This window comes from Brevundimonas sp. Leaf280 (genome assembly GCF_001422455.1).
In the GTDB taxonomy this organism is placed as follows: Bacteria; Pseudomonadota; Alphaproteobacteria; order Caulobacterales; family Caulobacteraceae; genus Brevundimonas.
In genome coordinates this window covers 224,619-282,289 of the sequence record NZ_LMNC01000003.1, presented here as the reverse complement: position 1 = coordinate 282,289, position 57,671 = coordinate 224,619, and the positions used below count along the sequence as shown (strand labels likewise).

Genomic DNA, 57,671 nt, shown 5'->3' with positions numbered 1-57,671 from the left:
AGCGCTCTTTCAGAAAATGTTTTTCAAGGAGCCTTTGGCGTCGTGTTCCCTCTTCACAAACAACGCCGATGAGCGCGAAGGAGTTGGCGTAGGCTCGCCTTAATAGTTGGACTTCCGCAGGGTGTCTAAGTGAGTCGATGATGAAAGCTCGACGCTTTTCATCAGGCTCCACAATCTGCCCCTCGATGTAGGGAACTCCCATCAAGCGAGCTCTCTCTTCAGCAATCTGGCTTAGAGCCAACCTTGCTAAAGAGGCGCTATCGGATTTTCGTATCTCATCACCGAGATCTTGCATACCAATAACACTCTCTAGCGTCTTTGGTGCTCTCGGCGAATTTTCTACAGGGACTGGCAGTCCACGTTCCCTGGCTGCAGATACAATGCAGCTACTCAACTTAATCTGTATGGGCTGATAGCCCGACTCATTAGCCGCTTTAGCAAGAATTTCAGCGATCTTGCTGCTTCCCGAACCCACCGGACCGACAACGGCAAGAAATATTTCGTTCGAACGACTGCTAGCCAACAGGGCCTTTGCGTCATCTCCGGCGTCGCGTGCAGGCGGTAGTTGGCGCCTCACAAGTGTCGTCACAGCCAAGTCGTTCTCCTCCAGGAAAATTTCCCTCAACCTATGGACGATTTTGGTGGCGCTGCGTCAATCCTCGTCCATCTTCAGGGCGGCGATGAAGGCTTCCTGCGGGATTTCGACCTTGCCGAACTGGCGCATGCGCTTCTTGCCGGCCTTCTGCTTTTCCAGGAGCTTCTTCTTGCGGGTGGCGTCGCCGCCGTAGCATTTGGAGGTCACGTCCTTGCGCAGGGCGCGCACGGTCTCGCGGGCGATGATCTTGCCGCCGATGGCCGCCTGGATCGGGATCTGGAACAGATGGGGCGGGATCAGTTCCTTCATCTTCTCGACCATGCCCCGGCCCCGCGTCTCGGCGCGGGCGCGGTGGACCAGCATCGACAGGGCGTCGACCGGCTCGGCGTTGACCAGGATGGACATCTTCACCAGGTCGCCGACCTTGTATTCGGTGATCTCGTAGTCGAACGAGGCGTAACCCTTCGAGATCGACTTCAGCCGGTCGTAGAAGTCGAACACCACCTCGTTCAGCGGCAGCTCATAGACCACCATGGCGCGGTTGCCGACGTAGGACAGTTCGATCTGCTGGCCGCGACGGTCCTGGCACAGCTTGATGACACCGCCCAGGTATTCGTCCGGCGTCAGGATGGTGGCCTTGATCCAGGGTTCGGCGATCGTCTCGATCTGCATCACGTCGGGCAGGTCAGCTGGGTTGTGCAGGTCCATTTCGGAGCCGTCGCGCAGGCCGATCTTGTAGACAACGGACGGCGCCGTGGCGATCAGGTCGAGGTTGAACTCGCGGCTCAGGCGCTCCTGGATGATCTCCAGGTGCAGCAAACCCAGGAAGCCGCAGCGGAAGCCGAAGCCCAGAGCCGCCGAGCTTTCCATCTCATAGGTGAAGGAGGCGTCGTTCAGGCGCAGCTTGCCGATCGCGGCGCGCAGGTCCTCGAAGTCGGCGGCGTCCACCGGGAACAGGCCGCAGAAGACCACCGACTGGACTTCCTTGAACCCCTTCAGCGGCTCGGCGGTCGGCTTCTTCTCGTCGGTGATGGTGTCGCCGACGGCGGCGTGGGCCACTTCCTTGATCTGTGCGGTTATGAAGCCGACCTCGCCGGGACCAAGCTGGTCCACGGGCGTGTTCTTGGGCAGGAAGACGCCGACCCGGTCGATCAGGTGGGTCGAGCCGTTGCGCATCATCTTGACCCGCATGCCGGTCTTCAGCACGCCGTCGAAGACCCGCACCAGCACGACGACGCCGAGGTATGGGTCGTACCAGGCGTCGACCAGCATGGCCTTCAGCGGGGCATTCACATCGCCCTTGGGCGCCGGCAGCTTGGTGACGATGGCCTCCAGCACCTCCTCGATGCCGATGCCGGACTTGGCGCTGGCCAGGACGGCTTCGGAGGCGTCGATGCCGATCACGTCCTCGATCTGGGCGCGCACGCGATCTGGCTCGGCGGCCGGCAGATCGACCTTGTTCAGGACCGGGACGATCTCGTGGTTGTTGTCGATGGCCTGATAGACATTGGCCAGGGTCTGGGCCTCGACCCCTTGCGAGGCGTCCACGACCAGCAGCGAACCTTCGCAGGCGGCCAGGGACCGGCTGACCTCATAGGCGAAGTCCACGTGGCCCGGCGTGTCCATCAGGTTCAGGATATAGTCCTGCCCGTCCTTGGCCCGATAGGTCAGGCGCACGGTCTGGGCCTTGATGGTGATGCCCCGTTCCTTCTCGATCTCCATATTGTCGAGCACCTGCTCGGACATCTCGCGCGCGGTCAGGCCGCCGGTGTGCTGGATCAGGCGGTCGGACAGGGTCGACTTGCCATGGTCGATGTGCGCGACCACGCTGAAGTTGCGAATGTTCGAGATCGGGGGAGTCGTCATCCGCGCGCCCCTATCACGCGCGGGCGCCGGGGACCAGACGCGGCACGATCCGCCGCCCGTGCGGGCGCGTATTACAGCTTGGCAATGATGGCGTTTGTCTTTGAGCGCGGCCCAGGGACGCTATAAGGGAAACAGCCATCGCCTGATCGCTCTTCAAGGACGTTTTTCCGTGCTCCAGACGACCCGACCCACACTTCTGGCCGGTGCGGCCGTTCTGGCCGTCCTGCTGCTGGCCGGCTGCGGCGGCGGAGACGACAAGCAGGCCGACGGCAAGGAGGCGGCCAGCGCTCGCCAGACCGTGACCGCCGCGACCGTGACCCAGATCAACCTGGCCCGCACCGTCAACGCCTCGGGCTCCGTCTCCGCCTGGGAAGAGGTGCCGGTGGCGGCCGAGACCGGCGGCCTGACCGCCGTCGCCGTCTATGTGGACGAAGGTTCCTACGTGCGTCAGGGCCAGCCACTGGTGCAGATGAACGACGTCCTGCTGCGCGCCCAGCTGCGCCAGCAGCAGGCCCAGGTGCAGCTGGCCGAGGCCAATGTGGCGCGCGACAACGCCGCGCTTGATCGCGCGCAGCAGCTGAAGGAACGCGGCTTCCTCAGCCAGGCGTCGCTGGACACGGCCCTGGCGAACCAGCGCAGCTCGAACGCCAATCTGGCCGCCGCCCGCGCGGCCCTCAGCCAGATCCAGACCCAGTTGTCACAGGCGACCATCCGCGCGCCCGTCAGCGGCCTGATCATCAGCCGCAGCGTCACCAAGGGCCAGATCATCGCCGCCGGGACCGAACTGTTCCGCATGGTGCGCGACGGCCGGCTGGAACTGGACGCCCAGGTGCCGGAAACCGAACTGTCGCTGGTCCGCGCCGGTCAGTCCGCGATCGTGGCCTCCAGCGAGGCCGGCCAGACCACCGGCTCGGTCCGCATCGTCACGCCCGAGGTCAATGCGCAGACCCGCCTGGGCCTGGCCCGCATATCCCTGGCGCCCGGCGCCCAGCTGCGCCCCGGCATGTTCGCCCGCGCCGAGATCGCCGTCGGCGATCAGCCCGCCCTGGTCGTGCCGTCCTCGGCGGTCGTCTATCGCGAGGCCAAGGCCGGCGTCTATGTCGTGGGTCAGGGCGATGTCGTCCGCTTCGTCCCGGTCACGACCGGGGTTCGCAGCGGCGACCGCGTCGCGGTCACGGGCGTCCAGGCCGGTCAGCGCGTCGTGGTTCAGGGCGCAGGCTTCCTGGGCGAAGGCGACCATGTGACGGTGGCCCCGGCGACCGCGGCGCCCCAGCCGGCGACGCCCGCCGCCCCTGCCCCCGCCGCTGCAGCCGCGCGCTAGGATCGGACCGATGGGCTTTCAGAACATCTCGTCCTGGTCGATCAGGAACCCGATTCCCATCGTCCTGCTGTTCGTCGTCCTGACGATCGCGGGGACGATGAGCTATTTCAAGCTCAGGACGAACAACTTCCCCGACGTGGACCTGCCGGTCGTCGCCGTGACCGTTGTCCAGGCCGGCGCCGCCCCGACCGAGATGGAGACCCAGGTCACCCGCCTGGTCGAGGATGCGGTGGCGGGGCTGGGGTCGGTCAAGCACATCACCTCTGTCGTCAACGAAGGGGTGTCCACCACCTCCATCGAATTCCAGCTGGGCGTGAACCTGGAGAAGGTCACCAACGACGTGCGCAACGCCGTCAGCGGCATCCGACAGAACCTGCCCGCCGACGTGCAGGAACCGATCGTCCAGCGCATCGAGTTCACCGCCATCCCCTTCGCCAACTATGTGGTGCGGGCGCCGGGCATGAGCCCCGAGGAGCTGAGCTGGTTCGTCGACAACACCGTGGCCAAACGCCTGCTGTCGGTGCGCGGCGTCAGCCAGATCAGCCGTGACGGCGGCGTCAGCCGTGAAATCCGCATCAAGCTGGACCCCGCGCGGCTTGCCGCCTCGGGCGTGACGGCCGCCCAGGTGTCGAACCAGCTGCGCGCCTCCAACATCAACCTGCCGGGCGGCCGCGGCGAGATCGCGGGCGAGGAACAGGCCATCCGCACCGTCGGTTCGGCCAAGTCGGTCGAACAGCTGCGCGAGACCCTGATCCCCATCGGCAGCCGCAGCGTGCGCCTGGGCGACCTGGGCCAGATCACCGACGAATGGTCCGAGCCGCGCGGCCGCGCCCGCTTCAACGGTCAGGAAGTCGTCGGCTTCGGCGTCTCGCGCGCCATCGGCTCGTCCGAGGTGGACGTCTATGACCGCGTCAAGGCCGAGATCGAGAAGCTGGACCAGGAGCGCGGCGACGTCGCCATCGAGGAGGTGGCCAACACCACCGAGGACGTCGTCAACAACTTCCACGCCTCTGTCGAGACCCTGGTGCTGGGCGCCCTGCTGGCGATCGCGGTCGTCTTCATCTTCCTGCGGGATTGGCGCGCGACCCTGATCGCGGCGGTGGCCATGCCGCTGTCGCTGATCCCGACCTTCTGGGTGATGGACCTGACGAACCAGTCGCTGAACGTGGTGACGCTGCTGGCCCTGTCGCTGACCATCGGCATCCTCGTGGACGACGCCATCGTGGAGATCGAGAACATCGTCCGCCACATCCGCGACGGCAAGGCCCCCTACCCCGCCGCCATCGAGGCGGCCGACGAAATCGGCCTGGCGGTCATGGCGACGACGGCGACCCTGATTGCGGTGTTCGCCCCCACCGGCTTCATGCCCGGCGTCGTGGGTCAGTTCTTCAAGAGCTTCGCCATCGCCACCTGCGTCAGCGTTCTGTTCTCGTTGCTCGTGGCGCGAACCCTGACGCCCCTGATGGGCGCCTATCTGCTGAAGCGCGACCAGGGCAAGGAGCACAAGGAGCCCTTCTGGATGGGGCCCTATCTGAAGGCCCTGAACTGGGCGCTGGGCGACGACTGGCGCAAGCGCCGCGCCGACCACCATCCGCGCGCCAGCTGGTTCCGCCGCAAGGTCGCAGACCGGATGTTCGATCACCGGCTGTGGGTGCTGGGGATGGGGATCCTGTTCTTCTTCCTGTCGATCTTCATGGCGACGAAGCTGCCGGGCGAGTTCATTCCGGTCGAAGACATCTCGCGCTCCACCGTGACGGTGCAGTTGCCGCCGGGCGCGACCCTGGCGGAGACGGATTCCGCCGTGCAGCGCATCAACCGCGAACTGATGAAACGGCCCGAGGTGGCGTCGGTCTATTCGTCCGTCGGTTCGGCGACGACCAGCTTCGGCCCCGGCGGCGGCGGTTCGGCCGGCGAGGTGCGCAGCGCCAACCTGACCGTCAATCTGGTCGGGCGCTGGGATCGCAAGCTGAACCAGCAGGAGTTCGAACGCGACATGGGACCGGTGCTGCGCCAGATCCCCGGCGCGCGGATTCAGTTCGGCGCCTCGGGCGGCGGCGGCGGGTCCAGCCTTCTGACCATCGCCCTGGTCGGGGACGAAGCGAACGTGCTTGAGCCCGCGGCCGCCAAGGTCGAGCGCGAGATGCGCAGCATTCCCGGCCTGTCCAATGTGGTGTCCTCGGCCTCGCTCGTACGGCCGGAAATCCTGGTCACGCCGCGCGCCGATGTCGCCGCCCTGCAAGGGGTGTCGACCCAGGACATCAGCCAGGTGGCGCGCGTCGCCACCCTGGGCGACGCCGATCAGCTTTTGCCCAAGTTCAACCTGGGCGACCGTCAGGTGCCGATCCGGGTCATGCTGACGGAACAGGCGCGCTCGGATCTGGGCGTGCTGGAGAACCTTCAGGTGCCCACGGCATCGGGCGCGACGGTGCCCCTGTCGGCGGTGGCGGACATCACCTTCGGCGCAGGCCCCAACCAGATCAATCGTCTAGACCGACTGCGCGTGGCCAACATCACCGCCGAACTGACCGGCCTGACCCTGAGCCAAGGCACGCAGGCGGTGAACGCCCTGCCCGCCATCAAGTCCCTGCCGCAGGGCGTCAGCCAGAAGCCGTCGGGCGACGCCGAAAGCTTCCAGGAACTGGGCATGGGCTTCGCCTTCGCCATCGTGACCGGCATTCTGCTGATGTATGTCGTGCTGGTCCTGCTGTTCAAAAGCTTCTTCCACCCGATCACCATCCTGGCGGCGCTTCCCGTGTCGTTCGGCGGCGCCTTCTTCCTGCTTCTGGTGACGGGCAAGTCGCTGTCCATGCCGGCCCTGATCGGCATCATCATGCTGACCGGGATCGCGGCGAAGAACTCCATCCTGCTGGTCGACTACGCCATTATGGCGATGGAGAAGGGGATGGGCCGACACGACGCCCTGATGGACGCCGCCCACAAGCGGGCGCGGCCGATCATCATGACGACCATGGCGATGGGGCTGGGGATGCTGCCGATCGCGGCGGCGTTCGGCGAAGGCACCGCCTTCCGCTCGCCCATGGCCATCGCGGTCATCGGGGGGCTGATTACCTCGACCGCCCTGTCGCTGCTGTTCGTGCCGGTCGTGTTCAGCCTGATCGACGGGGTCAAGCGCCGCCTGGAAGGCCGACTGGACAAGATGTTCCACGGCCAGCACGGGCACGAGGAGCCGGCGGCGGAGGATCGCCCGGCCTGATCCGCCCACGGCTGAAACAACCGAGGCCCGGCGGAGCAATCCGACCGGGCCTTTCTTTTGGCGCTGTGGCGTCTGCGATCTAGGGCGTGACGGGTGCGCCGGGCCAGGACAGGCGGGCGATCGCACCGGGCGATAAGGGCCGCAGCGACCATTCTCCGCCAAGCTGGCGGGCCAGCGCCGTAATGATTCGCAGTCCAAGGCTAGTCGGTTCGGCGCCCGTATCCTCGGCGACGCCCACGCCGTCGTCGGCGATGGTCAGGGTGCGCACCGCGCCGTCGTCGCACAGGTCGATCGTGATCCGGCCGGGCCGATCGGGGAAGCCGTGCTCCAACGCGTTGTTGACGCATTCCAGCATGATCAGCACCACGGGCGTGGCCTCTTCGGCCGACAGCATCACATCGCCGCCGGAGATGGAGACGACCACGTCATCACGCGCGGCCGCCGTCAGCGCATCATCGACGATCGATCGGGCCACATCGTGAAAGGCCGTCTTCTTCTGATCGGCGTCGGCCAGACTGCGCTGGATGCGGGCGACCAGACCGGTGCGGGCCGAGGCGTCGGTCAGGGCCTTTTTCGCGCCCGGATCGACGGTGGTGCGCGCCTCCAGCTTCAGCAGGGCGCTGACCATCTGGATGTTGTTCGACACCCGGTGCTGCACTTCCCGGAGCAGGATGTCGCGGCTTTCCGCCAGGGCGGCGTTGCGCTCGACCTCGCGCGCCAACCTGGCCGACGCCTTGTCCATTCCAACGATGAAGAAGATATCGACAGCGACGACGAAGGCGTAGAATCCGATGGCGACGAGGGTGGCGACGCCCAGGTCGAAGCCCGGCGGGCCGATCCAGAACCACCACGCCGACAGGCCCGACAGGGTCGCCGTCAGAACGGCCGGACGCAGGCCCGCATAGTAGGCGACCAACACCACGGCTGGAAAAAAGGTCAGATAGGGAAAGCCCGGCGGAAACCAGTGGGCCAGGCCATAACGCAGCCCGAAGGCGATCAGCCAGGCGACGACGGCCAGGGCATAGCCACGCCAGGCCGGATGACGAAACGTCTGGTGACGCATTTGCTTCCTCGGTGGACGCAGGGCGTCGATAAAACGCTGTATCGGGCAGTCTAACGTCCGCGTCCAGAACAGTTCGACGACTGAAATCTGTTGATCGGCCGAAACTTAGGCCGGGTCCCCGTCTAGACAGCGCCGGGTCGCGCCCGTCGTCAGGCCTGATTGCAAAGAAAAAGGGCCGGCCGGTCGCCCGGTCGGCCCTTCGTCGGTCAGCCTTAAGGGCTGGCGATCAGTATTTGACCTTCAGCGTCACGCCGTAGGTGCGCGGGGCGCCGAGATAGGCGTTGTAGGTCGCCGTGTCGGTGGCCTGGTTGTAGTAGGTTCCGTCCGCTTGCGGCGTCGTGGTGTTTGCGAAGGCCGTGCCTTGCAGCGGCGCGGCGAAGCCGACCTGGGTGTATTCTTCTTCCAGCAGGTTCTGGCCCCAGACCTCCAGCGTCCAGCGTTCGTCGGCCGAACCGATCGAGACCCGGCCGTTGACGACGGTGAAGGCGTCCTGGTTCTTGTACGGCAGCAAGTCCGAGCCGGTGTTGTATTCGGTCGAATATTTGGCCGACAGGTTGAAGCCGCCGCGCAGGCCGCCGCCCAGTTCGCGATCGAAGGCCAGGGCGCCGGTCAGCGACCATTCCGGAGCGAACGACGCACGCGCGCCCGGCAGCAGCGACAGCTGCGGGAAGCGGCCGGGGCTGGACAGGTCGCCGGCGCCGAACTGGCCGTATTTGGCGTCGGTGTAGGTCACGCCGCCCTGGAAGCTCAGTCCCTCGACCGGGGTGAACCAGACCATGTCGGCGTCGACGCCGCGCGAGGTCAGTTCCGGGATCGATTCCACCACGAAGGCGGTGCCCAGGAAGGTGTTCAGCTGGAAGTTCTCGAACTTCTGGTCGAAGTAGGTGACGTTCAGCAGCATGGTGCGGTCGAACAGGGTCGTCTTGACGCCCGCTTCATAGCTGTCGACGGTCTCGGCCTTGAAGAACAGCGAGGCGTCCGGCGTCACGCCCGTCTGCACCCGGTCCATATTGTAGCCCGCGCCCTTGTAGCCGCGCGCATACGAACCATAGACCATGATCGACGGGTTGAAGCGGTAGGACGCTTTGATGGTGCCCGAGATGTCGGTGTCGCTGAACTTCTCCTGGATCCGGCGACCGTCGTACTGCGGGTTGGACCAGGGCAGGCACAGCAGACCGAGCGCGGCGGCCGGCGTGGCGACGTTGGCGGTGCCGGGGATCGGCGAGACGGTACGGTTGGCCGGGTTCTGATTGGCCAGGGCGCCGCCGCAGGCCGCTCCGTTGGTGCCCAGGTTGTCCTGGATGCCAAACAGACGCTTGCTGTCGTAGGTGTAGCGCAGACCCAGGTTGATATCGAAGGCCTCGGTCACCCGGTAGGTGTTGTTGGTGAAGACGGCGACCGATTCCGACTTCTGGGAATAGTGGTCCTCATACGCTTTGCCAGCCGCGAAGGTCGGGGCGGCGGCGCTGGGCGGCACCGCGCCGATCACGCACAGCGGCTGGCCCGCAGCGGCGCCGGCGGTGCCGACCAAGAAGCCGTTCGGATTGCTGAAGCAGCCCAGGCGCGACGGGCTGGGGCCGCCCACAGCCGCCGGCAGCGAGGCCGTCAGCAGCAGGGAGGCGAAGGCGTTGTAGTCCGAGCCATAGACATAGCTGTCGTCGCGATAGACGCCTTCCTTGGTGGCGAACAGACCGACCAGCCAGTCCAGCTTGTCCGACGTACCGGCCAGGCGGAACTCTTGCGTCAGGTTGTCGACGCCGTAGCCGTTCGACCCGTCGTTGGCGCGGTACAGGATGTCGGCGCCGGTGTAGTCCAGGTCCATCCCTTGCTGGAACGACCAGTCGCGCCACGAGGTCTGCGACGTCAGGGTGGCGTTGATGCTGGGGAAGTCGATGGTCGCTTCCGCCGACAGACCCATGTCCTCGATCTCTTGCGGCGTCTCGCGGTTCGAATAGGCCAGGCGAGAGAAGGGCACCGTGCCGAAGGTCGCGTTCGGCGGCGTCTGTCCGGGGCCGTTCGGCGCGGTCAGGGCGGCGATGAAGGCCTGGGTCGGGCCGACGCGCGTCTGCACGGCGACGCAGCAGTATTCCTCGCGCTTGGTGTAGTCGGCGATCAGGCGCACCGAGACGTCGTCGCTGGGCAGGATCAGCAGCTGGCCGCGCGTGGTCCAGTAGTCCTGGGTCTGGTCGTCCTTGCGGGTGTTGGGGCCGTCGCCGTTGTTGACGTCATAGAATCCGTCACGCTCGCGGTGGGCGACGAACAGGCGACCGGCCACCTGGTCGGTCAGGCCGCCGGTGACGGAGACCGAACCGCCGATGGCGCCGAAATTGCCGCCGGTCAGTTCGCCCGAGATCGACGGGTCGAACGAGGGGCGTTCGGTGATGATGTTGATGACGCCGGCCGAGGTGTTCTTGCCGAACAGGGTGCCTTGCGGCCCCTTCAGGACCTCGATGCGGCTCAGTTCGCCCAGGTCGCCGAAGCCGACCGAGTTGCGCGAGCGATAGACGCCGTCGATCACCACGCCGACCGAGCTTTCCAGACCGGGGTTGTCGCCGACGGTGCCGGCGCCGCGGATGCGCACGGTTGTGGAGGCTTCCGACTGGGTCGAGGTGACGGTCATGCCCGGCGTCAGGATCTGCAGATCCTTGATGTCCTGCACGCCCGCGCCGTCCAGGATTTCCTGCGACAGGGTCGTGACCACGATCGGCACGTCCTGCAGGCTCTGCTCACGCTTCTGGGCGGTGACGATGATGTCGTCGACGGTCGCCGGGGCTTCCTGCGCGGCGGCGACGCCGGCGAATCCCATGACGGCGGCGCCCATGACGGCGGCGGACACAGTGGTCCTGAGTTGAAGATTGCGGCGCATAGGCGTCCTCCCGGCTGAAGCCGCGACGCCAGTGGCGATCGCAGCGTTTCCTGTTCCCTCGACGTCCCCTACGTGGGGGATCATTCGTTAGGGACAGGCTAAGCGCGGTTCGGGCCGACCGACAAGCGAGCGTTGTTACCCGCGACGATTTTTCGCCGCGGATTCGCCTTTGTGTGTCAGGGAAGCGACAGAAAACGCTGACGCTAGGTCAGTTTTTGCCCGTCTTTCGCCCCAGAGGCTCCACTTCAGGGTGCAGGGCGACAGGATCGACCTGACGACCCCGACCGGCGAAACCCAGTACGAGCGCCGCCGCGACCGCCGACAGGATCGAGCCGCCGATGACGCCCAGCTTGACCTCGACCTGCTCGGGCGAATCGACCGCGCCGGGGAAGGCCAGGACGCCGATGAACAGGCTCATGGTGAAACCGACCCCGCACAGCAGGGAGACGCCGTAAACCTGTAGCCAGCTGGCGCCCGTCGGCCGCGCGCCGATCCTCAGCGCCGAGGCCAGCCAGGCGGCGCCCAGGACGCCGATCTGTTTGCCGAAGAACAGGCCGAGCGCGATGGCGATGACCAGGGGCGCGAACGCCTGCTCCATCGACAGGCCGGCGAAGGAGACACCCGCCTTGGCGAAGGCGAACAGCGGCAGGACCAAAAAGGCGTTCCATGGATGCAGGTCGTGCATCGCCTCCTTCAGCGGGCTCTGACCGTCTTCGGCCCGGCCCTTGATCGGCACGATCATGGCGAAGGCCACGGCGGTCAGGGAGGTGCTGAGCCCCGACAGCACGGTCAGATACCAGACCAGGGCGAACCCCAGCACCCAGAAGGGCGCGGGAATGCGGATACGGTGCGCCGCGACCGCGCCGACGGCCAGCGCCCCCAGCGCCCAGAACAGCGGCGTCCAGTTCGCGCCCTCGCTGAACAGCACGGCGATCAGGGCGATGGCCCCAAGGTCGTCGACGATGGCCAGGGTCAGCAGGAAGACCCGCAACGACGACGGCAGCCCCTTGCCCACGAAGCCGAAGATGGCCAGCGCAAAGGCGATGTCGGTGGCCAGCGGAATGGGCCAGCCGGCATGCGGCGCCCCGATGGCGCCGGAGAGCAGCAGATAGACCGCCGCCGGCCCCGCCATGCCGCCCAGCGCCGCCAGCACCGGCGTCGCCAGCTTCTTCGGATCGCTGAGTTCGCCGCGCACGATCTCGTATTTGATCTCCAGCCCCACGACGAGGAAGAAGATCGCCATCAGACCTTCCTTAATCCAGTCGGAGATCGTCTCCTCCAGCCGGATCGGGCCGATCTGCAAGACGTGGTAGCTCTTCAGCCAGGCGAAATAATCGGCCGACCAGGGCGAGTTAGCGATCGCCACGGCGGCGATGGCGGCCAGCGCCAGGGCCGAGCCTGATGCGGCCTCGGTCTTGAGGAAATCAAGTGTCAGTTTGCGCGCCACGGCGGCCTCCAAGCGAACGGAAGTTTCGTCGTGACGCCAGGTTATCGACGGGCGTCGGACCGGATTCGCAAACCAAAATCGGCGCGCCGGCCTGGCCGCGCGGAGCGACCTGATGGCTAGGATCAGAATAGAGGATCAGGGCGACCAAGCCAACCGTTCCCTGCTTTTCGACTTAGCCTACCGTGATCTCCATCGGCCGTTCGACGAACAGGCCGGGGCCGCCCAGGTCCAGCGCAACACGCCGGTTCTCGAACGCGGCCATGCCGACCAGGGCCTTGGGGAAGCCCGGCACCGCGACGTCGTCATAGATGGCGACCGTCGCCTGACGATACAGTTCGTCGCCGATGGTCAGGGTGCGCACGACGACGGTCTCGGCGCGCACCGTGCCGCCCAGGACGATGCTTTGGCCTGGCGTGCGTTCGCGTCCGTCCAGCAGGCCGGCGGCTTGGGCCGTCTCGCGCGTGACGGCCAGCACGGCCGAGGCGCCGGTGTCGATCACCGCATTGACCGTCGCTCCTTCCAGGGTGATGCCCGCCTGCAGCGCCTTGCCGGCCCGTGTCACCGGCACGGGCTTCAGCGACGACGACGGCGTCCAGCCCTCGCGCGGTAGGAACCGGACCCGATGCTCCGCTGTGTCCAGCTCCAGCACCAGCTCACGCAATACGTCCTGACCCAGGATCAGCGCCGCACCCAATCCCTGATCGCTGGCCAGCGGCCCCAGGCCGAGGATCGCCGCCCGCAATCCGGTCAGCCGCAAGCCGCCGATCGCCACATCCAGCGTCGTGCCCCGTCCGACCTGGGCGTCGCCGCCGACGCCGTAAGCCACCATCGGGATGTTGAAGACGTTGGTCAGGCCCAGCCGCTCGACCAGCGACCGGTCGATGACCGAATACTGCGCGCCCGAATCGATCAGGGCCCGCACCGGCTGTCCGTTCACCGTCACCTCGACCGTCGGGGTCGGCGCGCGCGGCTCGGCATAGGGCAGCCAGCCGCTGGAGCCGTTCGTCGCGAAGGCAACCGTCGGCCCGCGCCAGACCACATGGTCGCGCAGCCACCAGGCCCCGCCTGCGCCGCCGGCGACCAGCCCCAGCCGGATCAGAAGATCGCGTCGTCTCATGCTCCTGACATGGACCGTCGCAGCGATCCGCGCCAGCGGGGCGATGTCGCAACCCCTCTTGCAGGACCGACGACATTGCCCCTGAAGCGGCAAAAATGTGCGCCTAAACCGCCACTGCAACGTCCCGACGCGGATAGTCGGGCCACAGCCCGCCAAAACCGACAAAATCATCCAGAAAGCGGGTGACGCCGCCGCCCCGTCTGGCTACGACCATCGGCGTCATGAGCACCTCCAGCGCCCGCTACGTCTCGACCCGAAGCCCAGTTTCGAACTTGGCGCCCGAAACCGATTTCTCCGACGCCCTGCTGCGCGGCATCGCGCCTGACGGCGGCCTCTATATGCCGACCGCCTGGCCCAGCCTGTCGCCCCAGGCCTGGACCGGAAAGGCCGACTACAAGTCCATCGCGCTGCAAGCCATCGCCCCCTTCATCGGCGACGCCCTGCCCGCCGGCGCGCTGGACCGCGCGCTGGACCGCCTGACCGCCGGGTTCGACCATCCGCTGGTCACGCCTCTGGTCGAGCTGGAGCCGGGCCTGTTCGTGCTGGAGCTGTTCCACGGCCCGACCGCCGCCTTCAAGGACTTGGCGATGCAGCTGGTCGCCAGCCTGACGGACGAGGCGCTGGCCGCCTCGGGCGAGCGTCTGACCGTCCTGACTGCCACGTCGGGCGACACCGGCGCCGCCGCCGTGCGAGCCTTCGCCGGCGCCAAGTCGGTCGATCTGGTCGTGCTCCACCCGCTGGGCCGCGTCTCGCCGGTTCAGCGCAGACAGATGACGACGGTCGAGGCCGACAATGTCCTGAACCTGGCCGTACGCGGTGATTTCGACGACTGCCAGCGTCTGGTGAAGGGCCTGCTGGCCGACGAAGCCCTTCGCGAACGCGGCCGACTGTCTTCGGTGAATTCGATCAACTGGGCGCGGCTGGCCGGCCAGATCCCCTATTATGTCTCCGCGACGGCTCAGCTGGGCGAGGCCGCGACCTTCGTCGTCCCGACCGGCAACTTCGGCGACGCCTTCGCCGGCATCGCCGCCACGAAAATGGGCCTGCCGTCGAACGGCTTCGTCGCCGCCGTGAACCAGAACGACGCCCTGGCCCGCGCGCTGAACGACGGCCTGTATTCGCGCCGTCCCGCGGTCGAAAGCGGCAGCGTGTCCATGGATGTGCAGGCGCCGTCCAACTTCGAGCGGCTGGTGTTCGAGGCAGCGGGCCGCAACGCCGAGGCGACGCGCGTGGTGTTCGAAACTTTCGCCCGCGACGGCGCCATCGCCTTCGATCCGGACCTGCTGACCGCCCTGCGCGACCAGGTCTCGGCGGTCTCCATCGACGAGGATGAGACGCGCGCCGAGATCGCCCACGCCTATGAGGCATGGCACCGCGTCGTGTGCCCGCACACGGCCGTGGCGCTGGCCGCCGCGCGTCGGCAAGACCGCTCGAAAGGCCCCGTCGTCGCCCTGTCCACCGCCCATCCGTCCAAGTTCGGCGATTTCGTCTCGAACGTCCTGGGCTTCGAACCCGAACCCGCAAACGTCATCGCCGCCCTGGGCGACAAGCCCGAGCGGTTGACGATCGTCGATGGGACGATGGAAGCGGCGCGTGACGCCGTGGCGGCCTTTTCAGGCCGCCACTAAAACGTCTTAGCGACGACCGCCGCCGGCGAGGGCGCGCAGCAGAAGCAGGCCGACGCCGGCGACCGAGAGGGTCGTGACCAGCGGACGCTTGCGCGCCTCGGCGGCGACGGTGCGGGCCTTGTCGCGGTAGTCGACGGGGACCTTTTCGACCAGGCGATCGACCGAATCCATCGCCTTGCCGAAGGTTTCCAGCGAGCGGCCCTTGGCGTCGTTATAGGCGCCCTCGACCTGCAGCTTCTGGTCGCCGACCAGCTTGCCGACGCCTTTTTGGAACTTGCCTTGCGCCTGCGAGGCGGCGCCGTTGATGGTTTCGTCAGTCATGATCTTCGTCCTCGGGGAGCGGCGGACTTCGCCGTTGCACCATCAAAATCCCGGCCAAGCTTTCGGTTCCAGCGACGAAGCCGCGCAGGCGCCTCAGGCCGGTTCGGTCGCGCGCCAGTGGTCCATCCGACGCAGGAAGACCGCTGGATCCTTGGGCGTCACCAGATTGGCGGGATCGTGAAAAATGCGGTCATGCAGCCGCGTCACGGTGAACCGCAGCGCCGCCGCTTCGCCCAGACGCGGCAAGGCCTCGCGCTCGGCGGCGCTGAGCGGCCGCACGGATTCATAGCCGCGCCGGAAGGCCGCCAAGGCGTCCGGCATGGGTCGCCCCTCGGCGTCGAAACCCCAGGCGGAAAGAGCGATGGCCAAGTCATAGGCGAAGGCGCCGCTGCAGCCGAAATAGAAGTCGATCACCGCCGAAACGGCGTCGTCCTCGAACAGCACATTGTCGGGGAAATAGTCCGCATGGATCGCCCCGCCCGGCAGGTCGTCCGTAAAGGGATCGCCCAACCGCGCCAACGAGGCGTTCACCTGATCCAGCAGCCGTCGATCCTCGCCCGAGGCCGCTTGGGCGCAGCGATCGGCCAGCCGACGCCACACGGCCGGTCCGACCGGATTGTCCCGTCTCAGGTCGAAGTCAGCCGCGATCAGATGAAGTCGCGCCAGCACCGCCCCCGCCGCCGCCTGATCGGCCGATGACGGCGTGCGCAGCCAGGCCCCGGTCTTCCATTCGATCACCGCCACCGCCCGGCCGTTCAACCGCCCGAGCCAGCCGCCCGTCCGGTCCTCGATCGGCGTCGGGCAAGGGAAGCCGCGCGCCGCCAGATGGGCCGTCAGCCCTAGGCAGAAGGGCAGCGAGGCCTCGTCCGTCCGCCCCTCGAACAGGGTCAGCACAAACCGGCCCTGCGTCGTGTCCAGTCGATAGTTGGTATTCTCCACCCCCTCGGCGATGGCCGTCAGTTCGACCACCTCGCCGATGTCGTAGCCGGCCAGGAACGCCTTGGCGTCGGCGATGGAAACGGGGGTGAAAACGGCCATGGGCTTAGTTTAGGCCCGCATCGGCGCGCCGTGCACGCACGATCTCGGCCAGGTCCGCCATGATGCTCTCGGTCGTGGCCCAACGCCCGGCGCCCCGGCCCCGGCAGCGCCAGACGCGCCCGTCGGCGCCGTAGACCTTCAACGCATTGCCCTCGCCGCGCAGGGTCGAGAACAGCGGATCGCCATGGTCGGCGTTCAGCGACACCGACGGGCGGATCACCCCGTCCTTCAGATGGGCGGCGCCGATCTGGCGCACGCCGCCTGCGGCCGAGGTCGCCTCGGTCAGGTGGTCGCGCGGCACGTCGCCGTCGGGCGAACGGCCGAAAGCCTCGTGGCACAGCAGCCGCACCTTGGCCGCCGCATCCAGACCTTCCAGATCCGAGGACGGGTCCTCCTCCGCAAAGCCAGCCGCGCGGGCGTCAGCCAGGGCTTCGTTGAAGGCCGCCCCGTCGCCCAGCCGCTCCAGCATGAAGTTGACTGTGCCGTTCAGCACCGCCTCGAAACCGACCACCTCGCCGGCTGCGCGGGCCGCGCGGACCGTCTCGATCATCGGCGATCCGCCGCCGACCGAGGCCGACCAGAAGATGCGCCGTCCGTTGGCTTTCGCCAGTTCTTGCAGCCCGCCCGGATCGCGGCTGACCGCCTGTTTGTTGGCGCTGGCGACATCGCAGCCGGCCTCGAGCGCGGCGCGGATCACCGCATGGCCCGCCTCGCCCTCCGACAGGGCCTCCAGCACGATGTCGGGCTTCTTGGCCCACAGGTCCGCCGGGTTGGAGGTGAACAACGAAGCCGGACAGTCCACGTCGCGGGCCTTTTTCGGGTTGCGCACCAGCACGCCCACGACCTCATAGCGGGGATCGTCGAGCAGTTTGCCCAGCACGCCGCCGCCCACGACGCCGCATCCGGCGACCGCGACCTTCAGCGGCGGCAGGGCGGGCGCGGGACCAGGCGGCGCCGACCGGTCGCCGATAACCGTGCCGTCGGCGCGGTCCAGGGCCGCCACCTCAATCTCGACTCCGCGGCTTTCGCCCAGGTCGATGGCGTCATGCTGGACAAGCGCGCCGCCCAGCTTGCGCGCCACATCCCAGGAGGCGCGGCGATAGCGCAGGGCCGGAGCCGTTTTGTCGTTGGGGTCGTGGTCGTAAAGGCCGTCCACGTCCTTGACCAGCCGCACCTTCTTCAACCCCAGCTCGGCCGCGAGGAACACCGCCGTCAGGTCCGATCCGCCCCGTCCCAGCAGGGCCACCTTGCCGTCCGGCCGCACCGCGCCGAACCCGGGCACCACCACCACCTCGTGCCGATCCAGCGCCTGTTTCAGATGGTCGGGGCGCAGGCCGCAGGGGCGCGAATGCTCCGGCTCGCCCTCCGCCACGATGCCCAGCTCCCGCACCGACAGGGCGCAGGCGTCCAGCCCGATCCGGTCGCAGGCGATGGCGACCAGGGCCGCCGACTTTTCCTCGCCCAGGGCCACATAGCCCGGCAGCAGGTCGTTGGAATGGGCCAGGCCCAGCGCCCTCGCCTCGCCCAGCAGCCGGTCCGTCGCCCCGCCGAAGGCCGAGACCACCGCCACGACCTTTCGGCCCGCCCGCACATGGCCATAGACGGCCGAGGCGACCAGCGGCGCTTCGGCCGGGCTGCGCAGTATGGACGAGCCGAACTTCAGCACCACCACCTCGGGCCCAACCAAGTCGGGTGAAGGCTGACTGCTGGGGTCGAGGCTTTCGGATTTTTCTACGACGGCGAGTTGCGCGGACATCGGGGTTCTCGGGAAAGGTCGGGATGGGGTGGGGTGACAAGAAAAACCCCGCCTGGCGGACCGGGCGGGGTTCGGGTTCTGCGGTTGCCGGGGTTCGGCGCGCTAAACTCGTCCCGCCCGTTCGGGCATGGTGGTGGTGCCGGTGGTACCGCCGATAATCGTGCCGCCGAGGATCATGCCGAAACGCGTCGCGGCGAGGCCAGCGACGGTCGAAACTTCGGCGATGAGCGAGCGCTGTTGCACAGGGCAAGGTCCGGTTGAAATCTGGGCCTAGGGTGATCGGACGACCCTGACCTTGTCAAGTCGCATTGGATGATTTTTTCACGACAAGGCGCTTATTGTGCGTTTTCACCCCCATCGAGTCGACCCATGCCACCAATGAGGTTGAATTTTTCGCTTGACCGGCGCCGCCTCGATCACCAACGTAAAGTCACTCATCAAGACCAGCCGAGGGATTAGGCCCTTTGACGCTGGGGCAACCATCGGGTCTCACAGCTCGAAACGGTGCCAACTCCTGCGGGGTCCTTCGGGGTCGCGAGAGATGAGTGGAGCATCGACGAGACGACGCTCCACGCTCTGTCACCGCATCGAGACTTGCTGAGCGAGAACGATGCGGAACGACGATGACCCTGGCCGAAACCACCCTGCTCGAAGACCCCGACTGTCGCCGCGCGACAGCCCTTACCCCTGTCCGCGAACCGACGCGTGAGCGCGGCGGCGCCCGCGACGTCATCGTTCCCATTCCCACCGACTTCCGCCTCGCCTCGGGCGAAAAGCTGAACCAGCCCAATATCATCGGCCGCCTGCATGGCCGGATCGGCGCCCCCGTCGTCGTGGTCGCCGGCGGCATCTCGGCCGGGCGCTTCGTCCACCGGACGGAGACCAACGGCCTGGGCTGGTGGTCCGGCGCCGTATCGGTGCGCGGGCCCATCGACTTGAGCCGTCTTCAGGTCCTGGCCGTCGATTTCGTCCCCGGCGCCGAGTTCCTGGATGCGCCCGTCACCATCACCACCCAGGATCAGGCCCGCCTGCTGGCCCTGGTGCTGAACCATCTGAAGATCGAGCGCGTCGCCGCCTTCGTCGGCTGTTCCTATGGCGGCATGGTCGGCCTGGCCTTAGCCGAACTGTTCCCCGACTGGGCCGAGCAGTTGATCATCGTGTCGGCCGCCCACCGCGCCCACCCCCAGGCCACCGCCTGGCGCGGCATCCAGCGCCGCATCCTGCAGTTCGCCGTCGCCGCCGGCCGTCCCGAGGAAGGCGTTGCCCTGGCCCGCGAACTGGCCATGACCACCTATCGGACGGCCGAGGAATTCGACGACCGCTTCGACACCACCGCGCCCACGGCTGTCGGCGGCGCCTATCCCGTCTGCGACTATCTGACGGCGCGGGGCCAGGCGTATCGCACCCACACCACCCCGGCCCGCTGGCTGTCGATGTCCGATTCCCTGGACCGCCACAGCGTGACGCCTGAGGCCATCACGACCCCCGTCACCCTGATCGGCTTCACCTCCGACCGGCTGGTGCCGATCGACGACATCCGCGAACTGGCCGCGCGGTTGCCGACCCTATGGCGCTTCGTCGAAGCGCCCTCCCTATATGGCCACGACGCCTTTCTGAAGGAGGACGCCTTCGTCGGCGACATCCTCCGCGCCGCCTTGAAGGATATCAAATCATGACCGCCCGCCCCGCCAATCCGCACACCATCGCCGCCCGCACGGGCGTGGATACGGACACGGCCCATGGCGCGGTCATGCCGCCGCTGTATCTGTCGTCCAACTATTCCTTCGCCGGCTTCGATCAGAAGCGGAAGTACGACTACAGCCGTTCGGGCAATCCGACCCGCGACGTGCTGGCCGAGACCCTGACCGAGCTGGAGGGCGGCGCCGGCTGCGTCATCACCGCAACCGGCATGGCGGCGGTCGATCTGCCCCTGACCCTGTTGGAGCCGGGCGACCTGCTGATCGCGCCGCACGACTGTTACGGCGGCACCTGTCGCCTGCTGAACGCCCGCGCCCGAAAGGGGCATTTCGAACTGTTGCTGATCGATCAGGGCGATCCCGTCGCCTTCGAGGCCGCCCTGGCCCTGAAGCCGAAACTGGTTCTGGTCGAGACCCCGTCCAACCCGCTGCTGCGTCTGGTCGACGTCGCTGACATCTGCACCCGCGCCCACGCGGCGGGCGCCAAGGTCGTGTGCGATAACACCTTCCTGTCGCCCGCTCTTCAGAACCCGATCAAGCTGGGCGCCGACTTCGTCGTCCACTCGACCACCAAATTCATCAACGGCCATTCGGACGTGGTCGGCGGCGCCGTCATCTCGGCCGACGCCGAGGATCACCAGACCCTGGCCTGGTGGGCCAACTGCACCGGCGTGACCGGCTCGCCCTTCGACGCCTATCTGACCCTGCGCGGCGTGCGCACCCTGTTCGCGCGCATCGAGCGACAACAGGCTACGGCCGGCAAGATCGCCGAAAAGCTGGCCGCCCACCCGGCGGTCAAGGCCGTCCACTATCCGGGCCTGAAGTCCCACCCCAATCACGCCCTGGTTGCGGCCCAGCAGGCCGGCCCCGGCGCCATGCTCAGCTTCGAACTGCAGGGCGGCACGGACGCCGTGCGCGATCTGGTGGAGACGCTGGAGATCTTCACCCTGGCGGAATCGCTGGGCGGCGTGGAAAGCCTGATCGCCCACCCCGCCACCATGACCCACGCCGCCATGACGCCGGAACAGCGCGCGACGGCCGGCATCGGCGACGGCCTGGTGCGCCTGTCGGTGGGTCTGGAGCATGTCGAGGATCTGATCGCCGACCTGTTCCCGGCGCTGGACGCCCTCGTCCCGGCGAAGGCGGAAGCGGCGTAACTTTTTTTGCTTGCAGGAGGGGCCGAACCGGGGCAAATGCGCCGCCCCGGCCGCGGTCCCTTCGTCTATCGGTTAGGACGTCAGGTTTTCAACCTGAAAAGAGGGGTTCGACTCCCCTAGGGACTGCCACCGGCGACGCCTTTGCAGCGCCCTTCCCGACGATCGTCGAGCGAACGCCCCGACCCCGGATTAAGATTTCGGTAACTATTTTGTCTAGAAACGGGCAGTAAGTCTTTCGATTCACGGACTTTTTTCGGACGCAGTCAGGAACTATCCACAGGGACTGTGGTTAACCCATCGTTAGCTCGGCGCAGAAGCGCCTCTCCCTCCTGCACCGAGATCCTCATGTTCATCGCCATCGCCCGCTCGGCGGTGGAGCCCAAAGGCCCCGACGCCGTCGCCGTCCCCGGCTCTCCCGCCATCGCCGAACTGTCGCCCCGCGCCCTGCATGCGCGTCTTCTCCAGAACGCCGCCCTGCGCCGCCTGCGCGGCTTGGAGCGCCGCAGAGAGCAGCGTCTCGAAGACGCCGACTACTGGCTGCATGCCGCACCGATCGCCGTCCGGAAAGCCAGCGCCCTGCGCGAAGAGCGCAGTTTCTCGCCGATCCCCTGACAGTCGCCGCACATCCCTGAATACACACGCAGGTGATTTGGGGTTGATTTACCGACCCTTGGTATCCGACAAGAGCGGATGGGCGAAGACGGATCGGCGCTGACATCTGCGAAGGCGATCCTGGTCACGGGCGGCGCGGGCTATATCGGCGCCCATGTGTGCGAGGCCCTTGCGGCCGCCGGCTATCGGCCCGTCACCTATGACAATCTGTCGACCGGCCGGCGCCGGTTCGTGCGCTGGGGACCGCTGGTCGAGGGCGATGTCTGGGATGCAGACAAGGTGCGCCACACCCTGGTCGCCCACGACATCCGCGCCGTCATGCATTTCGCCGGCTCGTCCGTGGTCCCTGAATCGGTGCGCACGCCGCTGGACTACTACCGCAACAATGTCGGCGGTCTGTTCGGCCTGCTGGGCGGGATGCGGGAAGCGGGTGTGAACCGGCTCGTCTTTTCCAGCACCTGCGCGGTCTATGGCGATCCCGGCGAAAATCCGATCACCGAGGCGACGCCGCTGGCCCCCGTCACCCCGTATGGCCGCTCCAAACTAAGCTGCGAGCAGATCCTGTCGGACGCCAGCGCCGCGCATGGGCTGAACATCATCGCGCTGCGTTATTTCAACGCCAGCGGCGCCTCGGCGTCAGGCCTGATCGGCGAAGATCGGCCGGTCGAGACCCATCTGATCCCACGCGCGATGATGGCCTTGCGCGGCCAAATCGACGACTTCGCCGTTCATGGGACCGACTATCCCACGCCCGACGGCACAGCGGTGCGCGACTATGTCCACGTCTGCGACCTAGCTCTGGGCCACCTCGCCGCCCTGACCCAGTTGCTCGGCGACCGACGCGGCTTCTTCGCCTGTAATCTGGGCGCCGGCCAGGGCCATTCGGTGCGGCAGGTGCTGAACGCGATCACGAACCACAGCGGTCTTCGTCTGCCCGACGTGGCTGGAGCGCGCCGCGCGGGCGACCCGCCGCATCTTGTGTCGGACATCACCCTGGCGCGTCACGCGCTGGGCTTTGCGCCACGCCAGTCGGACCTGCCTTCCATCGTCGCCAGCGCCTGGGCCTGGCACAGCCGGCTCAGCGCAGTTCGGGCATCCGGCGGCGCAGCGAGGCTGTCAGCTTTTCGAACTTCTGCCCCGCCGACTTGGGCCTTACCCGCCGACGCAGTTCCAGCCCGCCACCCCACAGCGCGTGGACAGGCGCTTCAAGATGCGGATGACGATCATGCTGATGGACGATGGGGCTGACGCTGGCGTCGGGATTGACGACCTTGCCGCCTTCGAACCTCAGGGTCTCGCCGGGCGTCAGGCCCAGGGTCGCCACGCGACCATAGTTGGGGCGCACGGTCATCGCCGTCAGACCCTGATGGATCGCCATGTTGAAGGCCGCCTGATCGGCGCCGAACGCCCCGCCGATCTCGGATCGCGGCGTCGCCGCCAGCGACAGGATCAGTCGGGACAGGCGCGACACGTCGGCGCGCGGCCCGACGATGGTCCCGACGCACAGACAGGCCTTGTCAGCCAGCAGCCGCGCCTGCGCCTCGCCGAACAGGGCGCGCAGATACTTCATATTGAAGGCGTGATCGGCCAGCGGCGTCTCGGCCTCGATATAGGCCTCAAGGCCCTTGGGCGCCGGATCGAAAGGCGGCGCCTGAAAGATCACGTCGCGCACGTCGCAGGCCAGGGCCGCGCCGGGCCGCTCGCCCAGCAAACCGGCGAAGGCCACGAACCGCTGCATCACCGGATGCGGCGCCCATCCGCGCCAGACCGGCGCATCGACGGCGGTCACCCGATGCTGGGTTAAAAAGGCGCGCAAAGCCGGTTCGGCGTCGACCACCAGGGCCACAGGACCCTCGAACACGGCCCGCAGCGACAGGACGAAGGGCGCGATGTCGGCCGCGTCATAACCTGTGGCGTAGCCGACGACGACATCGCCGTCCGGCAAGGGCGTAAACCGGCGAGCGACCTCGAACGCCTCGGCCAGCCAGTCCAGATAGTCCGACCGAACCGCGCCCTGTTTCATGGCGTCAGCGGTCGCCCATCAGATCGGCGAACCGGTCGAACAGATACAGGCTGTCGGTCGGCCCGGGCGAGGCCTCGGGGTGGTGCTGGACGCTGAAGATCGGTTTGTCCTTGACCGCGATGCCGCAGTTGGTGCCGTCGAACAGGCTGACGTGGGTCTCGGTCACGGCGTCCGGCAGGCTGTCGCGATCGACGGTGAAGCCGTGGTTCATCGACACGATCTCGACCTTGCCGGTGGTCAGATCCTTGACCGGATGGTTGGCGCCGTGGTGGCCCTGATCCATCTTCACCGTCTTGGCGCCCAGGGCCAGGGCCAGCATCTGGTGGCCCAGGCAGATGCCCATCAACGGTTTGCCGCTGGCGACCAGCTTCTGGATTTCAGGCACGGCGTATTCGCCCGTGGCGGCCGGATCGCCCGGACCGTTCGACAGGACCACGCCGTCGGGATTGCGGGCCAGAACTTCCTCCGCCGTCGTCGTCGCCGGGACCACCGTGATGCGCGCGCCGGTCGAGGCCAGGGCGCGCAGGATGTTGCGCTTCACACCATAGTCGATGACGACCACGTCCTTGCGGCCTTCGGTCTTGGGGTGACCCTCCGGCCAGTCCCATAGACCCTCGTTCCATTCGAACGCCTGCAGCGTCGATGCCGGCTTGGCCAGGTCCAGACCGACCAGCCCGGTCCAGCCCCTGGCCTGGGCGACCAGGGCCTCCAGGTCGAAATTTCCATCCGGGTCGTGCGCGATGACGGCGTGGGGCGCGCCCTTGTCGCGGATGATCTTGGTCAGGGCGCGGGTGTCCACCCCGGCCAGACCCACGACGCCGCGCCGCTTCATCCAGTCGTCGAAACTGGCGTCCGAGCGATAGTTGCCCGGATCGGTCGGAACGTCGCGGAAGATGGCGCCGCGCGCTGAGGTGTCGGACCCGCCGCCCATCTGCTCGATGTCTTCGACATTGGTCCCCACATTGCCGACGTGCGGGAAGGTGAAGGCCAGGATCTGGCTCATGTAGGACGGGTCGGTCAGGATTTCCTGATAGCCGGTCATGGCGGTGTTGAAGACCACCTCGCCCAAGGCCGAGCCGACGGCGCCCACGCCGATGCCCTGCAGGATCGTGCCGTCCGCGAGCGCGAGAACGCCGGTGGCGCCCGGAAGAATCTTCGTCGTCATGGGCGCGCTCCTAAAATCGAATCCGGCCGATACGAAGGCCGAAGGCAAACGGCGGCGTCGTTAAGCCCTGCCGCCTGCCCCGTCAACGTGGCGCGCGTCACCGCCCGTCGGTGATGGACGCCGGACCGATCAGCTGGAACGTCGCCTTGGCTCCGCCCTGGGCGTGCGGCGCCAGCCAGACGTCGAACAGACCGGGCTCGATGCGCCAGGTCTCGTCCGCGCCGATGAAGCCCAGTTGGCGGGCGTTCAGGGTGAAGGTCACCTTCGTGCTCTGGCCCGGCTTCACCGACACACGCTTGAAGTCCTTCAGCAATCGGCCCGGCTGGGTCAGGCTGGCGACCCGGTCGTGGATGTAGAGCTGCACCAGCTCCTCGGCCGGATGCGACCCGGTGTTGGTCACGGTCACGGCCAGATCCAGCGTGCCGGCCCAGGTCAGCTTGTCGCTCTCCATCTCGACCGGCCCATAGCTGATCGCGCCATAGGTCAGGCCATAGCCGAAGGGATAAAGCGCCGTATTCGTCGTCTCGCGATAGCGGGCCTTGTATTCCTCGCTCGCCAGATCGGGATTGGCCGGGCGGCCGGTGGTCTTGCGGTCGTAGGAATAGGGCTGCTGGCCCGACTTGTGCGGGAAGCTGACCGGCAGGCGCGCCGACGGGCCGTGATCGCCGAACAGGACGTCGGCGACGGCGTGGCCCATCTGTTCGCCCAGGAACCAGGTCACGACGATGGCCTGGGCGTTCTTCACATTGCCTTCCAGCGCAAGCGCCCGGCCGTTCCTCAGCAGGATGACCATGGGCTTGCCCAGCGCCGCCATGGCGTCGACCAGGGCGACCTGCGGCGCGGGCACCACGATCTCGGTGCGCGACTGGGCCTCGCCCGACATATTGGTCGCCTCGCCGATGGCCAGGACGATGACCTCGGCGTCGCGGGCGGCGGCGATAGCCTGCTCGATCCCGCCGTCCAGCGGCGTCTCAACGCCCGAGCCGCGTGCGAGGGTCAGGTTCTGCGGATCGCTCATGGCCGCGCGGAAGCCCGCCTCCAGCGAAACACGTCGCTCGGGCGCGCCCCAGATGGTCCACGGCCCCCAGACATTGTCCACGTCGTCGGCGAACGGGCCGACCAGGGCGATCTTCTGGCTCTTCTTCAGCGGCAGCAGGCCGTTATCATTCTTCAGCAGCACGACCGACTTGCGGCCCGCCTCGCGCGACAGTTCGACGTGTTCGCGCGACCCGACCACCACCTTTTCACGCACCGGATCGGTGCCGCGGTAGGGGTCGTCGAACAGGCCCAGGGCCGCCTTGGTGTTCAGGACGCGGCGCACAGCCTCGTCCAGCCGCGCCATCGACACTTCGCCCGACGCGACCAGGCTGGGAAGATGTTCCAGATACAGGCCCGACACCATCGACACATCGACCCCGGCGTTGAAGGCCAGACGGGCGGCGTCGCGGCCGTCCTCGGCGAAGCCGTGGGCCACAAGCTCCTGCTCGGAAGTGTAGTCGGAGACGACGAAGCCCTCGAAGCCCCATTCGCCGCGCAGGATGTCGGTCAGCAGCTTGCGGCTGCCCGACGCCGGCACGCCGTTGACGTCGTTGAACGCGCTCATGATCGACAGGGCGCCGGCGTCCACCGAGGCCTTGAACGGCGGCAGGAAAACCCCGCGCAGCGTCTGCTCGCTCATGTCGGTGGTGTTGTATTCGACCCCGCCCACGGCGGCGGAATAGGCGGCCATGTGTTTGGCGGTGGCCAGGACCGCGTCACGGTCGTCCAGACCCTTTTCGCCCTGGAAGCCGCGCACGCGGGCGGCGGCGAGCAGGTTGTTCAGCAGAACGTCCTCGCCCGCGCCCTCGACGTTGCGGCCCCAACGCTGGTCGCGCGCCACGTCCACCATGGGGGCGTAGGTCTGGTGAACCGCCGACGCCGCCGTCTCGACCGCCGCGGCCCGCGCCGTGCGCCGGGCCAGTTCGGTGTCGAAGGCCGCCGCCTCGGCCAGAGGCACCGGGAAGATTGTCGACAGGCCGTGGATCACGTCCGCCGCGAACAGCAGCGGGATCTTCAGCCGGCTCTCCTCCATCGCCACGCGCTGGATGCGACGGCCCGCCTCGGCGCCGATGCCGTTGAACAGGCTGCCGACCTTGCCTTCGCGGATCAGGGCCGTCACGCGCGCGGGATCGCCCGTGCCGTCCAGCGGGTTCACCGCTGTCGGCATCCAGCGGAACGGATCGGCCAGCAGGTTCAGCTGGCCCGCCTTCTCCTCGACCGTCATGGCCGCGATCAGATCCTCGATCTTCTGGCGGTGACGGGCGACGGTGCGGGACGCTTGGGCGGAAACAGGCATGGGGAACACTCCGGCGCCCATCAGGGCCAAAAGCCCCAGGCCAGACAAGAAATTTCTACGGGAAGCCGCAGGCTTGAGAGGTCGCGTCATTTAGGCTGGCGCTCCTTTCGGGGGACAATCGAGCAGCGAAGCGAGAGGCCTAGCCTCTCGGCCCCGACGGCTTCAACCCCCGCCTGCCATGTAAATCGATGTAACGCCCCGCTGCGCGGTCACGCCGCGTTTCGCCGCCATCATCCCAGGGCGATGTCCAGGAACATCATTCCGACCAGGCCGATCATCAGGCCGATCATGGACCCCTCCCCCTTTGACTTCTCGCGGGTCTCGGGAATGATCTCGGCGGTGACGACATAGATCATGGCTCCGGCCGCCAGGCCCAGCCCCCACGGCAGGGCGCCGGGCAAGAGATCGACCACGCTGGCCCCGATCAGCCCGCCGACCGGCTCGACCAGGCCCGAAGCCAAGGCTGCCGCGAAGGCCGGCCAGCGACCGTATCCCAGGGTCGCCATCGCCGCCGACACGGCCAGCCCCTCGGGCATGTTCTGGATGCCGATGCCGAGCGCCGTGGACAGGCCCTGGTGCATGTCGCCGCCGCCGAAGCTGACGCCCACCGCCGCCCCCTCGGGGAAGTTGTGCAGGGTGATGGCGATGATGAACAGCCAGATACGCCGCGACAGGTCGCGCGATCCCGCCGGGCCGATGGCCAGCATGTCCACCGGCGCGAACCGGTTCATCAGGCCGATCACCGTCGCCCCGATCAGCACCGCCGCCCCCATGACGCCGGCCGCCGCCGCCTGGCTGGCCCCGCCCGCCTGCAGCACGTCCACGCCGGGAATGATCAGCGAGAAGAAGGAGGCCGCCAGCATGACCCCGGCGGCGAAACCGAGCAGCGCGCTCTGGGTCTGCACCCCCGCCTTGCGGAAGAACAGCAGCGGTACGGCGCCCACCGCCGTCATCATGCCCGCCGCCAGACTGCCCAGACCGCCTGCGGCGATGGGGGAAAGGGATTCCATCATTCGTCTGCATTGCGGCGAGACACGGCAAGAGACAAGCCCGAACCGTGGCGTTAGAGAAGGCTTCATGTCCCAGCGCGCCGCCCTTCCCGTCGGCCCGAACGCTGCGTCGGCGCTGAGCGCCGCTCGGCGGGTCGTGGTCAAGATCGGATCTTCCCTGCTGATCGACGCGGCCACGCGCCAGCCGACGCGCGACTGGCTGGCCGCCGTCGCCTCGGATCTGGCGGCGCTGAAGACCGAGGGGCGCGAGGTCATCGTCGTCTCGTCCGGCTCGATCGCCCTAGGCCGGGGCCGGTTGCCCGCGCTGGGCGCACGGCTGGAGGACAAGCAGGCGGCGGCTTCGGTCGGACAGTCGCTGCTGATGGCGGCCTGGTCAGGGGCTCTGGACCCGCACGGCCTGATCGCGGGCCAGGTGCTGCTGACGCGCGACGACACCGAACGCCGTCGGCGATGGCTGAACGCCCGCGCGACCGTCGAGGCCCTGTTGACCCACGGCGTCATCCCCATCGTCAACGAGAACGACACGGTGGCGACCGAGGAAATCCGTTACGGCGACAACGACCGGCTGGCGGCGCGCACGGCCCAGCTGGCGCGAGCGGACCTGCTGATCCTGCTGTCGGACGTGCACGGCATCTACACCGCCGACCCGCGCCGCGATCCGGACGCCGCCCACCTGCCCTTTATCGAGACGCTTAGCCCCGACATCCTGGCCATGGGCGGGGGCGCCAACGCCGATGCGGGCGTGGGGACCGGCGGCATGGCGACCAAGCTGGCGGCGGCCCAGATCGCGCGCTCGGCGGGTTGCGCCACCATCATCGCCTCGGGCCAGACCCTGTCGCCGCTCAGCGCCATCCGCGACGGCGCCCGCGCCACCCTTATCGCGGCCCCCGACGGGCCGATGGCCGCCTATAAACAGTGGATCGCCGGCAGCCTGTCGCCGACGGGGGTCCTGACGCTGGACGCCGGGGCAGTCGCGGCGCTGAAGGCGGGCAAGAGCCTGCTGCCCGCCGGGGTCACGGGCGTCTCCGGCGCTTTCGAAAAGGGTGACTGCGTGCGCCTGATCGACCCGGACGGTCGCGCCGTCGGGGTGGGGCTGGCCGCCTACGCCGCCGACGAGGCTGCCCGCCTTCGCGGCCGCCGCTCGGACGAGATCGAGACCCTGCTGGGCTATCGCGGGGCCTCGGTCCTGATCCACCGCGACGACATGGTGCTGGACGACCGATGACCGACCTGAAGACCCGAATGCTCGACTTGGGCCGGCGCGCGCGCGCCGCCGCCATGCTCTTGCGCGAAGCCCCGGCCGCCGCCCGCACCCGCGCACTGGAAATCCTGTCTGCAAAACTGACGGCCGCCGAACCCGCCCTCCTCGCCGCCAACGCTCGCGATGTCGAGTCCGCCCGCGCGAACGGCATGACCGAGGCCCTGATCGACCGGCTGTCGCTGAGCCCCGCCCGCATCGCCGGCATCGCCGAGGCGGTGGCGACCATCGCCGCCGTGCCCGATCCTCTGGGCGTCGAGACCGAACGCTGGACCCCCGCCAACGGCCTGGACATCGCCCGCGTCCGCACCCCGATCGGCGTGCTGGGCGTCATCTACGAGAGCCGCCCGAACGTCACCGCCGACGCCGCCGCCCTGTGCATCCGCTCGGGCAATGCCGCCATCCTGCGCTGCGGTTCGGACTGTCTGCAATCGTCCCTGGCTATCGCCGCCCTGATCGCCGAAGCCCTGGCTGAGGCCGTCCTGCCCGCCGATGCGGTGCAACTGGTCGACACCCCCGACCGTGAGGCGGTTGGCCTGATGCTGACCGGGCTGAACGGCGCTATCGACGTCATCGTCCCGCGCGGCGGCAAGAGCCTGGTCGCCCGCGTTCAGGCCGAGGCGCGAACGGCCGTGCTCAGCCATCTGGAGGGACTGAACCACACCTATCTGCACCAGGCCGCCGATCTTGAGACCGCCCGCGCCATCGTCCTGAACGCCAAGATGCGCCGCGTCTCGGTCTGCGGCGCCACCGAGACCCTGCTGGTGGACCGGGCGGCGGCCCAGCGCCTGCTGCCCCCCGTCGCCGCCGACCTGATCGCCGCCGGCTGCGAACTGCGCGGCGACGCCGACGCCCGCGCCTTAGTCCCCGCCATGACGCCCGCGACCGAGGCCGACTGGACCACCGAATATCTGGCCCCGATCCTCTCAGTCCACGTCGTCCAGGACCTGGACGCCGCGACCGACCACATCGCCCGCTACGGCTCGGGCCACACCGAGGCTATCGTCACCACTGACGCCGAGGCCGCCGAAAGGTTCGCGTCGAAGGTCGACAGCGCCATCGTCCTGATCAACGCCTCGACCCAGTACGCCGACGGCGGCGAGTTCGGCTTCGGCGGCGAAATCGGCATCTCTACCAACCGCCTCCACGCACGGGGGCCGGTCGGCGCGGAACAGCTGACCACCTACAAATACGTCGTGCGCGGCCAGGGGCAGGTCAGGCCCTGAGCCCGACTTGCCGTCGGTAAGGAAATTCCTTACCTTCATCGGATGATCAAGAGCCGCCTGACATCCAAGGCCCAAACGACCATCCCTCAGGCCGTGCGCGCCGCGCTCAGCCTGCAGGACGGCGACGAACTGCAATACGATCTGGACGGCGATCGGGTGATCATGCGCAAGGCCCGACGTGCGCCTGCGGAAGATCCGTTTGCGGCGTTCGATGAATGGGACGGCGACGCGGACCACAAGGCCTATGCCGGACTTTGAGCGCGGCGACGTTGTCCGCGTCCCTTTTCCCTATACCGACCGCAGCACCCGTCAGCATCGCCCGGCCCTGGTCGTTTCCGATGGGCTGCTGGGCGACGGCGACCGGCTTTTGTGGGTCGTGATGATCACAAGCGCCGATAACCGACCGTGGGCTGACGATGTGCCATTCGGCGACACCTATGCCGACGCCGGCCTGCCCGCGCCGTCTGTCATCCGGCCAACCAAGATCGCCACGATCGACGCCGCCGTCGCGACGCGCCTTGGTCGCATCGACGAAGAGCGGCTGGCGCGGACGATGGATACCATCCGCGCCAGCCTTTGACGTTCAGTTCGGCCTCAAGCAGCGCGAAGCGCGATAGGCCCAGCGAGAGAGCTTACGCTTTGCGCTTGGGCAAAGCATAAGCGATTACGTAATCGCCCTCCGGCGTTTCCATGAAGTGATGGCCGGCGGCGACGATCACCAGATACTGGCGGCCGTTCTGTTCGTAGATCATCGGGTTCGCCTGGCCGCCGGCGGGCAGGACGTCGGACCAGACGGTCTTGCCCGTCTCGATGTCGATGGCGCGGATCAGGTCGTCGGTCGCTGCGGCGATGAAGATCAGACCGCCCGCCGTGACCACCGATCCGCCGTTGTTCGGCGTGCCGATCTCCAGCGGCAGCATCGAGGGGATGCCGAACGGGCCGTTTTTGCGGGCCGTGCCGAACGGACGGTCCCACAGGGTCTTGCCGCTTTGCACGTCGATGGCCCGGATGCCGCCGTACGGAGGCTCCTTGCACAGCAGGCCGGTGAAGGGCATCCGCCAGCCGGCATTGACGTCGATCGCATAGGGCACGCCCATCTGCGGATCGCCCGCGCCCTCGGCCTTGGCGCCCTCGCCGTTCGTCTCGGCCTGATAGCGAGGGTCGTCACGGGGGAACCAGCCCAACTTGTTCGCCTCGGCTCGCGGCACCAGACGATTGTAGTTGGGCATGTCGTTATAGTTGGCGATGATCACGCCGCGACGCGGATCCAGCGCCACGCTGCCCCAGTCGGAACCGCCGTTGTAGCCCGGATATTCGATGAAGCGACGGTCGGCGGTCGGGGGTGTGAACTGGCCCTGATACGACGCCTTCTTGAACTGGATGCGGCAGATCATCTGATCGATCGGCGACATGCCCCACATGTCGACTTCGCGCAGGTCAGGCTTGGCCAGGGTGTTGAACAGCGAATAGGGCTGGGTCGCCGCGCGCTGGGCCGGTTCGACGCCGCCGCGCGGGGCCGGACGATCCTGAACGCCGTGCAGGGGCTGGCCCGTGCGGCGATCCAGCACGAAGATTTCGCCGCGCTTGGATGGCAGGATCACCGCAGGCGTCACGCCCCCTGCGGTCGGCATGTCGACCAGCGTAACCTGCGAACCCAGGTCATAGTCCCAAACGTCGCGGCGGACGGTCTGATAGCTCCAGCGCGGCTTGCCCGTCGTGACGTCCAGCGCGACCAGGGCGCTGGAATACTGGTTTTCCTGGGGCCGGCGCAGCGACGAATAGTAGTCGGCGGCCGAGTTGCCCAACGGCAGATAGACCAAGCCCAGGGCTTCGTCGCCCGTCGCCGTCGTCCACATGTTCGGCGTGCCCGGCGTGTAGGTCTGACCGGCCGGCGGGGCGGTGGTGATGTCGGGACGCATCATGTCCCAGGCGAAGCGCAGTTGGCCCGTGATGATGTCATAGCCCTGGATCACACCCGAGGCGTTCCAGCGTTTCTGGCCGTCCAGAACCTGATGGCCCGTCACGATGACGCCGCGCACGACCACTGGCGGCGATGTGATCGAAACCATGCCGGGATAGGGATTGCCCATCCCTTCCTTGATGCTGACGGCGCCGTTGGTTCCGAAGGCGGGGCAAGGCACGCCGGTGCGCGCATCGACTGCGATGATGCGGCCGTCCAGCGTGCCTTCGATGATGCGCGTCGCGCAGGGCTGGGCCTGATCGACGTTGGGCGCGGCGTAATAGGTCACGCCCCGGCAGGCGGCGGTGTAGGGGATTTGTTCGTCCGCCACCTTGGGATCATAGGCCCATTTCTGCCGGCCGGTGTTGGCGTCCAGGGCGAACATCTTGTTGCGACCCGAGCAGAGATAGACGGTGTCGGCGATCTTCAGCGGCGTGGTCTCGGCGCCGAACCGTTCGCCGGGCAGGTCGCCGGTGCGGAAGGTCCAGGCGCGCTCCAACTGGCCGACGTTGGTCTTGTTGATCTGGTTCAGCGGCGAATAGCGCTGGGCCGCGTCCGATCCGCCATAGGCGGGCCAGTCCAGGCCGGCCTTGATCAGGGCGGGATCGCCGAACGGTCCCCGCGCGCCGGGCACCGGGCTATCGACGCCGGGCGCGTTGATCTGACCGACCACCAGGCCGAACACGACCGTCAGCACCGCCAGCCCAAGCGCGCCGAAGCCCGCCGTCTTGCCGCCGCCGCGCGACCGCAACACCGGCAGGGTCGCCAGCACCAGGAACATCAGCACCAGCGGCCCGACCAGGCGCGGAATCATGGCCCAGCCGTTCAGGCCCTTCTCCCACAGCGCCCAGATAAGCGTGGCGACGAAGACCGCGCCATAGAGCCAGGCTCCACGAACATCGCGCCAGACAAGCAGAAGGCCCGACACGATCAGCGCCAGGCCTGCAATCAGATAATACCAGGAGCCGCCCAGCATCGCGAGCTGCACGCCGCCGACCGTCAGCACCAGACCGATCACGGCCAGCAGGAACCCGAGCAGCAACGTCAGCCATCCCCCAAGGCCGGTCGGGGTTGTCCATCGGGGCATGGGCGCACTCTCTGTGGTCTGCTGAAATCAGTCCTTCGAACGCCTCGAGACCGCGCCGGTTCCTATTGTCGCACCCCTGGAACAAAATCCTGTTGCGGCGCAAACGGCCACCATCAGCAACTTTTGACGATGAAACGCGTCCGATTGGATGATTTATTCTTTTTGTTTTGCTGAGAACGCCTCGCGGCAATAATATTTGCCTCTAACGCGTCGTTTGCGGCATATGCGAGATATGCATAAGACCCTGAAGCAAGGCGGGACATTCGTTGTCGAACCCCGCCGCCTGTCCAAGGCCTCGGCCGAACTGCGCGCGCGCGGTTTCGGCGAGATCACGATTCCGCCGTCCACGGAGACGGCCGAGAAACAGGCGTCGCGCTGCACCGACTGCGGCGTGCCCTTCTGCCAGAACGCCTGCCCGCTTCAGAACAACATTCCCGACTGGCTGCGCCTGTCGGCCGAGAACGAGCCGCGCGAGGCCTGGCGCGTCGCGTCCCTGACCTCGACCATGCCCGAAATCTGCGGCCGCATCTGCCCGCAGGACCGGCTGTGCGAAGGGTCGTGCACATTGAACCAGTCCGGCTGGGACGCCGTGACCATCGGCTCGGTCGAGGCCTGGCTGGGCGACCAGGCCTTCGCCAACGGCTGGGTCGAACCCATTCGCCCGGCGGCCGAACGCGGCGAAACGGTCGGCATCGTCGGCGCCGGTCCGGCCGGTCTGGCTGCCGCCGACCGCCTGCGCTGCGAGGGCTATCAGGTCACGATCTATGACCGCCACGACCGCGCCGGCGGGCTGCTGATCTATGGCATCCCTGGCTTCAAGCTGGAAAAGCATGTCGTGCAGCGCCGCGTGGATCGCCTGATCGACGGCGGCGTCCAGTTCGTTCTGGGCTGCGAGGTCGGCAAGGACGTAACCCTAACCGAGCTGCGCGACCGCCACGACGTCGTCCTGCTGGCTATGGGCGTCTATCAGCCGCGCATCCTGTCCGCTCCCGGTCGCGGGCCGGATTCGACCGTCGCCGCCCTGTCCTATCTGACCCATCAGAACCGGCGCGACCTGGGCGACGCCGAACAGGACGGCTGGCACGAGGCGCGCGGCAAGCGGGTCGTCGTCATCGGCGGCGGCGACACCGCGATGGACTGCGTCCGCACCGCCGTCCGGCAAGGCGCAGCCAGCGTCACCTGCCTGTATCGTCGTGATCGCGAGAACATGCCGGGCTCGGCCCGCGAAGTCGTCAACGCCGAGGAAGAAGGCGTCGTCTTCGAATGGCTGGCCGCACCCAAGGCCCTGCTGTCGCAAGGCGACCAGGTCACGGGCGTGCGCGCCGCCCGCATGCAGCTGACCGAGGCCGCTCCGGGCCAGCGTCGCGACATCGTGCCGGTTCCCGGCGCCGACTTCGACGTGCCGGCCGACATCGTCATAGAGGCCCTGGGCTTCTCGCCCGAGCCGTTCGCGGCGCATGAGGCCAATTTGCGCCTACGCGACGACGGCACCATCAAGGTGGGTTCGGTCAGCTTCGCCACCAGCCTGCCCGGCATCTTCGCCGCCGGCGACGCCGTGCGCGGCGCCTCGCTCGTCGTCTGGGCCGTCCGCGAAGGCCAGGACGCCGCCGCCGAGATCGACCGCTACTTCAAGACCCGCACCGAGGAGGTCGCGGCATGACCTGGCTGAACAAATACGAACAAACCCGTGACCGGCTGGAAGCCGGCAACGCCTATGACCGCGCCTCGGAGCGCGACGCCTGCGGCGTCGGCCTGGTCTGCTCCATCGACGGCACGCCGCGCCGCGACGTGGTCGAATATGCGATCCGCAGCCTGAAGGCCGTGGCCCACCGCGGCGCGGTCGATCCTGACGGCCTATCGGGCGACGGGGCCGGCATCATGGCCGAACTGCCCCAGGGCTTCTTCGCCGAACAGGTAGCCTCGATCGGTCAGTCCCTGCGTCCTGGGCCCATCTGCGTCGGTCAGGTCTTCCTGCCGCGCACCGACCTGGGCGCCCAGGACCGCGCCCGCGCCATCGTCGAGACCGAGGCCCTGCGCGCCGGCTTCTGGATCTATGGCTGGCGTCAGACGCCGATCGACCTGTCGGTCGTCGGGACCAAGGCCGGCGCGACCCGGCCCGAGATCGAGCAGATCATGCTGGCCCCGCCGCTGGACGACGCGGGCCAACCGCTGGACGGCGAGGCGCTGGAGCGCGAACTGTATCTGTGCCGCCGCCGCATCGAAAAGACGGTCAAGACCGAGAACCTGGCCGGCGTCTATATCTGCACCCTGTCCGCGCGCTCCATCGCCTACAAGGGGATGGTGCGGGCCGAGTTGCTGGGCGACCTGTATCCCGACCTGGAAGACCCGCGCTTCGTCTCGGCCTACGCGGTCTTCCACCAGCGCTATTCGACCAACACCTTCCCCGAATGGAAGCTGGCCCAGCCCTTCCGCATGATGGCCCACAACGGCGAGATCAACACGCTGAAGGGCAACCTCAACTGGATGAAGTCGCACGAAATCCGCATGGCCGCACAGGCCTTCGGCGACCGCGACCGCGAGGTGAAGCCGGTGGTTCAGCCGGGCGGGTCGGACTCTGCGGCCCTGGACAATGTCATGGAGGTGCTGGTCCACGCCGGTCGCCCTGCGCCGATGGCCAAGGCCCTGCTGATCCCCGAGGCCTGGGCCAAGGACGACGTGGTCATGCCCGCCGAACACCGGGCCTTCTACGCCTATTGCAACGCGGTGATGGAGCCGTGGGACGGCCCGGCCGCCATCTGCGCCGCCGACGGCCGATGGATCGTGGCGGGCAAGGACCGCAACGGCCTGCGTCCCCTGCGCGCCGTCGAGACGGTCGATGGTCTGCTAATGGCCGGCTCCGAAGCGGGCCTGGTGCCCATCCCCGAAAGCCGGGTGAAGCGCCGCCTGCACATCGGCCCCGGCAAGCTGATCGCCGTCGATATGAAGCACGGCCGCGTCTATGACGAGCATGAGGCCATCGACGCCCTGTCCGCCGCCCACCCCTATACCGAGTGGCTGGACAATATGGTGGATCTGGAGCCGATCATCGGCCCCGGACCCGAGCCGCGCTCGGCCTCGGGCGAGGCCCTGACCCGTCGTCAGATCGCCGCCGGATACAGCCGCGAGGATCTGGACCTGCTGCTGGACGCCTTGGTGCGTGACGGCAAGGAGGCGGTCGGCTCCATGGGCGACGACGCCCCGCCCGCGGTGCTGTCGGCCCTGCCCCGCCCGCTGTCGCATTACTTCCGCCAGAACTTCAGCCAGGTCACCAACCCGCCGATCGACCCGCTGCGCGAAGCGGGCGCCATGAGCCTGAAGACACGGTTCAAGAACCTGGGCAACATCCTGGCCGAGGAAGAGGCCCAGACCGACGTCTTCGTGCTGGACAGTCCCGTCCTGACCAACGGCATGTACGAGCGGATGATCGACACGGTCGGCGCCGGCTCCACCGTGGTCATCGACTGCAGCTATGACGTTCCCTCGGACGAGGCCCGTCCGGGCGTGGCCTTGCGCGCCGCCCTGGACCGCATCATGGACGAGGCCGAGGCCGCCGCCCGCGACGGCGCCGCCTTGATCGTGCTGACCGACCAGGCCGGCTCGGCGGATCGCCTGGCCGCGCCGATGATCCTGGCCACCGCCGGGGTTCACGGCCGCCTGACCAAGGCGGGTCTACGCTCTTACTGCTCGATCGTGGTCCGCACCGCCGAAACGCTGGACCCGCACGGGTTCGCCGTCCTGGTCGGGGTCGGCGCCACCACCGTCAACGCCTGGCTCGCCCAGGACCTCTTCCAGGAGCGTCTTGACCGGGGCCTGTATCCCGGCTTGACGCTGCGCGACGCCTGCTTGAACTACAAGGCCGGCATCGAGGCGGGCCTGCTGAAGACCCTGGCCCGCAAGGGGATCAGCGTCATCTCCGCCTATCGCGGCGGCTGCGAGTTCGAGGTGCTGGGCCTGTCGCGCGCCCTGACCGCCGAGTTCTTCCCCGGCGCCCCGTCGCGCATCTCCGGCATCGGCCTGGCCGGTCTGGAGCAGGCGGCGATGAAGCGGCACCGCATCGCCTGGGGCGAGGCTGTCCCTTCCCCAGCCATCGGCGGCTTCTTCAAGATCCGTTCGGGCGGCGAAGCCCACGCCCACGAGGCCAAGACCATCCACCTGCTGCAGGACGCCTGCAACCGGGGCGACTACCGCCGCTTCAAGCAGTTCTCCGAAGTCGTCCGCGCCCAGGCCGACCTGTCCCTGCGCGACCTCCTGGACTTCCGCGAAGGCACGCCCATCCCGCTGAACCAGGTCGAGAGCGTGTCGGACATCCGTCGTCGCTTCCTGACCCAGGCCATGTCGCTTGGCGCGCTTAGCCCCGAGGCGCACGAGACGCTGAACATCGCCATGAACCGCATCGGCGCCCGCTCGGTCTCGGGCGAGGGCGGCGAGGATCCCGAACGCTATCACCCGCGTGCGAACGGCGACGACGCCAACTCGGCGGTGAAGCAGGTGGCCTCGGGCCGGTTCGGCGTCACGGCCGAATATCTAAACCAGTGCCGCGAGATCGAGATCAAGGTCGCGCAAGGCGCCAAGCCCGGCGAGGGCGGGCAGTTGCCCGGCTTCAAGGTCACCGAGTTCATCGCCCGGATGCGCCACGCCGTGCCCGGCACGACCCTGATCTCGCCGCCCCCGCACCACGACATCTATTCGATCGAGGATCTGGCTCAGCTCATCTACGACCTGAAGGCCATCAACCCCGATGCGCGGGTGACGGTGAAACTGGTGTCCGCCTCGGGCATCGGCGCCATCGCCTCGGGCGTGGCCAAGGCCAACGCCGACGCCATCCTGATCGCCGGCCACAACGGCGGCACCGGCGCCTCGCCCCAGACCTCGATCAAGCACGCCGGCCTGCCGTGGGAAATCGGACTGGCCGAGGCCCATCAGGTGCTGACGCTGAACAATCTGCGCGGCTCGGTCACGCTGAGGACCGACGGCGGGGTCCGCACAGGCCGCGACGTGGTCATCGCCGCCATGCTGGGGGCCGAGGAATACGGCGTCGGCACTGCCGCCCTGATCGCCATGGGCTGTCTGATGGTGCGCCAGTGCCATTCCAACACCTGTCCCGTCGGCGTCTGCTCCCAGGACGAGCGGCTGCGCGACAAGTTCACCGGCACGCCCGACAAGGTGGTGAACCTGTTCACCTTCATCGCCGAGGAGACGCGCGAGATCCTGGCCTCCATCGGCGCGCGCACGATGGACGAGATCATCGGCCGCACCGATCTGCTGCGTCAGGTCCGTCGCGGCGGCTCGCACCTGGACGACCTGGACCTGAACCCGCTGCTGGTTCAGGTGGACGAGGGCGCGGCCGGCAAATGGGCCGACAAGACGACGCGCAAGCCCATCGCCGACAGCCTGGACACCGCCGTGCTGAAGGACGCCGTGCGCTTCCTGGATCGCGGCCAGACGCTGGAGCTGTCCTATCCGCTGAACAACACCCAGCGCACGGTCGGCGCGGCCCTGTCCTCGGCCATCGTGCGCCGCTTCGGCGCGCAAGGTCCGGCGGGCCGTCTGAAGCTGCGTCTGGAAGGCATCGCAGGTCAGAGCTTCGGCGCCTTTGCGGCCAAGGGTCTGGAACTGCACCTGACGGGCGAGGCCAACGACTACGTCGGCAAAGGGCTGTCGGGCGCCGAAATCTCAATCCGCACGCCCGAATGGCGCGAGGATCAGTTGATCTGCGGCAACACCACCCTGTATGGCGCGACCTCCGGCCGTCTGTTCGTCGCCGGCGCGGCGGGCGAGCGGTTTGCGGTCAGAAACTCCGGCGCCGAGGCCGTGGTCGAGGGTCTGGGCGCGCACGGCTGCGAATATATGACCGGCGGGCGCGTGGTCGTCCTGGGCTCGGTCGGCTGGAACCTGGCGGCGGGCATGAGCGGCGGCGAGCTGTTCGTGCTGGACAAGCCGGGCCATGCCGAGCGCGCCCTGAACGGCGACCTGGCGGGCGTGACCGACATCGACGCACAGGCGGCCGATCGACTGAAGGGCCTGATCGAGGCCCATCTGGCCGCGACGGCCTCGCCTCTGGCGCGGCGTCTGCTGGCGGATTGGGACAACAGCCTGAAACGCTTCGTCCGCATCGTGCCCCTGACCGACATCGTCGCCCGCACGGAACGCCTGAAGACCTCCGCCTGACACCGAACCGCCTGCCTTAGAAAGCCACCATGACCCGATCCGCCGCCCTCGCCGTCACGCTCGTCGCCGGGGCGGCGGCCTTCGCCTCACCGGCCCTGGCGGCCCCGGCCCTGCTGGCGCATCAGGCGCCGCTGGTCATCAATACGGCGGCGACCGCCTGGATCCTGACCTCGACGGCGCTGGTGCTGCTGATGACCCTGCCCGGTCTGGCCCTGTTCTACGGCGGCATGGTCAGGAAGAAGAACATCATCAGCGTCGTCGCCCAGTCGACGGCCGCCTTCGCCATCGTCTCGGTCCTGTGGTTCCTGGTCGGCTACAGCCTGTCGTTCGGCAAGGGACCGGACGCGATCAACGGCTTCATCGGCGGCGTGCAGGCCGCCTTCCTGAACGGCGTCACGGCCCAGACGGCCCACAGCCTGCTGCCGGGCCTGCCCGAACTGCTGTTCGTCGCCTTCCAGATGACCTTCGCCATCATCACCCCGGCCCTCATCGCCGGCGCCTTCGCCGAGCGGATGAAGTTCTCGGCCAGCCTGCTGTTCTTTGGCCTGTGGCACCTGATCGTCTATGCGCCGATCTGTCATCAGGTCTGGGGCGGCGGCTATCTTGGCGGTCTGGGCGTGCTCGACTTTGCGGGCGGGGCGGTCGTCCACGTCAACGCCGGGATCGCCGGCCTGGTCTGCGCCCTGGTGCTGGGGCCGCGTCACGGCTTCGGGCGCGACAACATGGCCCCCGCCAACCTGGTCTACAGCGCCATCGGCACCGGCCTGCTGCTGGTTGGCTGGCTGGGCTTCAACGCCGGTTCGGCGGGCGCTGCGGATGCCTTGGCCGCCACCGCCGCCTTCAACACCATTCTGGCCGCCGGAGCCGCAGCGCTCGGCTGGATGACCATCGAATGGTTCGATCGCAAGCGCCCGACCTTGCTGGGCCTGTTGTCCGGCGTCGTCGGGGGCTTGGTCGCCATCACCCCCGCTGCCGGCTTCGTCGATCCCAAGGGCGCCTTCTTCATCGGCCTGATCGGCGGTCCGGCCTGCTATGCGGGCGCGGTCTGGTTGAAGCACGCGCTGAAATACGATGACAGCTTGGATGCCTTCGGCGTGCACGGCGTCGGCGGCATCGTCGGCGCCCTGCTGACCGGCGTCTTCGCCACCACGACCGTCAACGCCCTGTCGGAGGGGGCGACCGTGTGGAAACAGGCCGTCGGCCTGGTCGGCGTCATCGTCTGGAGCGCGGCCGGCACCTTCGTCGTCCTGATGATCTGCAAGTTCACCACGGGCCTGCGCGTCACCAAGGACGAAGAGGTCGAGGGGCTGGACTATACCCAGCACGGCGAGGCCATCCACTGACCCCACAGGGGCTGCCGGTTGATCCCGCCCTCGCCAGCCCCCATCTTCATCTGTGACGGACGGTCTTGCCGATTGCGGGAGACCGACCGCTCGGTCGCTGACGCAAGGACCCCAGATGACGACGACGCGCACCATCCTGTTCGACAGCCCGTTCCTGCTGGGCTTCGACCACACCCGCGCCCTGATCGACCGCGCCGCCAAGGCCGCGGCCGAAAGCTATCCGCCCTACAATGTCGAACAGATCGGCGATGCGGGCGTCCGCATCAGCCTGGCCGTCGCTGGGTTCGCGCCCGAAGAACTGGCCATAACTTTGGACGGCCGCCAACTGACCATCGCCGGCAAACGCGACGACGCCGGCAGGGGTGAACAGGCCTTTCTGCACCGCGGCATCGCGGCGCGTGGCTTCGTTCGCAACTTCGTCCTGGCCGACGGGCTGGAAGTCGAGGGCGCCCGGCTGGAGCACGGCCTGCTCCACGTCGATCTGATCCGGCCCGAGGCCGAGCGCCAGGTGCGACGCATTCCCATTACGTCTGGGCCCATCACGGCCGGCTGAAAGCCACAGCCATTCGAACCGCCCGGCGATCCGGGCGTTGTCAAATATGAAGGAGGCGGTCCTAATGACGCCGATGACGATGACCAAGGAAGACTTTGCCGGACTGGGCGCCCCCGACCTCGTGTATGTGCGCGAGATCAAGGCCTCGGACCTGCTTGAAGAGGCGGTCGAGATCAAGGACGTGGATCTGAACCCCGGCCAGATGCTCTATGCCGTTCATAGCGCCGACGGCGAGCGTCTGGCGGTCATGATCGACCGCGACACCGCCTTCGCCGCCGCCGTGGCGCATGAGCTGGAGCCGGTTTCCGTTCACTGATCTGATGGATGGCGGCGCGCAGGCGCCGCCGTTCATGACGCCGTTCAGGCCGCCGTCGCGGCCGTGGCGTCCTTGACGAACAGGGCGCGGATCGCATCGGTCGTGCGCGCCTGTCTCAGTTGCTCACGCAGTTCGGGCGACCGTAGCGCGCGCGACACCGCCGCCAATGCGCGCAGATGCTCGGCGCCCGCCTTGGGCGGGGCAAACAGGCCGACGATCAGATCGACCGGCCGGTCGTCCACCGCATCATAGGCCACAGGCGTATCCAGCCGCACGAACACCGCGGTCACCTTCTCGACCTCGGTGAGACGTGCGTGCGGCACCGCGACCCCGGACCCCAGCCCGGTCGATCCCAGCGTCTCGCGCTCCATCAAGGCGTCAAAGATGCGGGCTTCGTCGAGGCCCAGCGCATGCGACGCCGCCTCCGCCAGCGCGTGAAGCGCCTGTCGCTTGGACGACGCGCCGCTGCGCAGCACCACGCCCTTGGGCGCGAGCAGATCACCGATGTCCATTACACAACCTCGATACACGCAGCAGACAACGGCGCGGCCGCCCGTTTAGAGACAACCGCGCCGAAGTCAAACTGAGGCTTAGTTCACCGAACCGTTGGACTTGGCCGTCCGTTCGGGATCGATCCATCCCACATTGCCGTCAGGGCGACGATAGACGACCGCCAGACCGCCGTGGGCCGCGTTGCGGAACAGCACGACCGGATAGCCCGTCATGTCCAGTTCCAGCACAGCCCGTCCGACCGTGATGGTGCGGATTTCGTGCTCGGTCTCGGCGATGACCATGCCCACCGGCGGCGGGCCGTCGTTCTCGCCGGTGTCGCCGAAGACATCGTCTTCCACGCTGTCGGGATCACGCAGCACGATGCTGCGTGCGACTTCGCGGGCGGCGTTTTCGGTCTTCTCGGGCGACAGACCCTTGGGTCCGATGTGGTGGTCCTTGAGCCGGCGCTTGTAGCGGCGAACCCGCTTTTCGAGCCGATCCAGCGCCTCGGTGAAGGCCGAGTGGGCGTCGCCGCCCATTCCGGTCGTCACCAGGGTCTGGCCCGACGCGAGGCGGACCCAACAGTCCACCTTGAAGTTGTGGCCGTCCTTGGACACCACGACCTCGGCGTCTTCACCGCCTCGGGCGAAGTATTTTCCGACCCCGTCTTCGAGTTCCTGGGAGATGCGCGAGCCTAACGCTTCGCCGACATCCACTTGCTTGCCGCTGACTTGGACTTGCATGCCGATAGAACGCGCCCGACCCGATTTGGTGTCAATCCAGATCACCGATTTGTGGTCACGCTTGGCTGTGGATGTCAGCCGGTCTTCATCATCCGGCGGCGCTCGACCGAGGACGGAATCCTCAAGGCTTCCCGATATTTGGCCACGGTGCGGCGGGCGATGTCGATGCCCGTTTCCTTCAGGATTTCCACGATCCGGTCGTCGGACAAAACGTCACCCTCACCCCCCTCGCCGTCGATCATGGATTTGATCTTGTGACGGACGGCTTCGGCCGAATGGGTCGATGCGCCATCCACCGACTGGATGGCGGCGGTGAAGAAGAATTTCAGCTCGAACACGCCCCGCGGCGTGGCGATAAATTTGTTCGAGGTGACGCGGCTGACGGTCGATTCGTGCATGCCGATGGCGTCGGCGACGGTCTTCAGATTGAGCGGCCTCAGGAACTCGACGCCGAAGGCCAGAAAGGCGTCCTGCTGGCGCACGATCTCGGATGAGACCTTCAGAATGGTCTTGGCCCGCTGATCCAGCGACTTGACCAGCCAGTTGGCCTGGGCGGCGCAGTCGGCGACGAAGGTCTTTTCGGTGTCCGATCGCGCGCCGGCCTGAACCAGGCCGTGATAGCGTTTGTCGACCAGCAAGCGCGGCAGGGTGTCGGCGTTCAGCTCGACCCGCCAGCCGCCGGCGGGATCGGGCCGTACATGCACATCGGGCACGACCGTTTGCGCCGGCTCGCCGCCGAAGCCTGCGCCCGGACGCGGCGTCAGCGCCCGCAGTTCGGCGATCATGTCGGTCAGATCCTCGCCATCGACCTCGCAGACGCGGCGCAGGCCCGCCAGATCGCGCTTGGCCAGCAGGTCCAGGTTGTCCAACAGAACCGCCATCGCCGGATCGAACCGGTTGCGCTCGATCAGTTGCAGTTTCAGGCATTCCGGCACCGACCGCGCCATGATCCCGGTCGGCTCAAAGCCGTGACAAACGCTCAGCACCGCCTCGATCCGCTCCAGCGGCACGCCCAGCCGGTCGGCGAATTCGGTCAGTTCTCCGCGCAGATAGCCGCCCTCGTCGGTCGCATCGATCAGGGTCAGGGCGATGCCGTGGTCGGCCGGCGTCAGGCCCGCGCTCGACGCCTGGGCCTGAAGATGCTCCCACAGTGTCAACTCGTGCGCGTCGGGCCGCTCGCCCTCGCCCTCGAACATCTGGCCGCCCTTGCCGGCGCTGGACCAGTCCGACAGCCCAGGCTGGGCTTCGTCAGTCATCCGGTCGCTGGTGCGCTCGCCCGGCGCGGCGTCGCCATAGACATCGTCCGAACCCGCATCCATGCCGGACACAGCCTCATGGCCGACCCCGTCGCCGAACGACATTTCACCGTCCGCCGTCGCCTCCGCGCGCTCGACCGGCTCGGGCGTCTCGCCCTCCGGCTCTTCGCGTTGCAGCAGCGGATTGCGTTCCAGCTCGGCCTCGACGAAGTCCTCCAGCTCGAGGTTCGACAGTTGCAGCAGCTTGATCGCCTGCTGCAGCTGGGGCGTGATGACCAGCCCCTGCCCCTGCCTGACCTCTAACCGTTGCCCGATCACGTTCGAAATCTTCCCGCCCGGCCGCCGAGTGGCCCGGAACTTGCTGGGACAGAATGTCGCCGAACCGGTTAACGCGAGACGAACGCGCTTTTTGTCTCCTCCTGTTCGCGCAACGATGGGGAGGTGACGCGGCGCTTTTCGCGCCGTGACGGAGCGGCTCTTCACCGTCTTGAAAGCGCCGGTGGGACTCACTGAGCCCCTCCACCGCTAATCGTCAGATGTAGTTTTCGCCCAGATACACCCGGCGCACTTCGGCGTCGTGGATCGCCTCGTCGGACGTGCCTTCGAACAGCACCGCGCCGTTCGAGATGATCGACACCCGGTCGGTGATGTCCAGGGTCTCACGCACATTGTGGTCGGTGATCAGCACGCCGATGCCCTGGCTGGCCAGATAGCGGATCACGGTGCGGATGTCGGCGATGGCCAGGGGGTCGATGCCGGCGAAGGGTTCGTCCAGCAGCATGAAGGACGGCCGTCCGGCCAGCGCCCGCGCGATCTCCACTCGCCGACGCTCGCCGCCCGACAGCGCCGTGGCCCGCGCATGGCGCAGATGGTCGATGTGCAGTTCGTTCAGCAGCCGGTCGGTCTCGGCGCGGATCTGGTCGCGCGGATAGTTCAGCTCGACCACCGCCTTGACGTTCTGCTCGACCGTCATGCCGCGAAAGATCGAGGCCTCCTGCGCCAGATAACCCAGGCCCATGCGGCTGCGCTGATACATCGGCTGGCCGGTGATGTTCTCGCCGTCCAGCCAGATCGCGCCCGAATCCGGCGGGATCAGGCCGGTGATCATGTAGAAGCAGGTGGTCTTGCCCGCGCCGTTCGGGCCAAGCAGGCCCGCGACCTCGCCGCGCTGGACCGTCAGGGACACGTCGCGCACGACCTGACGCTGGCCGAACGACCGCGCCAGGTTCATCACCCGCAGGCCCTTTTCCGCAGGCGCGGGCGCCACGGCGGCCGGCTGCGGCCGCTCGTCCAGGTTCAGGGCTGACAGTTCCTTGCGCGCCAAATGCTCAGGTCCGTGACGGCCAGACGGCCTCAGTTCGAGTTGGGATAGAAGACGCCCTGCACGCGGCTTCCGGCGGCGCCGCGCGGCGCGCCGTCCATGCGGGCGGTCTCGGTGTTGATGTTGTAGACCAGGCGCGAGCCGGTCAGGACGTTCTTACCCTGGGTCAGGATGACGTTGCCCGTCACCACGATCTCGCCGTTGCCCAGATTATAGACGGCGCGGTCGCCGCGCATCGACTGGTCGGGCGTCACGAAATAGACGGTGCCGCTGGCCTCGGCGCGTTGCAGATCGCCGCCCTCGCCGCTGACCAAGGTCAGGGTGTCGGCGCGGAAGCGGTTGCCGCCCTGCGTCGCCTCGGCCCGGCCGCGCAGGATGATGCGGTTGGGGGCGTATTCGACCGAGTCTGCGCCATAGGCGACGGGCTGATTGGTCGCCTGAGCCTGCGCGTCCACCAGGGCCGGCATGCCGACGACGGCCGCCGCCGCGACGACAGCCAGCGCCTTCGAAATCTTCGTCACGATCATCCGCCTGACCCCTTGGGCGTCAGAACGCCCTTCACCTTGTTGTCGCCTGCGCCGTCGAACACGACGCGCTGTCCCTGATCGTAGATCGCATAGGACGATGCGTTGATGGTTCCAATAGGGCCGGAACCCTGAACGCCCTTTGAACCGGTGACGTTTCCGGTCGAGGTGTCGACCACCGCCTCGGGCGTGGTCAGGACGAAGCCCGTTCCCCCGTCCGAAATGCGCACGTTCGGACCGATCGTCACCGTCTTGGCCTGCTCATCATAGATGCCGCCGTCGGCGGTCAGTTCCGTGACCTTGCGCCCGCCCAGGTTCAGCTTCAGCGCCGGGCCGATCAGTTTGAACTTGCCGGTATTGGGATCGCGCACGGCGCCTTGCGCGCCGACGGTGAAGGCTCTCCCTTGCGCGTCCTGACCGTGGAACAGGGGGGCGTCCAGGCGAACTTCCTGGCTCTGGCTGGCCTTGCGCTCCACCCCCGACATGACGGTGCGGAACACGGTCCAGGTCAGGGCGCCGCCCGCCAGCACCAGGATGACGATCGGCAGGACGCGGCGATAAAGCTTCACCCGCCGCGAGCGCGCGCGCCAGCGGGCGCCGGCCAGGGCGACCCTGGCCTCGTCGGCCTCGATGCGGGACTGTTCGCCGTGTTCGGTCAAGCGCGCCTCAGCTGTGGGCGAAGATGTCGGTCTCGTCCCAGCCTGCCAGGTCGAGCGCCGACCGTGTCGGCAGGAAGTCGAAACATTTGGCGGCCAGTTCGGTTCGCCCTTCGCGCGCCAGCATCATGTCCAGCTTGGCCTTGGCCGCGTGCAGATACAGGACGTCCGACGCCGCATAGTCCAGCTGCGCCGGGCTCAGCGTCTCGGCGCCCCAGTCCGAGGACTGCTGCGCCTTGGACAGGTCCACGCCCACCGTCTCGCGCACCACGTCCTTCAGCCCGTGGCGATCAGTGTATGTCCGCGCCAGCTTGGAGGCGATCTTGGTGCAGTAGACCGGCCGCGTCTCGACGCCGAGGTGCAGCAGGAACATGCCGATGTCGAACCGGCCGAAGTGAAAGATCTTGGTCACCGCCGGGTCGGTCAGCACCCGCTTCAGATTCGGACAGTCGTAATCCGGCCGCCGCATCCGCACGACATGGGCGTTGCCGTCGCCGGACGACAGCTGCACCACGCACAGCGGATCGCGGCGGAAGCGCAGGCCCATGGTCTCGGAATCGATGGCGACCTCGGACCCCAGGTCCAGATCGTCGGGCAGGTCGCCCTCATGCAGGTAAACGGTCATGCTCAGGCTCTTACACGGCGAACGCGGCGCGCGAAACGGGCAAGCTCAACCACGAACGGGCCTCAAACAGCGGAGAGACGCGCGCGAGACGATAGGCTAAAACAAAGAAAGCGCCGCATCTTTCGATGCAGCGCTTTCTGAATGATGGTGCCCAGAAGAGGACTCGAACCTCCACGGCCGTTAAGCCACTGGCACCTGAAGCCAGCGCGTCTACCAATTCCGCCATCTGGGCCCCGTCGGCAGCGCCTTGCGGCGTTTCCATCGGGAAGGCGCGGACCTCTAAGGGAGGCTCCGGGCGGGGTCAATAAGGATTTTTCGCCTTTGCGAGATTTCTTGCGCACGCAGCGCGGCAAGCCTGGCCGCACGTCGTTTTCGATCCGCGTTCGGTGGCGACTTAATGGGCGCTAAGCCTGTTTTCTAACCCCGTCTTGAGGCCAGGTCGCCTAGAAGCGCCTGATGGCGGACCCGTCTCTCAGCCCCTCTGCGCCAGAGCGCGTCGTCACGGAGCGTCGCGCCCGGCCGCGCGCGCCGTTTCGCCAGAACCGCCGCGCCCACGAGCGGGTCACGATCCTGGGGCAACCGATGGATCTGGTGAAGCCGGAAGAGGTGCTGCACCAGATTCAGCAGGCGGTGCGACAGGGTGAAAAGAGCCTGATCGCCAATCACAACCTGCACAGCCTTTATCTGATGCAGAAGCGGCCTGAACTCGGCGCCTTCTACGACAAGGCCGATCTGATCGAGGTCGATTCGACACCGCTGCTGGCCTTCTCGCGCGCCCTGGGCCTGCACAGCCGGGGCTGTCACCGCTGCACCTATCTGGACTGGCGCGACCATTTCTGGAGCGTGGCGAACCGTCAGGGCTGGCGCGTCCTGTCCGTCGGCGGCGCGCCCGGCGTCGGCGACGAGGCGGCCCGCCGGCTGAAGCTCCGCTATCCGGACGCCGACATCGCCATCCACCACGGCTTCTTCGACGCCCGCCCCGGTTCGTCCGAGAACGCCGCCGTCCTGGATCGCATCACGGCCTTCCAGCCCCACATCCTGTTCGTCGGCATGGGAATGCCGCGCCAGGAGCTCTGGATCGCCGACAATTTCGAGCGCCTGCCCGATTGCGTCACCCTGTCGGTCGGCGCCGCCTTCGACTATGAGGCGGGTGTTCAAAGCGCGGCCCCGCGCTGGATGGGACGCGCCGGCATCGAATGGGCCTATCGCCTGCTGCACGATCCGAAACGGCTGTTCGTCCGCTACTGCGTCGAGCCCTGGACGCTGCTCCCTCTGGCCCTGCGCGACATCCGCAAGACCAGAGGTCGCAGCCGCTGATCACGTTATTCCTACTGGCCAGATAGATATTTATCGCCATGATCCCTCTGGACCGCCGCGTGTTATCGACAGCGACGGAAACGAAAAACGGGGGTGCGCGTGCCGCAGCAGAATGGACCGCATGTCGCCATTGTCGGCGCGGGTTTCAGCGGCTTGCTGACCGCCGTCAATCTGCTGAAGGCCTCGCGCGATGTGCGCGTCACCCTGATCGAACGGCGCGGCGTTTTCGGTCCCGGCACCGCCTATGACACCGGAAATCCCGGCCATCTGCTGAACGTCCGCCTGGACAATATGAGCGCCTTTCCCGACCAGCCCAGCCACCTCGCCGACTGGCTGGCCGAACAGCCGTCGTGGCGCGCCCAGGACGGCTTCATCACCCGCGGCGTCTATGGGGACTATCTTCAGGCCCTGCTGGACGAGGCGCTGGACGACGCCCCCGACCGACTGAACCTGATCGGCGCCGAGGCGCAGTCCATCGATCGCCGGGACGACGGCTGGCGCATCGTGACCAGCGACGGACAGATCGCGGCCGATCAGGTCGTGCTGGCGCTGGGCAATCTGGAGCCCGCCTCGCCCCCCGGCGTCGAGGACGCGGTGCGCGCCTCCCCTGCCTATGTCGAAAACCCCTGGCGGTTCGATCCTCAGACGGCGCGCGACGCCCGCAACGTCCTGCTGATCGGTTCGGGCCTGACGATGGTGGATGCGGCCATCACCCTGCGCCGGCCAGGCCGTAGGCTGACCGCCCTGTCGCGTCACGGCCTTTTGCCTCGCGCCCACGCGACCGTTCAGCCCACGCCCTATGTCGGCGCGTTTTCGGGCAGCCCGGCCGAAATCCTGCGCCAGATCCGCGCCGCGACAGCCGAGGCCGATTGGCGCGCCGTGTTCGACCGCCTGCGCCATTCCGCGCGCGACATTTGGCGAGGTTGGTCGCGGGTGGAGCGCAGCCGCTTCCTGCGCCATCTGCGCCCCCTGTGGGATGTGCATCGCCACCGCCTGTCGCCCGGCCCGGCGCGCGACATCCATTCCATGCTGGCCGGCGGCGAACTGACGATCCTGGCCGGCAAGCTGACCGAGCTGAAGGCCACCGACGTCATCGAGGTCTCGTGGCGTCCACGCGGAAAAAAGCGCGCCATCAAGGAGCGGTTCGACCTGGTCGTGAACTGCACCGGGCCGCTGGGCGTGATCTCCAAGAGCACCGAGCCGATGATCCGCGACATCCTGGACAAGGGTTACGGTCGCCTCGACCCCTTGGGCCTGGGCCTGCAGGTCGATGACGAGGGCGGTCTGCTGGACGGCGCAGGCGCCCCAGCGCGCGGTCTTCACGCCATCGGCCCCCTGACGCGCGGCGCCTTCTGGGAGATGACGGCCGTGCCCGACCTGCGCGGCCAGGCCCGCGATCTCGCCGCCCGTATCCTGTCGGACCGCCCCTAGACTGGAACAACCGACACGTTTAGATTACACACCCTGAACGATCAGGGGCGATGACAGTGGGGGCAAGAAGAGGCATCGACTTGCTGGTCGCGATCCTGTCGCTGGGCCTGACGGCCTTTGCGCCTCAGAGCGTATCGGACTATCGCCTCGCCTCCGCAGACAAGGTGCGCATCGACGTCTTCGGCGAGGCGGCGCTGGGCGGCGAGTTCGTGATCGACGCCAGCGGCCGGATCGCCCTGCCGCTGATCGGCGAGGTCCAGGCTGCCGGCCTGACGGGCGCCCAGCTTCAGGACGCCGTCGCTCAAGCCTTGAGCCAGGGCTATCTGAACCAGCCGCGCGTCACCGCCCAGGTCCTGGCCTATCGGCCGATCTACATCCTGGGCGAGGTCAATCGGCCGGGAGAATACCCCTATCTGCCGGACCTGACGGTGCTGAACGCCGTGGCGACGGCGCAAGGCTTCACCTATCGCGCCAACACGCGCCGCGTCTTCGTGCGTCGCGCCGGATCACAGGTCGAAGAAGCCCAGCCGCTGACCGCCGATGCGCGTGTTTCGCCCGGCGACACTTTGCGGATCGGCGAACGCTACTTCTAACCCGCTGTCAGATCGGCATCGCCATGATTTCCTTATAGGCGGAAATCACCTGATCGCGGACCGAGATCACCGTTTCCAGCGATGCCTCGGCCGAGCTCAGCGCCGTGACCACATCGATCAGATTGCCCTGGCCCTGGACCGAGCGGGTCATCTGGGTTTCGGCCGCGCGCGATTGCTGGGTCATGTCGGTCATGGCGTTCTTGACCAGGTCGGCGAAGCCGCCGTCCCCGACGCCGGGCGCCTGGGCTCCTGTCGGCATAGCGCCGCCCTGGACGGCGGCATAGGCCTTGGCGGCCATCATCGGATTCATGGCCTAGTCCTCAGCGTTTGATGATGTCGAGGGTGCGGCTATCCATCGACCGCGCCGTCTCGATGACGTTCAGATTGGCCTCATACGCGCGCTGCGCCTCGCGCATGTCCATCGCCTCGACCAGGGTGTCGACATTGGGCCGCATTACATACCCTTGCGCGTTCGCGGCCGGGTGCGACGGGTCATAGTCCATCTTGAAGTCGCCCTGGTCGGGCCGAACCTCGGCCAGGGTGACACCGGTCGCCCCATCGACCTCGCGCGCCTGGAAGACCGGGATTTGGCGGCGATAGGGCTCGCCGCCCGGCGTGCGCGCCGTCGACTGGGCGTTGGCGATGTTCTCGGCGATCACGCGCATGCGCGACTGCTGCGCCTTCAGGGCCGAGGCCGCCACCGCCATGGCGCTGTTCGAAGGGGGGATGGGATCAGGCATGGGTCAGTCCTTCTCGGCCATCGGCTCAGGCGCCCGGCCGCTTGGCGGCCATGCGGATCATGGACATGGATTTCTGGTAGAAGCCGATGGCGGCGTCATAGGCCATGCGGCTTTCGGCCATCTTCAGCATCTGCTCTTCGACCACCACCGAATTGCCGTCCAGCGTGGTCTCCGAATCGGGTGCCTTGGTCGGAGCGAACCGCACCGGCGAACCGGCCGGCGCGATATGGGCCGCATTGGTGCGCACCATCTGCAGACCCCCGCCCGAGCGCATGGCGGCGGCGAAGTCGGTCGGCTGTTTCAGGTCGCGCCCGACGAAGCCCGGCGTATCGGCGTTGGCGACGTTCTCGGCGATGACCCGCTGGCGGGCGTCCAGCCAGCCCAGCCGGCCCTTGATCTGCCCCAGCAGCGGTATGTCGGCGACGCCCATGGCGATCTCCCGTGCGACGCGAATGCGCGCGATGGGCAGAAAATGCCGCCTGGATGGTTAATAGGGGGTTATCTCAACGGGTCGTTAACCGTGGTGGTTAACATTCGCGGCCTGAGCGCGGACTGCGCGGGGCCTTTGCAGCGTCATGAATTTCCTCGATCTCGCCCGGGCGGTCTTCGGCCTGGCCTTCACCCTCGGCCTGATCGGGATCGCGGCCTGGGCTGCGCGCCGCTATGCCCCGCAAATCCTGGCCCGGCTGAACGCTGAGCGCGGCGAGCGCCGGCTTCAGGTCGTCGAGACCCTGGTGCTGGACCCCGCCCGTCGCCTCGTTCTGGTCCGCGTCGACGACGAGGAGCGGCTGATCCTGCTGGGCGAAGGCCGTGAACTGATCGAACCGCGTCAGCCCCCTGTCGGCAAAGTGGGAGGCGGCCAGTGAAGCCCGCCGTCTTCGTCAAGCCGACCGGCGCCGAGCTGAAACGCGCGGCCCTGCTGTCGCTGTTCACCACCCTGGTCTGTCTGGCCTGGCCCGTCGCGGCCCTGGCTCAGCAGGCGGCGCAAAGCGGCTCGGCCCTGAACATTGATCTGGGCACCGGCGCCGGCCTGACCCAGCGCGTGGTCCAGCTGGTCGGTCTGATGACCGTCCTGTCCTTGGCGCCGTCCATTGTCATCATGACCACCAGCTTCGTGCGGATCATCGTGGTCCTGTCGCTGCTGCGCACGGCGCTGGGCCTGCAACAGTCGCCGCCGAACGCCGTCTTGGTGTCTCTGTCGCTGTTCCTGAGCGCCATCGTCATGGCCCCGACCTGGCAGGACGCCTATGATTCGGGCATCCGTCCGCTGATGGATCAGCAGATCGAACTGCCCCAGGCCTTCGATCAGGCGTCCGAACCCGTAAAAACCTTCATGCTGGCCCAGGTGGACCGCGGGGACCTCGCCCTGTTCACCCGTCTCAGCAAGATCGACCCGCCCCAGAACGTCCAGGACCTGCCCCTGCGTGTGGTCACCCCGGCCTTCATGATCAGCGAGCTGAAGAAGGCGTTCGAAATCGGATTTCTCCTTTTCGTTCCGTTCCTTGTGATCGATCTGGTGGTGGCCAGCGTGCTGATGTCCATGGGCATGATGATGCTCCCTCCGGTGGTGGTGTCCCTCCCCTTCAAGTTGATCTTTTTCGTGCTGGTGGACGGCTGGCGATTGGTCGCCGGAAGCCTGGTCGAGAGCTTCCAGCGGGCGTCCGGTACCGGATAATCCCCCGCCCCGTATGGCTTTAAGCGTCATCGGCGCTTGCAAAGCGTATGGAAATCCGTGTTGATCCCCCGGTCCTCGCTCGGAATCGGGCGACTAACACTGGAAACGCTTCTTATGACCACTCAAGCCGAACTGATCGCCGCCGTCGCCAAGGACGCTGGTGTTTCGCAGGCCGACGCCGGCAAGGTGCTGACCGCGATCGTCGAAAACATCCACTCGACCCTGAAGTCGGGCGGCGACATCCGCATCTCGAACCTGGGCGTCTTCGACACCGCCGATCGCGCTGAGCGCGAAGGCCGCAACCCGGCTACCGGCGCGACCATCAAGATCGCCGCCTCCAAGGCCGTGCGCTTCCGCGTCTCCAAGCCGCTGAAGGACGCAGTCAACGGCTAAGCCTTTTCGGTCCTGCGATGCAGGACCGGCAATGCTCGACGGGCGGGGGTCGCGACGCGATCTCCGCCCGTTTCAATTTCAGGCGGCGCTCTTGGCGTCAGCTTCTTTTCTGAACGCCTGTTTGGCGCTGTTGACCCAGCCGACGAAGGTGTCGGCCTGGCTGGACAGATTGGCGAAGTCGCCCGTCCCCGCCACGCCCGACAGATTGTCGTCCAGCGCGACCCGCAGCGCCGCCGCCGAGCGCGCGCCGGGAACCATCGGCCCAAAGCGCCCGCTCAGCCGCTGCAGCGCGGCCCGATCGCCCGCCAGCGAATAGCCGACGCCCGCCCGGATCAGCCAGCTTTCCTCAGCCGGCGTCAGCGGCGTGGTCGCGGTCTTGTAGCGATCGCCCAGCCGCGCCTCATAGATCGGCGCCGCCTCGCCCCACTTCTGCTGCTTCCAGAAGATGTCGGCCCGCACCTCGCGCGCCGGGTTCGACTGATCCCGGTCCAGCACCTCCAGCGCATGGTCGAACCGGCCCAGATCCATCAGAGCGCGCGCCTCCAGCGCCCGGCGCTCGCTGTTCATCGCATTGGGCAGCAGGGTGGTGCGCGACCCCCAGATGGCCTGCAACGCCTTCTCAGGCTGACGGTCCATCAGATAGACGGTGGCCAGATTGGTCGCGACCTGGGCCTTGGCCACCCCATCCAGACGCTCATCCACCTGGTGCTTCAGCAGTTCGGCGGCCTGATCCAGCAGGTCCACGTCGATCAGCCGGCGCGACAGACGCCGCACCATCTCGTCGCCGTCCGCCCCGATCGGGGTCAGTTCGCGGAAGTCATAGAACAGCGCCAGCGCCTGCACCGGCTGCAAACCGTCCGCCGCCCCGTCCAGGAAAAGGGCGCGGAAGGCGTTCGCCTGATCCGCCTGCACCTCGGCTGCGCCCGGCACGCCCGCCATCCGCTTGCCCGCGCCGCGCAGGGCGTCCAGCGCCTCGCGGTATCGCCCCTGCTGCAGATAGATGCCCGACAGTTTGCGCACGACCGCCATCTCGGTCGCATCCCCGCGCCAGCGCCATTTCAGCTGTTCCAGCTGGGCCGTCGCCTGATCCGGCGTGATCGCGCCCTTGTCCAGCTCCAGGCTGACGGCGCCCAGTTTCGCCGGCGTCGCGATCCCGTCCAGCGGCGCGCGCGCCACGGCCTTGTAGATCGCCAGCGCCCGGTTCTTGTCGCCGTTCAGCTCGAACATCCGCGCCTGAACCAGACGCGCGGTCAGTTGATCGACCGCCGGCGCATCCTGGCTGAAGACATAGGTCAGCAATTGCTGGGCGGCCGGCAGGTCGTTCAACTGGATCGCGGCCATGGCGTGGGCCGCGCCGAATCGCGCGCGCCATTCCTTGGGAAAGCTGTCGATGGCCGGGGCGCCGGCGGCGAAGTTGCGACGCGCCCCCTCCCAGTCGCCCATTTCCGAGGCGATATAGCCCAGCCAGACCTTGGTCGCCGGATCGTTGGCCAGGGCCGCGCCCGCGAAATCGACCTGGGCCTCTTCCAGCCGCCCGACGCCGACGCGCGCCACGCCGCGCAGACCGCGCACTTCGGGCTCGCCTTGCAGGTTCGGCGCCTTGGCGATCAGGGCGTTCAGCACCCCGATGGCCTCATAGTTCAGGCCCGACCCGACCAGGAACCGCGCCAGAGCCATCCGCGCCTCGATCGGCGCGCGCGGATTGTCGGCCGCCGCGATCGTCTCCAGCCCGGCCGCATCCTGCAGCCGGCGATAGCGGTCCGAGAATCCCGCCTCGCCGGTCGCGGCCCAGGTCTCGTCGATCAGCGCCGGATAGGCCGCCCGCTTGGGCGCATCCGCATTGTGGTCGCCCGTCTCCAGCCCGGCCGCCGGCGACGACAAGGCCAGCCCCTTGGGCCGGCTCAGCGTCACCAGATCGCCCGCCGCCTCGATCTTCAGGTCGTCAGCCGCCGTTTCGACCGCCAGGCCCTGCGCCGTCGGGATCAGGCTCAGATCGACCGTGCGCCGTCCGCCGGCGTAACCCTTGCCGGGCGCCAGGGCCGTCACCGCCGCGAACCGGTCCCCAATCAGCGGATCGGTCAGCCAGACCGCCTTGGTCGCTCCGGCCATCTGCGCCACCAGCACCGGCGCGCCGTCGTCGGACCGGCCGACCTCGACCCCGCCCGCCGCACCGTCCGGGCCGCCCAGGGTCACGGTCCAGGTCCCGCCCTGCCCCTGCGCCGAGACGCCCAGCCCTTCAGGTTCGGCGATCCTCAGGGCCGTATAGCCCGGCCCGGCCGCCCACTGGGCGTTCTTGGCCGATCCCAGCGCCTTGGCGCCGCTCATATCCATGCGCGCGGCCGTGTCGAACACGACCCACACCGCATCGCCCCGGCGGAAGACGGCCGCTCCCACCGGCGCGCCCCAGTCGAAGGTCAGAACGGTCTTGCCGCCGGCCGTCTCGGCCCGCACCGGCACCGCGGCCTTGGTCGTCTGCGGCGCGGCGGCGTCCCCGCCCTCCGGCGCCTTGCCGGGCGCATAAAGGTTCAGCCACACCGCCCCGTCCGCTACGCCCGAGCGCGCATCTGCGCCCTGTTCCAGCGTCAGGATCAGGTCCGTGCCGCCCGCGCCACGGCTCGGCCGCGTCTCGACCGACTTCACCCCGGCCGGCGGATCGACCTTCAATCGCGAGACGTCGGGCGCGGCGGTGGTCCCCAGCCGAACGACGACCTTGTCGCCCTTGCGGCTGATGCGCGAGCGCACCCCGATCACGCCGACGAACTCGACCCGCGTGAACTCGGCGTTGGCGCCGATATTGATGGACAGCGGATCGCGCGACCGCCCGACCTCTTGGGCCAGCGGCGCCATGGGCGCGAACACGACGGCGCCCGCCGTGGCGGCGGCCACGGTGGTCTTCAGGATGCGCTTTGTCGGCGAGGCCCCGGACATATCTCCCGACCCATGCCGCACAAGGCCTTTAATCGCGGTTAACCGCCGTTCACCGTAGTTCTACGGATAGCGGTTGCGCTTCGCGCGTCGCGAACGCACCTAGCCTGCCATGCCCGTCTCTCCCGACTATCGCCCCGAACCGCGCTTTTTTGATTTGGGCGCGGACTTTGCCGATGCGGTTCAGGCCGCAGACTTTCCGAAGACGGTCCTGCGCTTTCGCAACGACCGCGCGGCCGCCGAGGTCGGGCTGGAGGGGCTGAGCGAGGCGGAATGGATCGCCGCGTTCGGGCGGTTCGAGCCCCTGCCGGGGCAGCCCGGTCCGATCGCCATGCGCTATCACGGGCATCAGTTCCGGCACTACAATCCCGATCTGGGCGACGGGCGAGGGTTCCTGACGGCGCAGATGCGCGAAACGCCTCGAGCCGCCGCGCTCCGCGAGCGCGGCGATCGGCCAAGATTGATGGATCTAGGGACCAAGGGCACCGGCCAAACGCCCTGGTCGCGAGGTGGCGATGGGCGGCTGACGCTGAAGGGCGGGGTGCGCGAGGTTCTGGCAGCGACGATGCTGGAGGCGCAAGGCGTCCCGACCAGCCGCGCCTTTTCGCTGATCGAGACCGGCGAGGCGCTGGAGCGCGGAGACGAGCCGTCGCCGACGCGGTCGGCCGTGCTCGTGCGACTGTCGCACAGCCATGTGCGGTTCGGGACGTTCCAGCGCGCGGCCTATCTGGGCCGCAAGGACCAGATCAAAGCGCTGATCGAACACGTGCGTAGCCTGTATCACCCGAGCGTCGCCGCCGGGGATGCGCCCGGTCTGCTGGCCGCCATCGTCGAGTCC

The 57,671-nt window shown here is 67.7% G+C and carries 48 protein-coding genes, 2 tRNA genes, 1 pseudogene and 1 riboswitch (2 of these 52 cut by a window edge); of the genes and pseudogenes, 24 read left to right on the top strand and 27 right to left on the bottom strand.

From position 1 onward, the window contains the following. Positions 1-589, bottom strand: partial view of an anti-phage dCTP deaminase gene (locus ASF31_RS14290; protein WP_156355970.1) — the 5' end (the start) only. 1,040 nt of this gene lie to the left of the window's left edge; only the first 589 of its 1,629 coding nucleotides appear in the window; the start codon lies at positions 587-589; the stop codon falls past the left edge of the window. A 63-nt stretch (positions 590-652) separates the two neighbouring features. Beyond that, positions 653-2,461, bottom strand: coding sequence for a translation elongation factor 4 (gene lepA, locus ASF31_RS07460; RefSeq protein WP_055754055.1), 1,809 nt, complete (start codon positions 2,459-2,461; stop codon positions 653-655). A gap of 169 nt (positions 2,462-2,630) precedes the next feature. Here lepA and ASF31_RS07455 point away from each other — a divergent pair, with 169 nt between their 5' ends. Then, positions 2,631-3,782, top strand: coding sequence for an efflux RND transporter periplasmic adaptor subunit (locus ASF31_RS07455; RefSeq protein WP_055754193.1), 1,152 nt, complete (start codon positions 2,631-2,633; stop codon positions 3,780-3,782). Positions 3,783-3,792: 10 nt separating this feature from the next. Then, complete coding sequence (locus tag ASF31_RS07450; protein WP_055754054.1) at positions 3,793-6,996, top strand: efflux RND transporter permease subunit; 3,204 nt, start codon at positions 3,793-3,795, stop codon at positions 6,994-6,996. Between the two features lie 79 nt (positions 6,997-7,075). On the opposite strand, the gene ASF31_RS07445 is transcribed toward ASF31_RS07450, so the two are convergent. The 4 genes from ASF31_RS07445 to ASF31_RS07430 form a co-directional block, all read right to left on the bottom strand. Then, positions 7,076-8,059, bottom strand: a complete 984-nt coding sequence (locus ASF31_RS07445; protein ID WP_055754053.1) for a sensor histidine kinase — start codon at positions 8,057-8,059, stop codon at positions 7,076-7,078. 226 nt (positions 8,060-8,285) lie between these two features. Next, positions 8,286-10,925 carry a TonB-dependent receptor gene (locus ASF31_RS07440; protein ID WP_055754052.1) on the bottom strand — a complete coding sequence of 880 codons (2,640 nt, stop codon included), beginning with the start codon at positions 10,923-10,925 and terminating at the stop codon, positions 8,286-8,288. 208 nt (positions 10,926-11,133) lie between these two features. After that, complete coding sequence (gene nhaA, locus ASF31_RS07435; RefSeq protein WP_055754192.1) at positions 11,134-12,372, bottom strand: Na+/H+ antiporter NhaA; 1,239 nt, start codon at positions 12,370-12,372, stop codon at positions 11,134-11,136. A 172-nt stretch (positions 12,373-12,544) separates the two neighbouring features. Further along, positions 12,545-13,489 (bottom strand): retropepsin-like aspartic protease, encoded by a 945-nt coding sequence (locus ASF31_RS07430; protein ID WP_055754051.1) that lies wholly within the window; start codon positions 13,487-13,489, stop codon positions 12,545-12,547. A gap of 182 nt (positions 13,490-13,671) precedes the next feature. On the opposite strand from ASF31_RS07430, the gene thrC reads away from it, so the two are divergent. Beyond that, positions 13,672-15,117, top strand: a complete 1,446-nt coding sequence (gene thrC / locus ASF31_RS07425) for a threonine synthase (RefSeq protein ID WP_235551279.1) — start codon at positions 13,672-13,674, stop codon at positions 15,115-15,117. Positions 15,118-15,123: 6 nt separating this feature from the next. Here thrC and ASF31_RS07420 read toward each other — a convergent pair whose 3' ends face one another. From ASF31_RS07420 to ASF31_RS14635, 4 genes are all read right to left on the bottom strand, one after another. Next, positions 15,124-15,438 (bottom strand): CsbD family protein, encoded by a 315-nt coding sequence (locus tag ASF31_RS07420; RefSeq protein WP_055754050.1) that lies wholly within the window; start codon positions 15,436-15,438, stop codon positions 15,124-15,126. A 93-nt stretch (positions 15,439-15,531) separates the two neighbouring features. Continuing rightward, a complete protein-coding gene (gene thrB, locus ASF31_RS07415) occupies positions 15,532-16,476 on the bottom strand; it encodes a homoserine kinase (RefSeq protein ID WP_055754049.1) in 945 nt (314 codons plus the stop codon). 4 nt (positions 16,477-16,480) lie between these two features. Next, complete coding sequence (locus tag ASF31_RS07410; RefSeq protein WP_055754048.1) at positions 16,481-18,232, bottom strand: Gfo/Idh/MocA family oxidoreductase; 1,752 nt, start codon at positions 18,230-18,232, stop codon at positions 16,481-16,483. A 102-nt stretch (positions 18,233-18,334) separates the two neighbouring features. Further along, positions 18,335-18,475 (bottom strand): hypothetical protein, encoded by a 141-nt coding sequence (locus ASF31_RS14635; RefSeq protein WP_017505697.1) that lies wholly within the window; start codon positions 18,473-18,475, stop codon positions 18,335-18,337. A gap of 188 nt (positions 18,476-18,663) precedes the next feature. After that, positions 18,664-18,780, top strand: a riboswitch (SAM riboswitch). Positions 18,781-18,855: 75 nt separating this feature from the next. Here ASF31_RS14635 and ASF31_RS07405 point away from each other — a divergent pair. The 5 genes and pseudogenes from ASF31_RS07405 to galE form a co-directional block, all read left to right on the top strand. After that, positions 18,856-19,908, top strand: coding sequence for a homoserine O-succinyltransferase (locus ASF31_RS07405; RefSeq protein ID WP_055754047.1), 1,053 nt, complete (start codon positions 18,856-18,858; stop codon positions 19,906-19,908). Next, a complete protein-coding gene (metB, locus tag ASF31_RS07400) occupies positions 19,905-21,086 on the top strand; it encodes a cystathionine gamma-synthase (RefSeq protein ID WP_055754046.1) in 1,182 nt (393 codons plus the stop codon). The genes ASF31_RS07405 and metB overlap by 4 nt, the downstream gene beginning before the upstream one ends. A gap of 54 nt (positions 21,087-21,140) precedes the next feature. Further along, a tRNA-Glu gene (locus tag ASF31_RS07395) sits at positions 21,141-21,215 on the top strand. Between the two features lie 216 nt (positions 21,216-21,431). Then, a complete protein-coding gene (locus ASF31_RS07390; protein WP_055754045.1) occupies positions 21,432-21,698 on the top strand; it encodes a hypothetical protein in 267 nt (88 codons plus the stop codon). 78 nt (positions 21,699-21,776) lie between these two features. Further along, positions 21,777-22,766 (top strand): annotated as a pseudogene (gene galE / locus ASF31_RS07385) (UDP-glucose 4-epimerase GalE); the annotation flags it as partial. A gap of 10 nt (positions 22,767-22,776) precedes the next feature. Here galE and ASF31_RS14730 read toward each other — a convergent pair. The 4 genes from ASF31_RS14730 to ASF31_RS07370 all read right to left on the bottom strand — a co-directional run bounded on the left by ASF31_RS14730 (position 22,777) and on the right by ASF31_RS07370 (position 28,231). After that, complete coding sequence (locus ASF31_RS14730; RefSeq protein WP_235551278.1) at positions 22,777-23,721, bottom strand: hypothetical protein; 945 nt, start codon at positions 23,719-23,721, stop codon at positions 22,777-22,779. A gap of 4 nt (positions 23,722-23,725) precedes the next feature. Next, positions 23,726-24,886, bottom strand: a complete 1,161-nt coding sequence (gene carA / locus ASF31_RS07380) for a glutamine-hydrolyzing carbamoyl-phosphate synthase small subunit (protein ID WP_055754043.1) — start codon at positions 24,884-24,886, stop codon at positions 23,726-23,728. A gap of 97 nt (positions 24,887-24,983) precedes the next feature. After that, on the bottom strand, positions 24,984-27,221 hold the full coding sequence (locus ASF31_RS07375; protein WP_055754042.1) for a glycoside hydrolase family 3 N-terminal domain-containing protein: 2,238 nt from the start codon (positions 27,219-27,221) through the stop codon (positions 24,984-24,986). A 230-nt stretch (positions 27,222-27,451) separates the two neighbouring features. Further along, positions 27,452-28,231, bottom strand: coding sequence for a ZIP family metal transporter (locus ASF31_RS07370; RefSeq protein WP_045809883.1), 780 nt, complete (start codon positions 28,229-28,231; stop codon positions 27,452-27,454). 67 nt (positions 28,232-28,298) lie between these two features. On the opposite strand from ASF31_RS07370, the gene proB reads away from it, so the two are divergent. From proB to ASF31_RS07350, 4 genes are read left to right on the top strand one after another with little or no spacing between them, the layout of a single operon-like run. Next, entirely contained in the window at positions 28,299-29,456 is a 1,158-nt protein-coding gene (gene proB / locus ASF31_RS07365; protein WP_055754041.1) for a glutamate 5-kinase, read from the top strand. After that, positions 29,453-30,715, top strand: a complete 1,263-nt coding sequence (locus tag ASF31_RS07360; RefSeq protein ID WP_055754040.1) for a glutamate-5-semialdehyde dehydrogenase — start codon at positions 29,453-29,455, stop codon at positions 30,713-30,715. The genes proB and ASF31_RS07360 overlap by 4 nt, the downstream gene beginning before the upstream one ends. A 42-nt stretch (positions 30,716-30,757) precedes the next feature. Then, the gene (locus ASF31_RS07355) at positions 30,758-30,973 is read left to right on the top strand and encodes an AbrB/MazE/SpoVT family DNA-binding domain-containing protein (protein ID WP_055754039.1); all 216 of its coding nucleotides are present in this window, start codon (positions 30,758-30,760) and stop codon (positions 30,971-30,973) included. Beyond that, a complete protein-coding gene (locus ASF31_RS07350; RefSeq protein ID WP_055754038.1) occupies positions 30,960-31,295 on the top strand; it encodes a type II toxin-antitoxin system PemK/MazF family toxin in 336 nt (111 codons plus the stop codon). The genes ASF31_RS07355 and ASF31_RS07350 overlap by 14 nt, the downstream gene beginning before the upstream one ends. Before the next feature lie 52 nt (positions 31,296-31,347). Here ASF31_RS07350 and ASF31_RS07345 read toward each other — a convergent pair whose 3' ends face one another. Then, positions 31,348-33,762 (bottom strand): membrane-bound PQQ-dependent dehydrogenase, glucose/quinate/shikimate family, encoded by a 2,415-nt coding sequence (locus ASF31_RS07345; protein WP_055754037.1) that lies wholly within the window; start codon positions 33,760-33,762, stop codon positions 31,348-31,350. A 232-nt stretch (positions 33,763-33,994) separates the two neighbouring features. Here ASF31_RS07345 and ASF31_RS07340 point away from each other — a divergent pair, with 232 nt between their 5' ends. The 5 genes from ASF31_RS07340 to ASF31_RS07320 all read left to right on the top strand — a co-directional run bounded on the left by ASF31_RS07340 (position 33,995) and on the right by ASF31_RS07320 (position 42,142). Beyond that, a complete protein-coding gene (locus tag ASF31_RS07340; RefSeq protein ID WP_055754036.1) occupies positions 33,995-35,422 on the top strand; it encodes an NAD(P)-dependent oxidoreductase in 1,428 nt (475 codons plus the stop codon). Beyond that, positions 35,419-39,930 carry a glutamate synthase large subunit gene (gene gltB, locus ASF31_RS07335; RefSeq protein WP_055754035.1) on the top strand — a complete coding sequence of 1,504 codons (4,512 nt, stop codon included), beginning with the start codon at positions 35,419-35,421 and terminating at the stop codon, positions 39,928-39,930. Before ASF31_RS07340 ends, gltB begins: the two co-directional genes overlap by 4 nt. Positions 39,931-39,959: 29 nt before the next feature. Continuing rightward, positions 39,960-41,273 carry an ammonium transporter gene (locus tag ASF31_RS07330; protein WP_055754034.1) on the top strand — a complete coding sequence of 438 codons (1,314 nt, stop codon included), beginning with the start codon at positions 39,960-39,962 and terminating at the stop codon, positions 41,271-41,273. Between the two features lie 115 nt (positions 41,274-41,388). Continuing rightward, positions 41,389-41,826: an Hsp20 family protein gene (locus ASF31_RS07325; protein WP_055754033.1), complete on the top strand. Its 438-nt coding sequence runs from the start codon at positions 41,389-41,391 to the stop codon at positions 41,824-41,826. Positions 41,827-41,890: 64 nt separating this feature from the next. Beyond that, positions 41,891-42,142, top strand: a complete 252-nt coding sequence (locus ASF31_RS07320; protein ID WP_017506777.1) for a DUF1150 domain-containing protein — start codon at positions 41,891-41,893, stop codon at positions 42,140-42,142. A 44-nt stretch (positions 42,143-42,186) separates the two neighbouring features. Here ASF31_RS07320 and ptsN read toward each other — a convergent pair whose 3' ends face one another. From ptsN to ASF31_RS07280, 8 genes are all read right to left on the bottom strand, one after another. Further along, positions 42,187-42,654: a PTS IIA-like nitrogen regulatory protein PtsN gene (gene ptsN, locus ASF31_RS07315; RefSeq protein WP_039244754.1), complete on the bottom strand. Its 468-nt coding sequence runs from the start codon at positions 42,652-42,654 to the stop codon at positions 42,187-42,189. A gap of 78 nt (positions 42,655-42,732) precedes the next feature. Beyond that, positions 42,733-43,377 (bottom strand): ribosome hibernation-promoting factor, HPF/YfiA family, encoded by a 645-nt coding sequence (gene hpf, locus ASF31_RS07310; protein ID WP_055754032.1) that lies wholly within the window; start codon positions 43,375-43,377, stop codon positions 42,733-42,735. Between the two features lie 74 nt (positions 43,378-43,451). Next, on the bottom strand, positions 43,452-44,951 hold the full coding sequence (gene rpoN, locus ASF31_RS07305) for an RNA polymerase factor sigma-54 (RefSeq protein ID WP_055754031.1): 1,500 nt from the start codon (positions 44,949-44,951) through the stop codon (positions 43,452-43,454). A gap of 214 nt (positions 44,952-45,165) precedes the next feature. Continuing rightward, positions 45,166-45,957, bottom strand: coding sequence for an LPS export ABC transporter ATP-binding protein (gene lptB / locus ASF31_RS07300; protein ID WP_174087076.1), 792 nt, complete (start codon positions 45,955-45,957; stop codon positions 45,166-45,168). A 29-nt stretch (positions 45,958-45,986) separates the two neighbouring features. Then, positions 45,987-46,481, bottom strand: coding sequence for an LptA/OstA family protein (locus ASF31_RS07295; protein ID WP_055754030.1), 495 nt, complete (start codon positions 46,479-46,481; stop codon positions 45,987-45,989). Then, a complete protein-coding gene (gene lptC / locus ASF31_RS07290) occupies positions 46,478-47,137 on the bottom strand; it encodes an LPS export ABC transporter periplasmic protein LptC (RefSeq protein WP_045809723.1) in 660 nt (219 codons plus the stop codon). Before lptC ends, ASF31_RS07295 begins: the two co-directional genes overlap by 4 nt. Positions 47,138-47,144: 7 nt before the next feature. Next, complete coding sequence (locus ASF31_RS07285; RefSeq protein ID WP_055754029.1) at positions 47,145-47,759, bottom strand: ribonuclease D; 615 nt, start codon at positions 47,757-47,759, stop codon at positions 47,145-47,147. A 145-nt stretch (positions 47,760-47,904) separates the two neighbouring features. Beyond that, positions 47,905-47,991: transfer RNA gene (locus ASF31_RS07280), tRNA-Leu, on the bottom strand. Between the two features lie 224 nt (positions 47,992-48,215). On the opposite strand from ASF31_RS07280, the gene ASF31_RS07275 reads away from it, so the two are divergent. The 3 genes from ASF31_RS07275 (at position 48,216) to ASF31_RS14285 (ending at position 51,100) form a co-directional block, all read left to right on the top strand. Then, positions 48,216-49,076 (top strand): WecB/TagA/CpsF family glycosyltransferase, encoded by an 861-nt coding sequence (locus ASF31_RS07275; protein ID WP_055754028.1) that lies wholly within the window; start codon positions 48,216-48,218, stop codon positions 49,074-49,076. A gap of 99 nt (positions 49,077-49,175) precedes the next feature. Further along, a complete protein-coding gene (locus ASF31_RS07270) occupies positions 49,176-50,507 on the top strand; it encodes an FAD/NAD(P)-binding protein (protein WP_162233948.1) in 1,332 nt (443 codons plus the stop codon). 80 nt (positions 50,508-50,587) lie between these two features. Continuing rightward, a complete protein-coding gene (locus ASF31_RS14285; protein WP_235551276.1) occupies positions 50,588-51,100 on the top strand; it encodes a polysaccharide biosynthesis/export family protein in 513 nt (170 codons plus the stop codon). Positions 51,101-51,107: 7 nt separating this feature from the next. On the opposite strand, the gene ASF31_RS07260 is transcribed toward ASF31_RS14285, so the two are convergent. From ASF31_RS07260 to flgB, 3 genes are read right to left on the bottom strand one after another with little or no spacing between them, the layout of a single operon-like run. After that, complete coding sequence (locus tag ASF31_RS07260) at positions 51,108-51,410, bottom strand: flagellar hook-basal body complex protein FliE (protein ID WP_055754026.1); 303 nt, start codon at positions 51,408-51,410, stop codon at positions 51,108-51,110. Positions 51,411-51,420: 10 nt separating this feature from the next. Beyond that, positions 51,421-51,840 (bottom strand): flagellar basal body rod protein FlgC, encoded by a 420-nt coding sequence (gene flgC, locus ASF31_RS07255; RefSeq protein ID WP_369796239.1) that lies wholly within the window; start codon positions 51,838-51,840, stop codon positions 51,421-51,423. A gap of 25 nt (positions 51,841-51,865) precedes the next feature. Beyond that, positions 51,866-52,270, bottom strand: a complete 405-nt coding sequence (gene flgB, locus ASF31_RS07250) for a flagellar basal body rod protein FlgB (RefSeq protein ID WP_017506835.1) — start codon at positions 52,268-52,270, stop codon at positions 51,866-51,868. A gap of 145 nt (positions 52,271-52,415) precedes the next feature. Here flgB and ASF31_RS07245 point away from each other — a divergent pair, with 145 nt between their 5' ends. The 3 genes from ASF31_RS07245 to ASF31_RS07235 all read left to right on the top strand — a co-directional run bounded on the left by ASF31_RS07245 (position 52,416) and on the right by ASF31_RS07235 (position 53,908). Further along, on the top strand, positions 52,416-52,706 hold the full coding sequence (locus tag ASF31_RS07245; RefSeq protein WP_055754025.1) for a flagellar biosynthetic protein FliO: 291 nt from the start codon (positions 52,416-52,418) through the stop codon (positions 52,704-52,706). Beyond that, complete coding sequence (fliP, locus tag ASF31_RS07240; RefSeq protein WP_039244769.1) at positions 52,703-53,515, top strand: flagellar type III secretion system pore protein FliP; 813 nt, start codon at positions 52,703-52,705, stop codon at positions 53,513-53,515. The genes ASF31_RS07245 and fliP overlap by 4 nt, the downstream gene beginning before the upstream one ends. Before the next feature lie 114 nt (positions 53,516-53,629). Beyond that, positions 53,630-53,908: an HU family DNA-binding protein gene (locus tag ASF31_RS07235; protein ID WP_017506838.1), complete on the top strand. Its 279-nt coding sequence runs from the start codon at positions 53,630-53,632 to the stop codon at positions 53,906-53,908. Positions 53,909-53,986: 78 nt separating this feature from the next. Here ASF31_RS07235 and ASF31_RS07230 read toward each other — a convergent pair whose 3' ends face one another. Continuing rightward, entirely contained in the window at positions 53,987-56,836 is a 2,850-nt protein-coding gene (locus ASF31_RS07230) for a lipopolysaccharide assembly protein LapB (protein ID WP_055754024.1), read from the bottom strand. A 109-nt stretch (positions 56,837-56,945) separates the two neighbouring features. Here ASF31_RS07230 and ASF31_RS07225 point away from each other — a divergent pair, with 109 nt between their 5' ends. Continuing rightward, positions 56,946-57,671, top strand: partial view of a protein adenylyltransferase SelO family protein gene (locus ASF31_RS07225; RefSeq protein ID WP_055754023.1) — the 5' end (the start) only. It continues 759 nt past the right edge of the window; the window shows 726 of its 1,485 coding nt (coding positions 1-726); the start codon lies at positions 56,946-56,948; its stop codon lies beyond the right edge, outside the window.

Coding starts and splice junctions, on each gene's coding strand:
- lepA (WP_055754055.1), bottom strand. CDS start 2,461: ATGACGACTCCCCCGATCTCGAACATTCGCAACTTCAGCGTGGTCGCG.
- ASF31_RS07450 (WP_055754054.1), top strand. CDS start 3,793: ATGGGCTTTCAGAACATCTCGTCCTGGTCGATCAGGAACCCGATTCCC.
- ASF31_RS07445 (WP_055754053.1), bottom strand. CDS start 8,059: ATGCGTCACCAGACGTTTCGTCATCCGGCCTGGCGTGGCTATGCCCTG.
- ASF31_RS07440 (WP_055754052.1), bottom strand. CDS start 10,925: ATGCGCCGCAATCTTCAACTCAGGACCACTGTGTCCGCCGCCGTCATG.
- ASF31_RS07430 (WP_055754051.1), bottom strand. CDS start 13,489: ATGAGACGACGCGATCTTCTGATCCGGCTGGGGCTGGTCGCCGGCGGC.
- ASF31_RS07420 (WP_055754050.1), bottom strand. CDS start 15,438: ATGACTGACGAAACCATCAACGGCGCCGCCTCGCAGGCGCAAGGCAAG.
- thrB (WP_055754049.1), bottom strand. CDS start 16,476: ATGGCCGTTTTCACCCCCGTTTCCATCGCCGACGCCAAGGCGTTCCTG.
- ASF31_RS07410 (WP_055754048.1), bottom strand. CDS start 18,232: ATGTCCGCGCAACTCGCCGTCGTAGAAAAATCCGAAAGCCTCGACCCC.
- ASF31_RS07405 (WP_055754047.1), top strand. CDS start 18,856: ATGACCCTGGCCGAAACCACCCTGCTCGAAGACCCCGACTGTCGCCGC.
- metB (WP_055754046.1), top strand. CDS start 19,905: ATGACCGCCCGCCCCGCCAATCCGCACACCATCGCCGCCCGCACGGGC.
- ASF31_RS07390 (WP_055754045.1), top strand. CDS start 21,432: ATGTTCATCGCCATCGCCCGCTCGGCGGTGGAGCCCAAAGGCCCCGAC.
- ASF31_RS14730 (WP_235551278.1), bottom strand. CDS start 23,721: ATGAAACAGGGCGCGGTTCGGTCGGACTATCTGGACTGGCTGGCCGAG.
- carA (WP_055754043.1), bottom strand. CDS start 24,886: ATGACGACGAAGATTCTTCCGGGCGCCACCGGCGTTCTCGCGCTCGCG.
- ASF31_RS07375 (WP_055754042.1), bottom strand. CDS start 27,221: ATGCCTGTTTCCGCCCAAGCGTCCCGCACCGTCGCCCGTCACCGCCAG.
- ASF31_RS07370 (WP_045809883.1), bottom strand. CDS start 28,231: ATGGAATCCCTTTCCCCCATCGCCGCAGGCGGTCTGGGCAGTCTGGCG.
- proB (WP_055754041.1), top strand. CDS start 28,299: ATGTCCCAGCGCGCCGCCCTTCCCGTCGGCCCGAACGCTGCGTCGGCG.
- ASF31_RS07360 (WP_055754040.1), top strand. CDS start 29,453: ATGACCGACCTGAAGACCCGAATGCTCGACTTGGGCCGGCGCGCGCGC.
- ASF31_RS07355 (WP_055754039.1), top strand. CDS start 30,758: ATGATCAAGAGCCGCCTGACATCCAAGGCCCAAACGACCATCCCTCAG.
- ASF31_RS07350 (WP_055754038.1), top strand. CDS start 30,960: ATGCCGGACTTTGAGCGCGGCGACGTTGTCCGCGTCCCTTTTCCCTAT.
- ASF31_RS07345 (WP_055754037.1), bottom strand. CDS start 33,762: ATGCCCCGATGGACAACCCCGACCGGCCTTGGGGGATGGCTGACGTTG.
- ASF31_RS07340 (WP_055754036.1), top strand. CDS start 33,995: ATGCATAAGACCCTGAAGCAAGGCGGGACATTCGTTGTCGAACCCCGC.
- gltB (WP_055754035.1), top strand. CDS start 35,419: ATGACCTGGCTGAACAAATACGAACAAACCCGTGACCGGCTGGAAGCC.
- ASF31_RS07330 (WP_055754034.1), top strand. CDS start 39,960: ATGACCCGATCCGCCGCCCTCGCCGTCACGCTCGTCGCCGGGGCGGCG.
- ASF31_RS07325 (WP_055754033.1), top strand. CDS start 41,389: ATGACGACGACGCGCACCATCCTGTTCGACAGCCCGTTCCTGCTGGGC.
- ASF31_RS07320 (WP_017506777.1), top strand. CDS start 41,891: ATGACGCCGATGACGATGACCAAGGAAGACTTTGCCGGACTGGGCGCC.
- ptsN (WP_039244754.1), bottom strand. CDS start 42,654: ATGGACATCGGTGATCTGCTCGCGCCCAAGGGCGTGGTGCTGCGCAGC.
- hpf (WP_055754032.1), bottom strand. CDS start 43,377: ATGCAAGTCCAAGTCAGCGGCAAGCAAGTGGATGTCGGCGAAGCGTTA.
- ASF31_RS07295 (WP_055754030.1), bottom strand. CDS start 46,481: ATGATCGTGACGAAGATTTCGAAGGCGCTGGCTGTCGTCGCGGCGGCG.
- ASF31_RS07285 (WP_055754029.1), bottom strand. CDS start 47,759: ATGACCGTTTACCTGCATGAGGGCGACCTGCCCGACGATCTGGACCTG.
- ASF31_RS07275 (WP_055754028.1), top strand. CDS start 48,216: ATGGCGGACCCGTCTCTCAGCCCCTCTGCGCCAGAGCGCGTCGTCACG.
- ASF31_RS07260 (WP_055754026.1), bottom strand. CDS start 51,410: ATGAATCCGATGATGGCCGCCAAGGCCTATGCCGCCGTCCAGGGCGGC.
- flgC (WP_369796239.1), bottom strand. CDS start 51,840: ATGCCTGATCCCATCCCCCCTTCGAACAGCGCCATGGCGGTGGCGGCC.
- flgB (WP_017506835.1), bottom strand. CDS start 52,270: ATGGGCGTCGCCGACATACCGCTGCTGGGGCAGATCAAGGGCCGGCTG.
- ASF31_RS07245 (WP_055754025.1), top strand. CDS start 52,416: ATGAATTTCCTCGATCTCGCCCGGGCGGTCTTCGGCCTGGCCTTCACC.
- ASF31_RS07235 (WP_017506838.1), top strand. CDS start 53,630: ATGACCACTCAAGCCGAACTGATCGCCGCCGTCGCCAAGGACGCTGGT.
- ASF31_RS07230 (WP_055754024.1), bottom strand. CDS start 56,836: ATGTCCGGGGCCTCGCCGACAAAGCGCATCCTGAAGACCACCGTGGCC.